Origin of the sequence: Embleya scabrispora, assembly GCF_002024165.1 — a bacterium.
Classification (GTDB): domain Bacteria; phylum Actinomycetota; class Actinomycetes; order Streptomycetales; family Streptomycetaceae; genus Embleya; species Embleya scabrispora_A.
Window position 1 is genome coordinate 6,699,268 of sequence record NZ_MWQN01000001.1, and the last position, 55,982, is coordinate 6,755,249.

The 55,982-nt window shown below is 72.7% G+C and carries 51 protein-coding genes, 3 pseudogenes and 1 riboswitch (1 of these 55 running past the window's edge); of the genes and pseudogenes, 22 read left to right on the plus strand and 32 right to left on the minus strand.

The genetic code is table 11. The features are described 5' to 3' along the window. The first annotated feature begins 47 nt into the window (after positions 1–47). Together purB and B4N89_RS29475 are read left to right on the plus strand one after the other, a co-directional pair. Positions 48–1,490 (plus strand): adenylosuccinate lyase, encoded by a 1,443-nt coding sequence (gene purB, locus B4N89_RS29470; RefSeq protein ID WP_078979725.1) that lies wholly within the window; start codon positions 48–50, stop codon positions 1,488–1,490. Between the two features lie 446 nt (positions 1,491–1,936). Next, positions 1,937–3,487 carry an ATP-dependent DNA ligase gene (locus B4N89_RS29475; RefSeq protein ID WP_235618845.1) on the plus strand — a complete coding sequence of 517 codons (1,551 nt, stop codon included), beginning with the start codon at positions 1,937–1,939 and terminating at the stop codon, positions 3,485–3,487. A 29-nt stretch (positions 3,488–3,516) separates the two neighbouring features. On the opposite strand, the gene B4N89_RS29480 is transcribed toward B4N89_RS29475, so the two are convergent. Further along, a complete protein-coding gene (locus B4N89_RS29480; RefSeq protein ID WP_078978801.1) occupies positions 3,517–4,260 on the minus strand; it encodes an amidohydrolase family protein in 744 nt (247 codons plus the stop codon). A 206-nt stretch (positions 4,261–4,466) separates the two neighbouring features. Here B4N89_RS29480 and B4N89_RS29485 point away from each other — a divergent pair, with 206 nt between their 5' ends. From B4N89_RS29485 to B4N89_RS29510, 6 genes are all read left to right on the plus strand, one after another. Then, complete coding sequence (locus B4N89_RS29485) at positions 4,467–4,946, plus strand: MarR family winged helix-turn-helix transcriptional regulator (protein ID WP_078978802.1); 480 nt, start codon at positions 4,467–4,469, stop codon at positions 4,944–4,946. A gap of 5 nt (positions 4,947–4,951) precedes the next feature. Then, positions 4,952–5,776 carry a GNAT family N-acetyltransferase gene (locus tag B4N89_RS29490; protein WP_078978803.1) on the plus strand — a complete coding sequence of 275 codons (825 nt, stop codon included), beginning with the start codon at positions 4,952–4,954 and terminating at the stop codon, positions 5,774–5,776. Between the two features lie 116 nt (positions 5,777–5,892). Continuing rightward, positions 5,893–6,465 (plus strand): G/U mismatch-specific DNA glycosylase, encoded by a 573-nt coding sequence (mug, locus tag B4N89_RS29495; RefSeq protein WP_078979726.1) that lies wholly within the window; start codon positions 5,893–5,895, stop codon positions 6,463–6,465. 754 nt (positions 6,466–7,219) lie between these two features. Further along, positions 7,220–7,408: a hypothetical protein gene (locus B4N89_RS29500; protein ID WP_078978804.1), complete on the plus strand. Its 189-nt coding sequence runs from the start codon at positions 7,220–7,222 to the stop codon at positions 7,406–7,408. A 633-nt stretch (positions 7,409–8,041) separates the two neighbouring features. Further along, positions 8,042–8,294, plus strand: a riboswitch (cobalamin riboswitch). A gap of 77 nt (positions 8,295–8,371) precedes the next feature. Beyond that, positions 8,372–10,690, plus strand: a complete 2,319-nt coding sequence (locus B4N89_RS29505; RefSeq protein ID WP_235618995.1) for a ribonucleoside-diphosphate reductase subunit alpha — start codon at positions 8,372–8,374, stop codon at positions 10,688–10,690. Positions 10,691–10,707: 17 nt separating this feature from the next. Beyond that, a complete protein-coding gene (locus B4N89_RS29510) occupies positions 10,708–11,685 on the plus strand; it encodes a ribonucleotide-diphosphate reductase subunit beta (protein ID WP_078978806.1) in 978 nt (325 codons plus the stop codon). Positions 11,686–11,793: 108 nt separating this feature from the next. Here B4N89_RS29510 and B4N89_RS29515 read toward each other — a convergent pair. Beyond that, a pseudogene (locus tag B4N89_RS29515) lies at positions 11,794–12,593 on the minus strand (helix-turn-helix domain-containing protein). Between the two features lie 146 nt (positions 12,594–12,739). On the opposite strand from B4N89_RS29515, the gene B4N89_RS29520 reads away from it, so the two are divergent. Both B4N89_RS29520 and B4N89_RS29525 read left to right on the plus strand, forming a co-directional pair. After that, positions 12,740–13,753: a zinc-dependent alcohol dehydrogenase family protein gene (locus tag B4N89_RS29520; protein ID WP_078978807.1), complete on the plus strand. Its 1,014-nt coding sequence runs from the start codon at positions 12,740–12,742 to the stop codon at positions 13,751–13,753. Positions 13,754–13,857: 104 nt separating this feature from the next. Further along, on the plus strand, positions 13,858–14,235 hold the full coding sequence (locus B4N89_RS29525; RefSeq protein ID WP_078978808.1) for a VOC family protein: 378 nt from the start codon (positions 13,858–13,860) through the stop codon (positions 14,233–14,235). A gap of 137 nt (positions 14,236–14,372) precedes the next feature. On the opposite strand, the gene B4N89_RS50050 is transcribed toward B4N89_RS29525, so the two are convergent. After that, positions 14,373–14,528 carry a hypothetical protein gene (locus tag B4N89_RS50050; RefSeq protein ID WP_161500855.1) on the minus strand — a complete coding sequence of 52 codons (156 nt, stop codon included), beginning with the start codon at positions 14,526–14,528 and terminating at the stop codon, positions 14,373–14,375. Positions 14,529–14,714: 186 nt separating this feature from the next. Here B4N89_RS50050 and B4N89_RS29530 point away from each other — a divergent pair, with 186 nt between their 5' ends. Next, positions 14,715–15,410 carry an MOSC domain-containing protein gene (locus B4N89_RS29530; RefSeq protein ID WP_078978809.1) on the plus strand — a complete coding sequence of 232 codons (696 nt, stop codon included), beginning with the start codon at positions 14,715–14,717 and terminating at the stop codon, positions 15,408–15,410. 3 nt (positions 15,411–15,413) lie between these two features. On the opposite strand, the gene B4N89_RS29535 is transcribed toward B4N89_RS29530, so the two are convergent. The 5 genes from B4N89_RS29535 to B4N89_RS29555 all read right to left on the minus strand — a co-directional run bounded on the left by B4N89_RS29535 (position 15,414) and on the right by B4N89_RS29555 (position 19,153). Then, positions 15,414–16,841, minus strand: coding sequence for an amidase (locus B4N89_RS29535; protein WP_078978810.1), 1,428 nt, complete (start codon positions 16,839–16,841; stop codon positions 15,414–15,416). Between the two features lie 28 nt (positions 16,842–16,869). Beyond that, positions 16,870–17,466 (minus strand): LysE family translocator, encoded by a 597-nt coding sequence (locus tag B4N89_RS29540; protein ID WP_078979727.1) that lies wholly within the window; start codon positions 17,464–17,466, stop codon positions 16,870–16,872. A 109-nt stretch (positions 17,467–17,575) separates the two neighbouring features. After that, complete coding sequence (locus tag B4N89_RS29545) at positions 17,576–17,941, minus strand: hypothetical protein (RefSeq protein ID WP_161500856.1); 366 nt, start codon at positions 17,939–17,941, stop codon at positions 17,576–17,578. Positions 17,942–17,951: 10 nt separating this feature from the next. Then, the gene (locus tag B4N89_RS29550) at positions 17,952–18,215 is read right to left on the minus strand and encodes a hypothetical protein (RefSeq protein WP_143658126.1); all 264 of its coding nucleotides are present in this window, start codon (positions 18,213–18,215) and stop codon (positions 17,952–17,954) included. Next, a complete protein-coding gene (locus B4N89_RS29555; RefSeq protein ID WP_078978813.1) occupies positions 18,212–19,153 on the minus strand; it encodes a hypothetical protein in 942 nt (313 codons plus the stop codon). Before B4N89_RS29555 ends, B4N89_RS29550 begins: the two co-directional genes overlap by 4 nt. 78 nt (positions 19,154–19,231) lie before the next feature. Between B4N89_RS29555 and B4N89_RS29560 the strand changes: the two genes are divergently transcribed. Continuing rightward, positions 19,232–20,035: a hypothetical protein gene (locus B4N89_RS29560; protein ID WP_078978814.1), complete on the plus strand. Its 804-nt coding sequence runs from the start codon at positions 19,232–19,234 to the stop codon at positions 20,033–20,035. A 37-nt stretch (positions 20,036–20,072) separates the two neighbouring features. Here the strand turns inward: B4N89_RS29560 and B4N89_RS29565 are convergent, their stop codons facing one another. After that, positions 20,073–20,543, minus strand: coding sequence for a hypothetical protein (locus B4N89_RS29565; protein WP_078978815.1), 471 nt, complete (start codon positions 20,541–20,543; stop codon positions 20,073–20,075). A 119-nt stretch (positions 20,544–20,662) separates the two neighbouring features. Here B4N89_RS29565 and B4N89_RS29570 point away from each other — a divergent pair, with 119 nt between their 5' ends. Together B4N89_RS29570 and B4N89_RS29575 are read left to right on the plus strand one after the other, a co-directional pair. Beyond that, entirely contained in the window at positions 20,663–21,007 is a 345-nt protein-coding gene (locus tag B4N89_RS29570; RefSeq protein ID WP_235618846.1) for a S26 family signal peptidase, read from the plus strand. 215 nt (positions 21,008–21,222) lie between these two features. Further along, positions 21,223–22,908, plus strand: a complete 1,686-nt coding sequence (locus B4N89_RS29575) for a dihydroxyacetone kinase family protein (RefSeq protein ID WP_078978817.1) — start codon at positions 21,223–21,225, stop codon at positions 22,906–22,908. A gap of 56 nt (positions 22,909–22,964) precedes the next feature. On the opposite strand, the gene B4N89_RS29580 is transcribed toward B4N89_RS29575, so the two are convergent. From B4N89_RS29580 to B4N89_RS29600, 5 genes are all read right to left on the minus strand, one after another. Beyond that, positions 22,965–23,966 (minus strand): serine hydrolase domain-containing protein, encoded by a 1,002-nt coding sequence (locus B4N89_RS29580; RefSeq protein WP_078978818.1) that lies wholly within the window; start codon positions 23,964–23,966, stop codon positions 22,965–22,967. Further along, positions 23,963–24,892, minus strand: coding sequence for a DUF6895 family protein (locus B4N89_RS29585; RefSeq protein WP_078978819.1), 930 nt, complete (start codon positions 24,890–24,892; stop codon positions 23,963–23,965). Before B4N89_RS29585 ends, B4N89_RS29580 begins: the two co-directional genes overlap by 4 nt. Next, entirely contained in the window at positions 24,889–25,638 is a 750-nt protein-coding gene (locus tag B4N89_RS29590; protein WP_078978820.1) for a hypothetical protein, read from the minus strand. Before B4N89_RS29590 ends, B4N89_RS29585 begins: the two co-directional genes overlap by 4 nt. A 42-nt stretch (positions 25,639–25,680) precedes the next feature. Continuing rightward, a complete protein-coding gene (locus B4N89_RS29595) occupies positions 25,681–25,860 on the minus strand; it encodes a hypothetical protein (RefSeq protein WP_078978821.1) in 180 nt (59 codons plus the stop codon). Positions 25,861–26,095: 235 nt separating this feature from the next. Then, entirely contained in the window at positions 26,096–26,989 is an 894-nt protein-coding gene (locus tag B4N89_RS29600; protein ID WP_078978822.1) for a virginiamycin B lyase family protein, read from the minus strand. A 131-nt stretch (positions 26,990–27,120) separates the two neighbouring features. Here B4N89_RS29600 and B4N89_RS29605 point away from each other — a divergent pair, with 131 nt between their 5' ends. Further along, positions 27,121–27,753 (plus strand): TetR/AcrR family transcriptional regulator, encoded by a 633-nt coding sequence (locus B4N89_RS29605; RefSeq protein ID WP_078978823.1) that lies wholly within the window; start codon positions 27,121–27,123, stop codon positions 27,751–27,753. A gap of 138 nt (positions 27,754–27,891) precedes the next feature. Here B4N89_RS29605 and B4N89_RS29610 read toward each other — a convergent pair whose 3' ends face one another. The 3 genes from B4N89_RS29610 to B4N89_RS29620 form a co-directional block, all read right to left on the minus strand. Then, complete coding sequence (locus B4N89_RS29610; RefSeq protein ID WP_078978824.1) at positions 27,892–28,695, minus strand: APH(3') family aminoglycoside O-phosphotransferase; 804 nt, start codon at positions 28,693–28,695, stop codon at positions 27,892–27,894. Positions 28,696–28,756: 61 nt separating this feature from the next. Beyond that, positions 28,757–29,764 carry an acyltransferase domain-containing protein gene (locus B4N89_RS29615; protein ID WP_201260934.1) on the minus strand — a complete coding sequence of 336 codons (1,008 nt, stop codon included), beginning with the start codon at positions 29,762–29,764 and terminating at the stop codon, positions 28,757–28,759. An 86-nt stretch (positions 29,765–29,850) separates the two neighbouring features. Beyond that, the gene (locus tag B4N89_RS29620; RefSeq protein WP_414646400.1) at positions 29,851–30,435 is read right to left on the minus strand and encodes a GNAT family N-acetyltransferase; all 585 of its coding nucleotides are present in this window, start codon (positions 30,433–30,435) and stop codon (positions 29,851–29,853) included. Between the two features lie 72 nt (positions 30,436–30,507). Here B4N89_RS29620 and B4N89_RS29625 point away from each other — a divergent pair, with 72 nt between their 5' ends. Further along, positions 30,508–31,251 carry an SDR family NAD(P)-dependent oxidoreductase gene (locus B4N89_RS29625; protein WP_078978825.1) on the plus strand — a complete coding sequence of 248 codons (744 nt, stop codon included), beginning with the start codon at positions 30,508–30,510 and terminating at the stop codon, positions 31,249–31,251. Between the two features lie 52 nt (positions 31,252–31,303). Here the strand turns inward: B4N89_RS29625 and B4N89_RS29630 are convergent, their stop codons facing one another. Together B4N89_RS29630 and B4N89_RS50830 are read right to left on the minus strand one after the other, a co-directional pair. Next, complete coding sequence (locus B4N89_RS29630; protein WP_235618847.1) at positions 31,304–31,822, minus strand: HD domain-containing protein; 519 nt, start codon at positions 31,820–31,822, stop codon at positions 31,304–31,306. 29 nt (positions 31,823–31,851) lie between these two features. Then, on the minus strand, positions 31,852–32,592 hold the full coding sequence (locus tag B4N89_RS50830) for a L,D-transpeptidase family protein (protein WP_078978826.1): 741 nt from the start codon (positions 32,590–32,592) through the stop codon (positions 31,852–31,854). Between the two features lie 196 nt (positions 32,593–32,788). Between B4N89_RS50830 and B4N89_RS29640 the strand changes: the two genes are divergently transcribed. Next, the gene (locus B4N89_RS29640) at positions 32,789–33,733 is read left to right on the plus strand and encodes a Gfo/Idh/MocA family protein (RefSeq protein ID WP_268812531.1); all 945 of its coding nucleotides are present in this window, start codon (positions 32,789–32,791) and stop codon (positions 33,731–33,733) included. Positions 33,734–33,790: 57 nt separating this feature from the next. Here the strand turns inward: B4N89_RS29640 and map are convergent, their stop codons facing one another. After that, positions 33,791–34,558, minus strand: coding sequence for a type I methionyl aminopeptidase (gene map / locus B4N89_RS29645; protein ID WP_078978827.1), 768 nt, complete (start codon positions 34,556–34,558; stop codon positions 33,791–33,793). Between the two features lie 47 nt (positions 34,559–34,605). On the opposite strand from map, the gene B4N89_RS29650 reads away from it, so the two are divergent. Then, positions 34,606–34,872 (plus strand): helix-turn-helix domain-containing protein, encoded by a 267-nt coding sequence (locus B4N89_RS29650; RefSeq protein WP_078978828.1) that lies wholly within the window; start codon positions 34,606–34,608, stop codon positions 34,870–34,872. A 6-nt stretch (positions 34,873–34,878) separates the two neighbouring features. On the opposite strand, the gene B4N89_RS29655 is transcribed toward B4N89_RS29650, so the two are convergent. Both B4N89_RS29655 and B4N89_RS29660 read right to left on the minus strand, forming a co-directional pair. After that, the gene (locus tag B4N89_RS29655) at positions 34,879–35,586 is read right to left on the minus strand and encodes a TetR/AcrR family transcriptional regulator (protein WP_078978829.1); all 708 of its coding nucleotides are present in this window, start codon (positions 35,584–35,586) and stop codon (positions 34,879–34,881) included. A gap of 38 nt (positions 35,587–35,624) precedes the next feature. Beyond that, the gene (locus B4N89_RS29660) at positions 35,625–37,193 is read right to left on the minus strand and encodes an MFS transporter (protein ID WP_078978830.1); all 1,569 of its coding nucleotides are present in this window, start codon (positions 37,191–37,193) and stop codon (positions 35,625–35,627) included. Between the two features lie 170 nt (positions 37,194–37,363). Between B4N89_RS29660 and B4N89_RS29665 the strand changes: the two genes are divergently transcribed. Further along, positions 37,364–38,239, plus strand: a complete 876-nt coding sequence (locus tag B4N89_RS29665; protein WP_078978831.1) for a phosphotransferase family protein — start codon at positions 37,364–37,366, stop codon at positions 38,237–38,239. A 1,248-nt stretch (positions 38,240–39,487) separates the two neighbouring features. Here the strand turns inward: B4N89_RS29665 and B4N89_RS29670 are convergent. Next, positions 39,488–41,094 (minus strand): annotated as a pseudogene (locus tag B4N89_RS29670) (MFS transporter). 200 nt (positions 41,095–41,294) lie between these two features. On the opposite strand from B4N89_RS29670, the gene B4N89_RS29675 reads away from it, so the two are divergent. Further along, positions 41,295–42,161, plus strand: a complete 867-nt coding sequence (locus tag B4N89_RS29675) for a TetR/AcrR family transcriptional regulator (RefSeq protein ID WP_078978832.1) — start codon at positions 41,295–41,297, stop codon at positions 42,159–42,161. Here the strand turns inward: B4N89_RS29675 and B4N89_RS29680 are convergent. After that, complete coding sequence (locus tag B4N89_RS29680; protein WP_078979732.1) at positions 42,081–42,743, minus strand: HAD family hydrolase; 663 nt, start codon at positions 42,741–42,743, stop codon at positions 42,081–42,083. The two genes, B4N89_RS29675 and B4N89_RS29680, sit on opposite strands and share 81 nt — an antisense overlap. A gap of 82 nt (positions 42,744–42,825) precedes the next feature. Then, positions 42,826–44,448, minus strand: coding sequence for an acyl-CoA dehydrogenase family protein (locus B4N89_RS29685; RefSeq protein ID WP_078978833.1), 1,623 nt, complete (start codon positions 44,446–44,448; stop codon positions 42,826–42,828). A gap of 119 nt (positions 44,449–44,567) precedes the next feature. On the opposite strand from B4N89_RS29685, the gene B4N89_RS29690 reads away from it, so the two are divergent. After that, complete coding sequence (locus tag B4N89_RS29690) at positions 44,568–45,395, plus strand: MOSC domain-containing protein (protein ID WP_078978834.1); 828 nt, start codon at positions 44,568–44,570, stop codon at positions 45,393–45,395. Here B4N89_RS29690 and B4N89_RS29695 read toward each other — a convergent pair. Further along, on the minus strand, positions 45,367–45,999 hold the full coding sequence (locus B4N89_RS29695; protein WP_078978835.1) for a helix-turn-helix domain-containing protein: 633 nt from the start codon (positions 45,997–45,999) through the stop codon (positions 45,367–45,369). The two genes, B4N89_RS29690 and B4N89_RS29695, sit on opposite strands and share 29 nt — an antisense overlap. A 90-nt stretch (positions 46,000–46,089) precedes the next feature. Between B4N89_RS29695 and B4N89_RS29700 the strand changes: the two genes are divergently transcribed. Continuing rightward, positions 46,090–46,761 carry a B3/B4 domain-containing protein gene (locus tag B4N89_RS29700; RefSeq protein WP_078978836.1) on the plus strand — a complete coding sequence of 224 codons (672 nt, stop codon included), beginning with the start codon at positions 46,090–46,092 and terminating at the stop codon, positions 46,759–46,761. A gap of 126 nt (positions 46,762–46,887) precedes the next feature. On the opposite strand, the gene B4N89_RS29705 is transcribed toward B4N89_RS29700, so the two are convergent. The 6 genes and pseudogenes from B4N89_RS29705 to B4N89_RS29730 form a co-directional block, all read right to left on the minus strand. Beyond that, entirely contained in the window at positions 46,888–47,313 is a 426-nt protein-coding gene (locus B4N89_RS29705) for a YchJ family protein (protein WP_078979733.1), read from the minus strand. Between the two features lie 69 nt (positions 47,314–47,382). After that, complete coding sequence (locus B4N89_RS29710; RefSeq protein ID WP_161500858.1) at positions 47,383–47,874, minus strand: TetR/AcrR family transcriptional regulator; 492 nt, start codon at positions 47,872–47,874, stop codon at positions 47,383–47,385. A gap of 74 nt (positions 47,875–47,948) precedes the next feature. Beyond that, positions 47,949–49,208, minus strand: coding sequence for an MFS transporter (locus tag B4N89_RS29715; protein WP_078978838.1), 1,260 nt, complete (start codon positions 49,206–49,208; stop codon positions 47,949–47,951). 310 nt (positions 49,209–49,518) lie between these two features. Then, positions 49,519–50,844 (minus strand): annotated as a pseudogene (locus B4N89_RS53100) (M1 family metallopeptidase); the annotation flags it as partial. 1,060 nt (positions 50,845–51,904) lie between these two features. Next, positions 51,905–54,241, minus strand: a complete 2,337-nt coding sequence (locus B4N89_RS29725; RefSeq protein ID WP_161500859.1) for a UvrD-helicase domain-containing protein — start codon at positions 54,239–54,241, stop codon at positions 51,905–51,907. A gap of 8 nt (positions 54,242–54,249) precedes the next feature. Further along, positions 54,250–55,982, minus strand: partial view of a DEAD/DEAH box helicase gene (locus B4N89_RS29730; protein ID WP_078978840.1) — the final stretch only. 5,338 nt of this gene lie beyond the right edge of the window; 1,733 of the gene's 7,071 nt are visible here — the last part of the coding sequence; its start codon lies beyond the right edge, outside the window; the stop codon is at positions 54,250–54,252.

Consider the following 55,982-nt stretch of genomic DNA (forward strand, 5'->3'; position numbering starts at 1 on the left):
GGACGGCCGGTGAGAGCGGGGTCGGCGGCTCGGTAAACTCCCCGGTCGTGACGTCCCAGCCTGTGCGCAAGCCCCGCATTCCGAACGTTCTGGCCAACCGCTACGCCTCCCCGGCGCTGGCCACGCTGTGGTCCCCCGAGTACAAGGTGGTGCTCGAGCGCCGACTGTGGCTCGCGGTGCTACGCGCCCAGGCCGACCTGGGCATCGACGTGCCCGAGGGCGCGGTCGCCGACTACGAGCGGGTGGTGGAGCAGGTCGACCTGGCCTCGATCGCCGAACGCGAGCGGGTCACCCGGCACGACGTCAAGGCCCGGATCGAGGAGTTCAACGCCCTCGCCGGCCACGAGCACGTGCACAAGGGCATGACCTCGCGCGACCTGACCGAGAACGTCGAGCAGTTGCAGATCCGCTCCTCGCTCGAACTGGTCCGCGACCGGGTGGTGGCGCTGCTGGTACGGCTGGCCGAGCTGTCGGCGCAGCACGCCGAGCTGGTCATGGCCGGCCGCTCGCACAACGTCGCCGCGCAGGCGACCACGCTGGGCAAGCGGTTCGCGTCGGCGACCGACGAGCTGCTGGTGGCCTACCACCGCCTCGAGGACCTGATCGCCCGCTACCCGCTGCGTGGGATCAAGGGCCCGGTCGGTACCGCGCAGGACATGCTCGACCTGCTCGGCGGCGACGAGGACAGGCTGGCCGAGCTGGAGGGGCGGGTCGCCGCGCACCTGGGCTTCGAGCACGCGTTCGTCTCGGTCGGACAGGTCTACCCGCGCTCGCTCGACTACGACGTGGTGACCGCGCTGGTCCAGCTGGCCGCCGCGCCGTCGTCGTTGGCCAAGACGATCCGGCTGATGGCCGGGCACGAACTGGTCACCGAGGGCTTCCAGCCCGGGCAGGTCGGGTCGTCCGCGATGCCGCACAAGATGAACACGCGTTCGTGCGAGCGGGTCAACGGCTTCACGGTGATCCTGCGCGGCTACGCCTCGATGGTCGGCGAGTTGGCGGGCGACCAGTGGAACGAGGGCGACGTGTCCTGCTCGGTGGTGCGGCGGGTGGCACTGCCGGACGCGTTCTTCGCGTTCGACGGGCTGATCGAGACGTTCCTGACCGTGCTGGAGGAGTTCGGCGCGTTCCCGGCCGTGGTCGCGCGCGAACTCGACCGCTACCTGCCGTTCCTGGCCACGACCAAGGTGCTGATGGCCGCGATCCGCGGCGGGGTGGGGCGCGAGGCCGGACACGAGGTGATCAAGGAGCACGCGGTCGCCTCGGCGCTGGCGCTGCGGGAGGGTGTCGAGCGCAACGAACTGCTCGACCGCCTGGCCGCCGACGAGCGGCTGCCGCTGGACCGGGCCGCGCTCGACACGCTGCTCGCCGACCGGCTGTCGTTCACCGGCGCGGCGGCGGCCCAGGTGGCCGAGGTGGTCCGCCGGGTGGAGGCGGTCGCGGAGAAGCACCCGGAGGCGGCGAAGTACCGCCCGGGCGCGATCCTCTAGGCGCAATCGGACCCGTCGGCGAGCGGTCCGGGGCGCGCGAGGCGCGGGTCGGGTCGGGTCGTGTGGGCGACCGGCCTCGACCCGCTTGCCGGATCGTGCGGACGCCGATCGCCTGTGCGCACACGGTCTGCGGCGTGACGGCCACTGTCGACGGTCCCAGACGCACAAGGCGTGCCCCCGTCCTACGGCACCGGCCTTGTGGTTGCGACGCGTCGGCCGGGCGGGAATCGCCGTGTGGGTGGCCATCGGCGTACCGGTTTTCGGGGCGCGCCGGGGGCGGGGGCCGAGTCGCGTTCCGCGGTGCCGGAGCCGTTGCGGTGGGGTGACCGGGCGAGAGGGCGATGGCCATCGGTTTCGGTTGCCCGTGGGCGGGTGATCCGAGGCCGGGGATTGAAATGTGGTCTCGGCGGTCATGGTGGGGGGAGTCGTCGGGAGGAGTGGTGGGCGTGGCGTCGCTGTCGTTTCGTGAGGTGGCCGTCGTGTCCGGGGAGATCGCGGGGGAGTCCGGGCGGACCGCGAAGGCGGAGTTGGTGGCCGGCTGTCTGCGGCGGGCGGATCCGGCCGAGGCCACCGTGGTGGTCGCCTATCTCGCGGGCACGCTCACCCAGCGGCAGATCGGTGTGGGGCCCGCCATGCTCCGCGCGCTGCCCCCGCCCGCCGCCGAGCCGTCGTTGACCCTCCTGGAGGTGGATGCCGCGCTGGCCGCGATCGGGGCCACCACCGGCGCCGGCTCGCAGGCCGCCCGACGGGCCGCGCTCGACGCGCTGTTCGCCCGCGCGACCGAGGTCGAACAGGGCTTTTTGATCGGGCTGTTGGTCGGCGAGGTACGCCAGGGCGCACTGGACGGGGTGATGGCGGACGCGATCGCCCGCGCGGCCGAGGTCCCGGCCACGGCGGTACGGCGGGCGCTGATGTTGCGCGGCGCCGCCGGACCGGTGGCAGCCGCCGCCCTCCAGGGCGGGCGAGCCGCGCTCGACGCGCTCACCCTCGACGTCGGCCGCCCGGTGCGCCCGATGCTCGCCGCCGCCGCACCGGACGTGGCCGGCGCGCTGGCCAAGCTGCGGGCCAAGGACCCCGCCGCCGAGGTCGCGTTGGAGTGGAAGATCGACGGCATCCGGGTGCAGATCCACCGCGACGGCGATCGGGTCACGGTGTTCACCCGCAGTCTGGACGACATCACCCCGCGCGTGCCCGAACTGGTCGAGGCGGTAGGCGCGTTGCCGATGCGTACCGCGGTGCTCGACGGTGAGGCGATCGCGCTGCGCCCGGACGCTCGGCCGCACCCGTTCCAGATTACCGCCTCCCGGACCGGGACCCGCGACGCGGCGCGGCTGCGGGCCGAGACGCCGCTGACGGTGTACCTGTTCGACGTGCTGCACGTGGACGGCGAGGACCTGATCGACCGCCCCGGCGCGGATCGCTGGGCCGCGCTCGCGGACCTGGCGCCGCCCGAACTCCTGGTGCCCCGGCTGGTCACCGGGGACGACGCGGCGGCGGAGGCGTTCTTCGCCGACGCGGTCGGACGCGGGCACGAGGGGGTGGTGGTGAAGTCCCTGGACACCCCCTACACGGCGGGTCGGCGCGGCGCCGGCTGGGTCAAGGTCAAACCCCGGCACACCCTCGACCTGGTGGTGCTGGCCGCCGAGTGGGGCCACGGCCGCCGGAGCGGCACGCTGAGCAATCTGCACCTGGGCGCGCGGGATCCGGGCGGGGACGGGTTCGTGATACTCGGCAAGACGTTCAAGGGGCTCACCGACGAACTGCTCGCGTGGCAGACCGAGCGGTTGCGGGAACTCGAGGTGCGTCGGGACGACTGGACCGTGTGGGTGCGACCCGAACTCGTCGTGGAGATCGCCTTCGACGGCTTGCAGACCAGCACCCGCTATCCGGGCGGCCTCGCGCTCCGCTTCGCACGGGTGTTGCGCTACCGGGAGGACAAGACGCCCGCGGAGGCGGACGACATGGACACGGTCCGGGCGCTCGCGGCCCGGGAGTAGGGCCCGCCCGCCGGCCCGACGGACGCCGCCTACCCGCGCGGGCGGTAGAGGGCGTGTGCGTTGTCGTACAGGACGGCGGGGGCCAGGTCCGGCCCGAGCGTGTCGGCGACCAGGTCGAGGTCGGCGTTCCGGAAGGGGCGGGGCGCGCGGGTCGAGGGCAGGTCGGTGCCGGCGAGGAGGGCCTGCGGGTCGACGGCGGCGACGGCGCGCAGTGTCGTGGGTACGTCCGCGTCGAACCGGCCGAAGCCGGTGGCCTTGACCCGGGCGCCGTGTTCGACCAGACGCAGCAGATGCGGCAGCCCCTCCCGGGACAGGCCCAGGTGGTCGATGCTCACCCTCGGCAGCGCGGTCAACACCGGCAGCAGGTCGGGCAGATCCCGGGCGTCGAGGTACAGCTCGGCATGCCAGCCGGCGATCTCGTGGACCCGGCGGGCGAGTCGGTCCAGGTGGTCGAGAGTCGCCGAGCCGCCGCGCCGGACGTTGAACCGGATCGCCCGCACACCGGCCGCGTCCAGCTCGGCGATCCGCCCGTCGGGGACGTCGGGCGGCAGTTGGGTCACCCCGACGAAGGCGGGGCCGAGTCGGGCCAGCGCGTCGAGGAGGTAGGTCTGGTCGAAGCCCTGGAAGGAGCCGGACACCACCGCGCCGCCGGTCACGCCGAGCGGGACGGCGCGGGCCAGGTAGTCGGCCGTGGTGAAGGTCGGCGGCAGGTAGCCGTGGTTGGCGACGAGCGGGAAACGCGGGTCGACGATGTGCAGGTGTGCGTCGAACACGCGACGAGTGGGCCATTCGGACACGGCGGTGCCTCCGTCGGCTACGGGAATGCCGCATACCGTACCCGGGCGCCGGACGAGCGAGACGGATTCACCGGCCGGAGAAGTTGTCGAATGCAACTAACTTCTTCTATGGTTGTGGAACGCAACAGATTCGCCGCGGCGCGGGCGTACGACCGCCCGCACGCAGGAAGGAGCGAGCCGCCATGGCCACCAGGGAAGCCTGCCGGCACCTGCTCACCGAGTTGGAAGGCATCGTCGGCGTACACCGCGGCCTCGCCAAGGCCGTCCCGCCCGGCAGCCTGCCGCCCGGCTCCGCGGTCCTGTTCGTCCTCGGCCGCGGTGCCGAACCGCTGCGCGCCGGGCGCGTGGCCGAACTCCTGGACCTGGACATGTCCGTGGTCAGCCGACACCTCGCGCACCTGGTCGAACACGGCTGGGTGACCCGCCGCCCGGACCCGCGCGACGGCCGGTCGGTGCTGCTCGGACTCACCCCGGAGGGGCGCGCCGTGGTCGACCGGGCCACCGAGAGCTGCCTCGCGGTGATCGCCGAGCGGCTGGCCGACTGGCCGGACGAGGACGCCGAGCGCCTGTCCGAACTCCTGGGCCGGTTGAAGGCGGGCTTCGGAGTGAAAGCGGGCTTCGGACACCGGGCCGAACCGGTGCCGACGGCCGTGTCACACTGACCCGCATGCCGAAGTCCGCCGCGGAACTGCGCGCGCATCTGGAGATCTTCTACGACGCGGTGCCCCGCCGGTTCACCCGCACCGAGGCGATCGGCGCGCTGACGCTGTTCGTCCGGGAGGGCGAGGGGTGGCCCTACTATGCCCGACCCACGCTCGGCGCCCTCGCCGAGCCCACCGTCGCGGACGTGCGCGCGGTGCGGGCGCGGCAGAGAGAGTTGAAAGTGCCCGAGACGTTCGAATGGGTCCACGAGACCACCCCCGCACTGCGGGCGGCCGCGATCGAGGCCGAACTGCATGTCCACGAGCACCCGCTGATGGTGCTCGACCCGGACGAACATCCGCCCGCCCGCCCGGGTCTGCCGGACCTGGTGACGCTGCGGCAGATCCGCGCGGACGCCACCGACCTCGCGATCGTGCACAGCGTCGCGGCGGTCGGTTTCGCCAACCCCGGCACCGCGCCCGGCTCCGACGGGCCCGCCGAGCGGGACACCATCGCACTCGGCCAGGACCCGGGCCTGCTGTCCTACCTCAACGAGCGGTTGCGCAGCGGCGAGACGGTGATGTTCGCGGCGTACAGCCCGGCCGGACCACTGTGCGTGGGCAGCTACCAGCACCTGCACGACACGACCGAGATCGTCGGCGTGGCCACCCTCCCGGCGGCCCGGCGCAGCGGCCTCGCGGCGGCGGTGACGTGGGAGTTGGCCCGGCACGCGCTGGACAGCGGGAGCGAGACGGTGTTCCTGAGCGCGGGGGACGAGGATGTCGCGCGGGTATACGATCGGATCGGCTTCCGGTCGGTGGGCACGGCGCTGATCGCGGAGGCGCCGTGAGCCGGAGGGACGAGGCGGAAGCGGACCGGGCGCGGGCGGCCGAGGCCGACGCGGGCAAGGCGGAGGCGGGCAGGGCCGGCGCGAAGACCGATGCCGCCGCGTCGATCGTGCTGCCGATCCCGCCCGGACGCAATCCCACCGCCGACGAGTTGGCCGCCGCGCACGGTCGGAGCATCCCGGATGTGATCGCGCCGAACCTGCGGGTGTTGTTCTGCGGCATCAACCCCGGGCTTTGGTCGGGCGCCACCGGGCGGCACTTCGCCCGTCCCGGCAACCGGTTCTGGCCGGCCCTGTACGCCTCGGGCTTCACGCCGCGCCTGATCGAGCCCGCCGCGCAGCGCGAGTTGACCACGCTCGGCCTCGGCATCACCAACGTGGTGGCCCGAACCACCGCGCGCGCCGACGAGTTGACGAAGGAGGAGTATCGGGCCGGTGGCCTGGCGCTCACCGCCAAGGTACGCCGGTACCGACCGGCCTGGTTGGCGGTCCTCGGCATCGGCGCATACCGAACCGGCTTCGGCCGCCCCAAGGCGGTGGTCGGCCGCCAACCGGAGACGATCGACGACACCGGAATCTGGGTACTCCCCAACCCCAGCGGCCTGAACGCCCACTGGACGGCCGCAGCCCTGGCCGAGGCCTTCACCCACCTCCGCACCACCGCCTACCCACCACCGGGCACGACCGAGTAGAACGCGGCGTGGGTCGGGTGCGGGCATGCGTCGGCCGGGCGGCACAGGCGACACGAGCCGCTGCCCGGCCGAAGCGCAAGGCGCCGGGGTCGGTCCGCGCGTTGGCCGGGCGGCACAGCAACACGAGCCGCTGCCCGAAGCGCAAGGCGCCAGGGTCGGCCCGCCGTCCGGCGCCGTGGCCCGGACAACCGAGCGCTGTGTGGAACACGAGGGCGGCGCCAGGCGCGGCGTGGGTCGGTCGCGGGAGCTTCGACCGGGCGCGGGAATCCGCGGGCGAGGCGCGCGTATGCAGCCGCCACGCGGCGCCTGAGCCGTGCGCACGGCCCGACCCGAGAGCCCGGTCCGGGTCGAGCGCCCGCCGGTCGACCGGGGCATGGAGCCGGCGTGCGGCGTCCGACCCGAGAGCCCGGTCCGGGTCGAGCGCCCGCCGGTCGACCGGGGCATGGAGCCGGCGTGCGGCGTCCGACCCGAGAGCCCGGTCCGGGTCGAGCGCCCGCCGGTCGACCGGGGCATGGAGCCGGTGTGCGGCGTCCGACCCGAGAGTCCGGTCCGGGTCGAGCGCCCGCCCCGGGCCGAGTCGGGTGCCCGGTCGGGGCGTCATGGTCCGACCCGCGCGCGGGGCCACACCGGGCCGCTCGCCGGGTGCGGCGGCGCTCGGCGCCGGCGACCCGACCCGGGGGCGGGGCCGTCAATCGACCGAGTGGCATCACTCGGTTGGTGGTTACTTCGCGCCCCCTCGTGCGGTTGGATCGGCATGAAGATCCTGCGGGCACCGTTCGGGCCGTGGCCCACCGAGACGTTCGAGACTCCCGTCTACGAGGCGCTGGTCGCCGAATGGCGCGACTCGGGCCGGGAGGTGCCCCGGCCGACGGACCGACCGCAGGGCAGCCCGCCCCGGCACGCCCGCCCGCCCGGACCGGGCCCGCGCACGCGCCGCCCGTGACCCGGCCACCCGGCACGGTCCGAGCCCGGGGCGGCCCGGTAGATGGAGCGACCGCGGGGGAGTCCGGCACCTGCCTCACGGGTGGGCCCGCGCACGCATCGGCCGTGAGCCGCCTTCGTGGCGCGATCCGGTCCGGGGGTGCCCCGGCCGACGGACCTACCGTGGCGACGCGGCACGCCCGCCCGCGTCGAGGCCGCGCACCCGGCAGCCGGCTCCTCGATCCGGGCCCGGAGACGCCCCTGCCCGTCCCGACCCGAAGGCCGGGGTCGCCGATTCGTCCCCGCGCATCCGGCCCGGCCGCGACGCGATGTGCTTCTTGTCACGCGTCCTTCGACACGCCCGGCGAGGAAGGGATTTGCCGGCCGATCGGCGCGCCGGCCGACGCGCCATCCGCCGTAGATCCGGTCCGGTCCCCGCCGCGCACTCGCCGCCCCCGTGCCCGTTCCGCGCAGCCCGCGCAGGGCCGGTGGGCCCGGACGGCCGCCGGGAGCGCGGGTGTTCGGGGCGCTCGACGCGCGTCGCATTGCTCGCCGGCCGTACCATCCGGGCACGTCTCCGGCGAACCGTGACACGCCGGGAATCGGGACGCGACACAACACCTGGGGGTGCGACGACCACCCCGCCACTACATATATGCTCTGCGACGCAGCTGGTTCGCCCGACCGAAGTTTCCGGGAAGGCGAGGCAAGAGGGAATCCGGTGCGAGGCCGGAACTGCCCCCGCAGCGGTGAGCGGGAACAAAAGTCGTCATAGAGCGCCGGACGCCGAAGGGCGTACGGGAAGCGACGGCCACTAGGCACTTCGCGGACCACCGAGCACACGCCGTGCCCGGCGGTGCCCCGGCATGCCCGCGAGTCCGAATACCTGCCGGCTGCCCACGCCTTCGGGCGTGGGGTCACCTGTACGTACGAGCTCGCGAGGAGAGAGCACGTGACCGTTGTGGACAGCGTGGGCGCGACCCGGATGCGGGTCGACGAGAGCCCCGAGGACCGCCTTGCCACCCTGGTGCGCACCCAGGCGCGCGATCTGCCGGAGGTCGATCCGGATCGGGTCGTCCGCCGGGTCGTCGCGGGTCTGAACGAGGGCGCGGACCGCGGCGCGGCGGCCGACCTGGCCGTGCGCACCGCCGCCGAGCTGATCGCCGAGGAGCCCGCCTACTCGCGGCTCGCCGCGCGCCTGCTGGCCGGCCGGATCGCCGACGAGGCCGCCGAGGCAGGCGTCGCCTCCTTCAGCGCCGGCATCGCGCTCGGTCACCGCGAGGGCGTCATCGGCGCGGAGACCGCGGCGTTCGTCGCCGCGCACGCCGCCGAGCTGGACGCCGCCGTCGACGCCGACGGCGACCGCCGCTTCGAGTACTTCGGCCTGCGCACCGTCTACGACCGCTACCTGCTGCGCCACCCCGTCTCGCGCAAGGTGGTCGAGACCCCGCAGCACTTCCTGCTGCGCGTGGCGTGCGGCCTGTCCAAGGAGCCCGGCGAGGCCATCGGCTTCTACCGGCTGATGTCCTCGCTGGCCTACCTGCCCAGCTCCCCGACGTTGTTCAACTCCGGCACCGTGCACACCCAGATGTCCTCGTGCTACCTGCTCGACTCGCCCAAGGACGAGCTGGAGTCGATCTACGACATGTACGGGCGGATCGCCCGGCTGTCGAAGTTCGCCGGCGGCATCGGCGTGGCCTGGTCGCGGGTGCGCTCGCGCGGCTCGCTGATCCGGGGCACCAACGGGCACTCCAACGGCATCGTGCCGTGGCTGAAGACCCTCGACTCGTCGGTGGCGGCGGTCAACCAGGGCGGCCGGCGCAAGGGCGCGGCCTGCGTGTACCTGGAGACCTGGCACCCCGACATCCTGGAGTTCCTCGAACTGCGCGAGAACACCGGCGAGGACGCGCGTCGCGCGCACAACCTCAACCTGGCCAACTGGGTGCCGGACCTGTTCATGCGGCGCGTCGAGGAGGACGGCGTCTGGTCGCTGTTCGACCCGAACGAGCTGCCGGAGCTGCCCGACCTGTGGGGCGCCGAGTTCGACAAGGTGTACGAAGCCGCCGAGCGCGACGGCCGGTTCGTCCGGCAGATGCCCGCCCGCGACCTGTACGCCCGGATGATGCGCACCCTCGCGCAGACCGGCAACGGCTGGATGACCTTCAAGGACGCCGCCAACCGGACCTGCAACCAGGCCGCCGAGCCGGGCAACGTGGTGCACCTGTCCAACCTGTGCACCGAGATCCTGGAGGTCACCAGCGACGGCGAGACCGCCGTATGCAACCTCGGCTCGGTCAACCTCGGCGCGCACGTGGTCCCCGGCGAGGGCATGGACTGGGACAAGCTGCGCGCCACGGTGCGCACCGCGGTGATCTTCCTCGACCGCGTGATCGACATCAACTACTACCCGACCGACCAGGCCGCCGCGTCCAACCCGCGCTGGCGCCCGGTGGGCCTGGGACTGATGGGCCTGCAGGACGTGTTCTTCACGCTCGGCCTGCCGTTCGACTCGGCCGAGGCACGCGAGTTGTCCACGCTCATCTCCGAGGAGATCTACCTCACCGCGCTGGAGACCTCCTCGGCGCTCGCCGAGGTACACGGCCCGCACCCGGCCTACGCCCAGACGCACGCGGCGCGCGGCCGGCTCCAGCCGGACCTGTGGGAGGGCGTGTACCCGACGCAGACCAAGCGCTGGGACGCGCTGCGCACCCGCGTGGCCGAGCACGGGCTGCGCAACTCGCTGCTCGTGGCGATCGCGCCGACCGCGACCATCGCCTCCATCGCGGGCGCCTACGAGTGCATCGAGCCGCAGGTGTCCAACCTGTTCAAGCGCGAGACGCTGTCCGGCGAGTTCCTGCAGATCAACGGCTACCTGGTGCGCGAGCTCAAGGCCCGCGGCCTGTGGACCCCCGAGGTGCGCGACCGGATCAAGCGCGCCGAGGGCTCGGTCCAGGGCATCGCCGAACTGCCGGAAGACGTACGGGAGTTGTACCGCACCGCGTGGGAGCTGCCGCAGCGCGCGCTGATCGACCTGGCGGCGGCCCGCTCGCCGTACATCGACCAGTCGCAGTCGCTGAACCTGTTCATGGCCGACCCGACCATCGGCAAGCTGTCCTCGATGTACCGCTACGCGTGGTCCACCGGTCTCAAGACCACGTACTACCTGCGCTCGCGCCCCGCGACGCGCATCCAGCAGGCGACCGTGCCCGCGCAGGCGTCCGCCGCGCCGGTCGAGGAGATCTCGGACCTCGAGGTCATCGCCTGCTCGCTGGAGAACCCCGAAGCATGTGAGGCGTGCACGTGAGCCTGCTCGATCCCGGAATGAACCTCACGCTGCGCCCGATGCAGTACCCGGACTTCTACGAGAAGTACCGCGCGGCGATCCGCAACACGTGGACGGTCGAAGAGGTCGACCTGCACAGCGACCTCGCCGACCTGGACAAGCTCAGCCCGGCGGAGCGGCACCTCGTGCAGCGCCTGGTCGCGTTCTTCGCGACCGGCGACACGATCGTGGCGAACAACCTGGTGCTGAACCTGTACCGGCACATCAACTCGCCCGAGGGCCGGCTGTACCTGTCGCGGCAGCTCTTCGAAGAGGCCGTCCATGTGCAGTTCTACCTGACGCTGCTCGACACCTACATGCCCGACCACGAGGAGCGCGAGCAGGCGTTCGCCGCGGTCGAGCACATCCCGTCGATCCGGCGCAAGGCGGAGTTCTGCTTCCGCTGGATCGACTCGGCGATGGGCCTGGACCGGCTCGAATCGCGGGACGACCGGCGGCAGTTCCTGCTCAACCTGATCTGCTTCGCGGCGTGCATCGAAGGGCTGTTCTTCTACGGCGCCTTCGCCTACGTGTACTTCCTGCGCTCGCGCGGGCTGCTCAACGGCCTCGCCTCGGGCACCAACTGGGTCTTCCGCGACGAGTCCGCGCACATGGACTTCGCGTTCTCCGTGGTCGAGACGGTGCGGGCCGAGGAGCCCGACCTGTTCGACGACGAGCTCGCCGAGGACGTTCGGCGGATGCTGGCCGAGGCGGTGGACGCGGAGACGGCGTTCGCCGAGGACCTGCTCCAGGGCGGGGTGTCCGGGATGACCGTCGCCGACATGCGCTCCTACCTGGAGCACGTGGCCGACCGGCGGCTCGCCCAGCTGGGCATGGCGCCGGTGTACGGCTCGGCGAACCCGTTCGGCTTCATGGAACTCCAGGACGTGCAGGAGTTGTCGAACTTCTTCGAGCGGCGGGTGTCCGCCTATCAGGTCGCGGTCACCGGATCGGTCTCCTTCGACGAGGACTTCTGACCCGGGTCCGCGTGCCCGGGTACACCACCGCCGTGCCGTCCCGATTCCGGGGCGGCACGGCGGTTTCGCGCGTTTCGGGGCGGCCGGCCCGCTCGGCCCGCGCAGGGCTCACGCGCGCTCGGCGGCGCGGCGGCGCAGCGCGGTCGCGGTCGCCTCGTCGGCGGGCAGGAACGCCTCGAGGTGGAGTTCGGACACGGTGACGTCGGTCGCCGTCGCGAACGAGGTGATCGTGGTGAGCAGGCGCAACTCGACCCCGCTCGCCGTGTCGCACAACCGCAGCGGCACCGCGAAGCCGAGGTGGTCGGGGCCCGGTTCCGCGTTCGGGACGTAGCCGCGCAGCTCCTCGATGAACGTGTCGAGCAGCGGATCGGGGCTGCGCAGCGCCCGGGCCCGCATGTTCTCCAGGATGTGATGGCCCCACGCGCCCAGGTTCTCCACCCGCGCCGCCATGCCCGCGGATGCAGCATCAGCCGCAACATGTTCATCGGCTGCCCGAGCAGCTCCGGGGCCGCGCCGTCGGTGAGCACGTCGATCGCCGCGTTGGCCGCCACGATCTGCCCGTACGGCCGCAGCACCATCGCCGGATAGGGCAGATGGCCCTCGATCACCGCGCTCAGCGCCTCCTGGACCGGCCGCATCATCGGGGCGTCCCAATCGGACTCGGGGAACACCGGCGCGAAGCCGGCGGTGTGCAACAGCGCGTTGCGCTCGCGCAGGGACAGTTCGAGGGATTCGGCGAGCCGGATGATCATGGTCCGGCCGGGCCGGGACCGACCGCTCTCGATGAAGCTCAGATGCCGCTGGGAGGTTTCCGCGCGGGCGGCGAGCTCCAGTTGGCTCAACCGCCGAGCGGTACGCCAGCGCCGCAGTTCGGCGGGGAATTCCGGGCCGTGGGTGATCGTGCTCATGGGGCAGTTCTAGGCAGGTGCGGGGACCCCGGGCAATTCCCTCGCGGGAATTGTCCTGTCGGGCGGGTCGCTCGGAGGATCGTCCCCACGGCCCGCCGAGCGGCGGGATCGTCGCACCGTCCACGCAACGCGGAAGAGGCACCACCATGAAGAGCTACCACCTGCGGCCGGGCGCGGGAATCGACGGACTCACCGTGCGGGAGCACGACGAGCCCGCGCCGGGTCCGGGTCGGGTCCTGGTCCGGGTCCGGGCCTCCTCGATCAGCCTGCGCGAACTGCTCGTCCTGGCCGGCAACTATCCGCTGCCCGTGTCGCCCGACATCGTCCCGGGCTGTGCCGGGGTCGGCGAGGTGGTCGCGGTCGGGCCCGGGGTGACCCGGGTGGCACCGGGGGACCGGGTCGCCGCCACCGTCTTCCCGGACTGGATCGACGGGCCGTTCGGCCTGGATCTCGCGGCCCAACTGGGCAGTTCGCGCGACGGCGTGTTCACCGAGTTCGCGCTCGCGGACGAGCGGGCGCTCGTGCACATCCCCGCGCACCTGTCCTTCGCCGAGGCCGCCACCCTCCCGCTGACAGCGGTGACGGCGTGGAACGCGCTGACCGGCGGCCGGGCGCCGATGCCGGGGGAGACCGTGCTCACCCTCGGCACCGGGGGTGTGTCGTTGTTCGCGGTGCAGTTCGCCAAGCGGTCCGGCGCCCGGGTGATCGCCACCACGTCCGGCCCGGACAAGGCGGAGCACCTGCGGGCGCTCGGGGCCGACGAGGTGGTCGACTACCGGCAGCACCCCCGATGGGGCGAGGAGGTGCGGCGGCGTACCGGCGGGCTCGGGGTGGACCGCGTCGTCGACGTCGTGGGGGACCTGTCCCAGTCGCTCGCGGCGACCGCGCTCGGCGGCGAGATCGCCTTCGTCGGGCACTGGTTGGGCTCGGACGCCCCGGGTCGCACGCCGTCCCCCGGCGACTTCTTCACGGCCGGCGCGGTGCTGCGTCCGCTCGCGGTGGGCAGCCGGGCGGCGTTCGAGACGATGAACCGCGCGCTGGACGTGTGGCAGGCGCGGCCGACGATCCACCGCGAGTTCGGCTTCGACGAGATCCCGCAAGCGCTGCGCCACCACGCCGAGGGCGGCTTCGTGGGCGCCGTGGTCGTGAACCACGGCTGACCGACGATCCGTCGGGTACGGCCGCCCCCGGTCGCCCCGGCCGGCGCGCGGTGGTGGGCGAAACCCCGTTGGTCCGGGCGATCGCTGCGCGCACAATGGCGCGCATGGCCATTTCCCTGCATCACATCGTCATCGACGCACACGACCTGCCCGGACTCGCTCGTTTTTGGGCCGAAGTATTGGGTTGGCGGGTGTTGTCCGAACGCGAGCGCGAGGTGGTCATCGGCACCGAGCCGGGAGCGCCCGTCGGCATCTGCTTCATGCCGGTGACGGACGTGAAGACGGTCAAGAACCGACTGCACCTCGACCTGACCCCCGGCGCCGGTCCCGGCGAGCGGGACGCGGAGATCGAGCGGCTGATCGCGCTCGGTGCCCGCCGCGTCGACGTCGGCCAGACCGGCACCGAGTCGTGGACGGTGCTCGCCGACCCGGAGGGCAACGAGTTCTGCGTGGTCCGGGCGAAGGCGACGTTGATCGGGTGACCGGTCGGCCGGGGGATCGGTCCGTGCCGGGGAGGAGGGCCGCCGGGTGGTCGGCGGGGCACGGAAGGGGTCACTGCCCGGGGCGTTCGCGAGCGGTGCGCGGGTGCGGGCCGATGCGTTCGCCCCGGCTCGGTGGGTCAGGCCGAGGTGGTCGGGGGGTTGCCGGGGCCGCTGTTGCCGCCGCGACGGCGGGTGAGTCGGTCGCGCAGGTGCCGCTTGCCCTGCTCGACCTGGCGCGGATTGCGGCGGATGTACCCCTGGATCTTCTTCACGGTCTTCGACAGCGCACTCATGTCGTGGTCCCTCCCTGATGCCCGAAAAGCGGGCGTCGGCGTCCCCGAGGGCGCCGATAACAGGTGTTTGCCCCGGTCTGGACCGGGATACGCGGTACGGTCGGGCCGAATCCCCCGGAACACCCCGGGAAAACGGCCGAATCGGCCCGCCGGGGCCCGTCGGAGGCGAGCCGGTAGCCTGCCGGTATGTCTCACGTCCTCTCCGTGAACCTGGCCCACCCGCGCGCCAACCCGGTGAAGGCCGGGGTCGATCTGACCGGTATCGACAAGCGGCCGGTCGACCACGCGGTCGCCGTGCGAGCGCCGGGGCCCAAGTACGGCGGCCGGGGCAGCGGACTGGTCGGCGACGAAATCTACGACCGGCAGAACCACGGCGGCAACGACCAGGCGGTATACGCCTATGCCCGGGAGAACCTGGACATGTGGGCGGCCGATCTGGGCCGCGAACTCGCCAACGGCGGCTTCGGCGAGAACCTGACCACGACCGACCTCGACGTGGAGGCGGCCCTGATCGGCGAGCGCTGGCGGGTCGGCGGCGCGGCGGGTCCGCTGTTGGAGGTCTCCGTCCCGCGCATACCGTGCGCGACCTTCGCACACTGGCTGGACGAGCGGCGGTGGGTGCGCCGATTCACCCAACGCGCCCTGCCCGGAACCTACTTGCGGGTGCTCGAATCGGGCGAGGTGCGCGCGGGGGATCCGATCACCGTGGTCTCCCGGCCCGACCACGACCTCACGGTCGGGGTGTGCTTTCGGGCGCTGACCATCGAGCCCGACCTGCTGCCCCGGCTGATCGACGTCGAGGAACTGCCGGGCGAGGCGCGCGAGGTGGCCCGGAAGCGCACCGGGGTGATCCCGGTGCGGTTCGTCTCCGACGGCGAGTGACCGCTACCGCCCACCGACGAACGTCGGCGGGACGCGGTCGCGCCAGGGCAGGGCCTGTTCGAGCAGCGCGGCGACCCGAATGAGGGTGTCCTCGCGGCCGAACGGGGCGACCAGTTGCACGCCGATCGGCAGGCCGTCGGCGCTGTGCCCCAGCGGAAGGCTGATCGCGGGCTGGCCGGTGACGTTGAAGAGCGCCGTGAACGGGCCGTAGGCGAAGATCGTCTCCAGCCAACCCCGGACCGAGTGTTTCGGGTCGTCGAAGTCCAACGTGCCGTGCGGCGCCGGGAGTTGCCCCAGGGTCGGGGTGATCAGCAGGTCGTGATCGGCGAAGAAGGCCCCGACCGAGCGGGACACCCGGTTGTGCGCGTCGAACGCGGCGATCAGGTCGAGCGCGGTCACCGCGTGGACGTCGTGCAGGATCCGCCGGGTGACCGCCTCCAGCCTGGCCGGGTCCGGCGGGCGGGGCGCGCCGAGCAGCGGGGCGGCGACGAACGACACCACCTCCGCCACCATGCCGTCGAGCAGGCTCTCCCAGTCGACCACCGGGCTCGCCTCGTCGACGCGATGGCCGAGTTTGCCCAGCAGCCCGGCGACCGCCGTGGCCGCCCCCGCCGCTTCGGGGTCGACGGGGACGCCGGACCAGGCACGGGTGGTCACACCGATCCGCAACGACGGTACTTCGGCGCCGAGTTCGGCGGCGTAGGGCCGCAACGGGGTGGGCGCGCCGTACTTGTCGCCCGGCGCCGGGCCGGAAACCGCGTCGAGCAGATGTGCGGTGTCGCGCACGGTGCGGGTGAGCGCGAAGTTGTACGAGATCCCGAAGAACGACTCGCCCAGGTCGGGGCCGCACGGGGTGCGCCCCCGGGTGGGCTTGAGCCCGACCAGCCCGCAGGCCGAGGCGGGGACACGGATCGAGCCCGCCCCGTCGGTGGCGTGCGCGACCGGTACCGCGCCGGCGGCGACCAGGGCCGCCGTGCCGCCGCTGGAGCCGCCGGCGCCGCGCTCCGGATCCCACGGGTTGCGGGTGATGCCGTACTTGACCGACTCGGTCGCGAAGCTGATCGCCATCTCCGGCGCGGTGGTCAGCCCGAGGGTGACGAGGCCGGCGGCCCGGAAGCGGGTCATCAGCTCGCTGTCGTGCGGCACGACCACCCCGGGCAGCGCGCGGCTGCCCAGGAAGAAGGGGACATCGGCCGCGACCGGCCCGGAGTCCTTGATCAGGAACGGCACGCCGGCGAACGGCGCGTCCGGGTCGGGGGAGCGGTCGAGGGCCGGCTCGAACACGGGCAGCGCGAGCCCGTTCAGCTCGGCGTTCGCGCCCTCGATCGCCTCCCGAGCGGCCTGCTCGACCTCGGCCGCGGTGACCTCGCCGCTGCGGATCAGGTCACGCAGGCCGATCGCGTCGTACCGGGCGTACTCGTCGAGCCGCATACCGCTCCGCTCCTGGGATGCCGATGGGTCAGGCCGTGGCGGGGTGGCTCCGGTCGGTGGCCAGCTTGACCGCGAGGCCGCCGAGCACGGTGCCCATGACGTAGCGCTGGATGCGCAGCCACGACGGCCGCTTGGTCAGGAAGATCGCGATCGAGCCGGCCGCGAGGACCAGGACGCCGTTCACCGTCAGACTGATCAGGATCTGGATGGTGCCGAGCACGAACCCTTGAAGCAGCACGTGCCCGGCCTTCGGGTCGACGAACTGCGGGATCAGCGAGAGGTACATGATCGCGGCCTTGGGGTTCAGCAGGTTGGTCAGCAGCCCCATGGTGAACAGCCGCCGGTTGGAGTCCGGCGCCAACTCCTGCGGGGAGAACGCCGAGACGCCACCGGGCCGCAGCGCCTGCCAGGCGAGCCAGCCGAGGTAGGCGGCACCGGCCAGCTTGACCGCGAGGTAGAGCTCCGGCACGACCAGGAACACCGCGGACAGGCCGAGGTTGGCCATCGACATGTAGATCATGAACCCGAGCGCCACACCGAGCAGCGACACCATGCCGGCGCGGCGGCCCTGGGTGATGCTGCGCGAGGTCACGTACATCATGTTGGGCCCGGGAGTGAGCACCATCCCCAGCGCCACGGCGCTGACTCCGACTATCGCGCTTGTCTCGATCACACGTGCCCCCGCTGTCGCACCACCGGCCGCCTGTCACTTGCGATCCGCAATTCTGTCGCCTTCAGGCGTTTCCCGGCAACCGGATTGTCCCCGGCTGCCCCGGCCGCAGCCCATCCCCGGCAATCCCGAGCCGCCGGGCGTGTGCGCGGCGGGTGAAATACGAGCCCGGGTCGTGGACATGCTCCACGCCGCGCCCGCGCGGTTCGAGGTGCGCGGTCGGGTCGGAGGCTTCGCCCGCCGCCCGGCCGTCCGGCCCGATCGCGGCCGCCGGGTCGAAGGCGGGGTTCGGGAAGGACCCGGGCTGGTTCGACGGGTCGGTGACCGCGCATGCGGCACGTTGCGCGTGCCCCGCCATGACGAATGCCCGGTTGATCCGGTCGGCGAACGAGTTCGTCCGCGCCGAGCCCGGCATGGCACGCGTCGACAATGACAGCACGTCACGGATCGGCGATTGGGCCAGGATCGCCGCCAGGTTCGACATCAACCGCCGTCAACCCGCCCGCCGCGCACCAGGTCGCCGGCGCGTTCTCGAACTCGTCGGTGTCCGGGGCGCGGGACACCTCGGCCGGCACCCGCTCGTGGCCCATCGCCCCGAACAGGTCCACGATCCGCCCGACATCCCGGCGCGCGCCGCGCGGTTCGCCGAGTTCGCGACAGTGGCGCGTGCCGGCCGCGGCCGGATATCGGCGCGGTTCGCTCACTCGCCCGACCCGGTGCCGCCCGTCGCCCACCGCAGTGCCTCGGCTCGCGCGTCGAATCGGTCCGACTCGTCCGCGCGCAACCCGGCCGCGATCGCCGTCCCCGTCTCCAGCGCCGTCAGGTAGCGCGTCGCGTCGCGCATGTGGCTGCCGTTGTGGACCACCAGGTCCGTCATCCGCTCACCGAAGGTGTGCCGCAACTCGCGCACCACGGCGACGACATCGCCCGAGTCGGCGATGTTGGTCCAGGCCCGCAGGCCCTGCGGCCACCACCCCATGCCCTCGATCGGGGCCGGTCGCAGCCGATCGTGCACCAACGCGCGCATCCCCAGCGGCGAGCCCAGCGTGACCAGCGTGTCCACCCGGTGTGAGGTGTTGCACAGCGTCTCGTAGGCCACCACCGACCCGAGCGAATGGGCCACCACCACCCGGGTCTCCGGGGTGATCCGCGCCGCGACCCGGGCCCGGGCCCGCGTCCGGATGTCCTCGTCGGTGAGATAGCGGACCATCTGCTTCACGTCGCCGATCAGCGCCCGGTCCGGCACGCCGGTCAGGAAGCGCGCACCGGTCAACGCGTCCAGGGCCGCCCGCACCGCCTTCGGCCGCACCGCCCGCGAGCAGACCGCGCCGCGCGTACCGCCGGAGTCCGGGCCCGGCACACCCGGATCGACCCGCGCGGCCTCCGCCCACCACGCCATCAGCAGGTCGAACTCGTCGTCGTCCACCACGTCGGCCGCGTCGAAGGGCTCGTCCCCCGGCGACCGCGTCCCCGCAGGCCGGAACAGGTCGGCGTAGAACGCGACCCCGACCTCCTCGGCCGTCGGCACCGGCCCGCCGGCCAGGCGGGTCCCGCCCCGCAGTTCGGGCACCACGTCACGAGCGAGCGAGTCCTCGCTCAGGTACTGCCTGCCGACGCCGTGTACAAAAACGACCTTGTTCACAGACCCCCCTGATGTCTGCGGCAAGCCTAGCCGGCGGCATGGGGCCGGTGGTCCGAAAGCCGGGGCTACGCTGGGCGGGTGATCCGCGTCGACCCTCCCGAGGAAGGCTTCGTCTTCGTGCGCGAGGCGAGCCCCGGGCCGATGGCCGGCGCGGCCGTCGGGCGCCGGGTCGCCAAGGCGGACTTCGCGCCGCCGTGCATCGTGGTCGACCGGGAGTTGTCGAGCGTGATCGTCGGCGGGTGGCCGGGCCGGCTGTACCGGGTCGCGGTGACCCCGCCCGCGACGGACGCCGAGCGTGCGGCGCTGACGCAGGCCAACGAGGGGCTGCGCCAACCCGCCCGGTACATCAGGGCGTTCACGGTGGACGTGCTCGCCGAGTGGCCCGCGTCCGCGTTGTTCGGACCGCACGGCGCGGCGGTGGTGGCCGTCCTCGACGCGGCCCGCGCGCTCACCCCGCGGGCCGCCGCCCGGCTCGCGGCGGCCTCGACCCCGGGCGCCGCCGCCCGCTACGGCGCGGCCTGGAATCGCTGGCTCACCGGTGAGCCGAACGCCGCGCCCTACCTCGACCGCGACCACCGCCACACGCTCGCCATCCCCGGCGCGGGTCCGGCCGATTCGCCGATCGGCAAGGGTTTCCTGGCGGTGTCCGCCGCGGTCCGGGCCGCCGCGCGCGATCGCGGCGGCCCGACGGCGTTCGAGACGGAGTACGACGAGGACGACGGGCAGAGCGAGGAGGTGATGGCCCACCCGTGGTCGCACGCGCTGGGCCCGCTGCTGCACGCCGCGATGGCGCTCGGCGCGCCCCACCTGATGTCGGACGCGGACCGGGACGCGCTCACCGCCCCCTGGCGCGCGACCACCGCCGACCGCCCGCCCCGCTGACCCGCGCGAACGCGACACCGGGCCGACCCGACCTCCGCTAACCCGCCCTCCCCGAACCCAACCGCGCCCCGACCGCCGCGACGAAGGCGTCCGCCTCCGCGACCGGGCCCGGACCGAGGTTGAGATGGGTGTCCGCGTTCCAGGCACCGAGCACCGTGACCCGCGCGCGGGTGAACATGTCCAGGCTCTCCTCCAGGACGAAGTAGCGCGGCTCGCCCCCCACATCCGGCCCCAGGAGCAGGGCGAAGTGCGCCTCCGGCGGATGCAGCGCGGGCGGGAAGCGCACCAGCAGGGCGGTTCCGGCGCCCAGCGGCACGTGCGACAGGGCCAGTCCGTCGACGGGCAGCCGCTGCTCCTCGGGCAGTTCGCCGCCGACGCCGATCCACAGGTCCGCCGTCCGCGTGTTCAGTTCGTCGAGCGGCGCGGCGAGCAGCCCGGCGGCGTTGCGCAGCGCGATCGAGCGAAAGACCACGTGGGCGAATCGGTAGTGGTGCGGTCGGGTGCTCATCCGTGGCCTTTCGGGTGGGTCGTCGAGGGTTCGACCGTCGGGCCGGCCAGCGGGAAAAAACCCGTGGCCGGTTCGGCGTTCATCCGTCATCCTGTTCCGCGATGGGAATGATGGACAGCATGGCCGCCAAGGTGGCGCGCGGCGCCACCGTCGAGTTTCGCCCGCGCGGGACCTCCATGGCCCCGCTTATTCGCAGTCGCCAACTCGTGACCGTCGCGCCGGTGGACCCGGCCCGTCTCGCTCTCGGTGACATCGTCTTGGCCAGGGTCGCGGGAAAGATGTACCTGCACCTGGTCTCCGCACTCGATGTCACCCGTTCGCGCGTCCAGATCAGCAACAATCGCGGCCGGACCAACGGCTGGACCTCGTATGCCCGCGTCTACGGGATCTGTGTGTCCGTGGACGGCGTACCGCGTCCCGGTGCCGGCCGCAAGGTCCGCGAGCCGGTGCCCGCGGACGGGTGAGTGCCGCCGCACCGACCGGAGTCCGGCTCGTGGCGGAAGTGCTGAGGAGGAACCACTCCCGCCACGGGCCGGGCGGCACGACCGCCGGAAGGCGATCCACCGCGCCCCGGGACCTCGGTCCCGATGATCGACACGCGTGTCCCGCCCGTCCGGTTGCCGGAATTCGGCGTGGCCCGGTGGATTCGTCCGCGGCGCGGCCAGGTAGAGATGCAGCCATGAAGAAGCTGATCAATTCCGCGCGCGATGTCGTCCCCGAGATGTTGGAGGGGCTGGCGCTGGCCAACCCCGGCATCGCCCTGCTCGACGGCGCGAACGTCGCGTTGCGCGCGGACGCGCGGGCGTACGCGCGGAGCGGCCGGGTCGCGGTGATCTCCGGCGGCGGCGCCGGCCACGAGCCCGCGCACGCGGGATACGTCGGGCCCGGGATGTTGACCGCCGCCGTGTCGGGGGACGTGTTCACCTCCCCGGCCACCGACACGATCCTCGCCGCGATCCGCACCGTCGCCGGCCCGGCCGGGGTGCTGCTCGTGGTCAAGTCGTACACCGGCGACCGGCTCAACTTCGGCCTCGCCGCCGAGTTGGCCCGGGCCGAGGGGATCGCGGTCGAGGTCGTGGTGGTCGCCGACGACGTGGCGCTGACCGCGGGGGAGGACACCGCCGGACGGCGCGGAATCGCCGGCACCGTGTTCGTGCACAAGGTCGCGGGAGCGGCGGCGGAGGCGGGCGCGACGCTGGCCGAGGTCCGGGCGGAGGCCGAGGCGGCGGCCGGCGCGATCGGCACGATGGGCGTCGCGCTCAGCCCGTGCACGGTGCCGGCCGCCGGGCAGCCCGGCTTCGAACTCGGCGAGGACGAGGTCGAGTTGGGCCTGGGCATCCACGGCGAGGCGGGGGTACGCCGGGCCAAGATCGCCCCCGCGGACACGTTCGTGGCCGAACTCCTGGACCGGATCGTGACCGAGACCGGCCTCGGCGCCGGCGACCGGGTCGCGCTGCTGGTCAACAACCTCGGCGGCACCCCGACCATGGAACTGGACATCGTGCTGCGCGGCGCCGTACGCGACCTGGCCGGCCGGGGGCTGATCCTGGAGCGGGCCTGGCGCGGCTCGTTCCTGACCGCCCTGGAGATGGCCGGCGTCTCGCTGTCCCTGCTCCGGGTCGACGACGCCCGGCTCGCCCGCCTCGACGCGGCGACCTCCGCGCCCGCCTGGCCGACACCGGTGGTGGGCCGGGTGGGCGAGGTCACCGTGCTGCCGGCGGCGCCCGCTCCCGGCACCGCCGACGCCGGCACCGTGCTGACCGAGCCGACCCCGCTCACCCGGGCCGTCGAGGCGGCGTGCGCGGCGCTGACCGAGGCCGAGCCGCACCTGACCGAGCTGGACCGGGTCGTCGGAGACGGCGACCTGGGCATCAGCCTGGCGCGCGGCGCCGAGGCCGTCCGGCGCGAGTTGCCCGGCTACGGCGGCGGCGACCCGGCCGCCGTGCTGCGCGGGCTCGCCGACACCGTACGACGCGCGCTCGGCGGCACCTCCGGGCCGCTGTACTCGGTGCTCCTGCTGCGCGCGGCGGGCGCGGTGGAGGCCGACCCGTCACCGCGCGGGTGGCGCGAGGCCGTGGCCGCCGGCGCCCGCGCGATCGGCGAACTCGGCGGCGCCCGGGTCGGCGACCGCACCATGCTGGACGCCCTCGTACCCGCCGGCGAGGCCCTGGTCGGCGGTGCGAGCCTGGCCGAGGCGATCGACGCGGCCGCGGCCGGCACCGAGGAGACGGCGACCCACATCGCCCGCCGGGGCCGCAGCAGCTACCTCGGCGACCGGGCGATCGGCACGGTCGACCCGGGCGCGGAGGCGGTGGTGATCTGGCTCCGCGCGGTCGCCGACGCCCTGGACGCGGAGGACGAGTAGGACACCGCCGCCGCCCGGGTGCCGCGGCCCGGATCCGGCCGCGGCACCCGGTGTGGTCAGGCCCCGTCCGCGAGCGCCCGCAGGGTGTCGTACGCGACCTGGATGAAGGGCCCCCGATCCCCCGTCGCCCGGTTCACCAGCGCGGCGAGTGCGACCCCGGCCTGCGGGCTGAAGCCCACGAACGTGGTGAACCCGCGCGTCGCGCCGCCGTGGAAGATCAGATCGTGCCCCCGACGCACCCGCAGGTTCCACACCAGACACAGCCGATCCCCGCCGCCGGGGCAGATCAGCCGAGGCCGCCGTACGTCCACCAACGCGCGGGCGAGCGAGGCGGGTCGCACCCCGGACGGATCCAGGTGCGCGGCCAGATACCGGGTCACGTCCGTCCCGCTGCTGCGCAGCGCGCCCGCCGCGGGCAGCCCCGGCATGTCCCACGGCGGCCGGGGCCGACCGCGCAGATACCCCGTCAGCTGCGGCCCGTTCGGGTCGCACGTGGTCATCGTCAACCCCAGCGGCACCCCGAGCCGGGCCACCACCAGGTCCGGATAGGGCATGCCGGCGGCGCGGGCGAGCGCGTGTCCGAGCAGTGCCACGCCCAGGTTGGAGTACAGCACCCGGGTGCCCGGGCGCGCGTGCGGTCGGGTTCGGCCGAGCAGGGCGAACAGGCGCCGCTCGGTGTAGCCCGCGTACGGGTTCGAGTACCACGCGGGCAACGCGGAGCGCACCGTGCCGGGCGGCAGCCGGGGCAGCCCGGAGGTGTGCGTGGCCAGGTGCAGCAGTGTGACGGCCGAGGACCAGCGCGGCCGGGCGCCGGGCGGCAGGTAGGTGATCAGCGGATCGTCGAGGCGGGCCTCGCCGCGCGCCACCGCGTCGGCCAGCAGCAGCGCGGTGAACGTCTTGGTCACCGAGCCCAGTTCGAACCGGGAGTCGGCGTCCACCGCGGTCCCCCGGCACACCACCGACGACTCGCCCGCCCGGACCGTGCCCACGACCAGCGCGCCGGCCGAGGGCACGGTCCGCAACAGCGGCGCCAACAACCGTGCGGGCGACTCGCTCACGCGGGCACGGGGGCCGCCGTGGTCCCCAGGGAGCGCGCCAGTGTGATGGTGCCGGCCACGATCGCCACCACGGCGGTGTGCTCGTGGTCCTTGAACGCCTGCTTCGGGTCCTCGTCGATCGGGTCCGCGTCGCGCGGCAGCAGTCCGTCCTCGTGCTGTGCCGCCGCGAGCCGGTCCCAGCCCCGCGCGTCGCAGACCGGCTCGGTCAGACACGCGTCGACCGCCAACAGTTCGCCGACGAGGTCGAACTGCGACACCTCGGCCCAGATGTCCACCCACACCGGCAACCAGAGCCGCAGATAGTCCTGGATCTCGGCGGGCAGCAGTTCGGGATGCGCCCCCCAGTCGGTGACGTGGAACACCGTGTGGGTCACGCAGTACGCGGTCATCCAGTCGATCAGCCACGGTTCGGGGGTCAGGCCCAACCAGGTGTCGGCGGCGAGCGCGGTCCAGTCGAATCGGCGGTTCGACCCGGCGACCCGGCTCGCGTTGGCCACCGCGAGTCGCCGGTTGGGCATCAGTTCGATCCCCTGTACCGAGCGCAAGTCGGCCAGGTGCTCCTGCAACAGGTCCATCGGCTCGTGCCGCAGCCCCGCCCGGGCGAAGTGCGCGTACGTCTCCAGCGGATCGGTGATCAGGGGGTGCCGGAGTTGGCGCTCGTAGAGGAAGTTCCCGCACTGGAACTGCTCCCACGCGAAGCCGATCAGGTTGCGTGCGGTGGCCAGGTCGCTCGGCCCGGCGACCCCCTCGCGCAACATCAGGGAGGTGGCCAGCGCGGTCTCGCCGAGCGGTTTGTACGCGCCGTCGCGGTCGTTGAAGTCGACGATGGTGTGCGTGGGCAGGGTGCCGAACTCGGCGTTGTCGTGCAGCCAGCGCAGCGCCCGCGAGCCGATGGTGTGCGCGGTCTTGAGCACGTCGGCGTTCATGAGCCCTCCAGCCCGGTCACGTGTTGGGCGATGCGGGTGTCGAGCACGGTACGGGTGCTGCCGCCGCCGAACAGCCGGACGTGGCGCAGCAGCGGCGCGAGGTCCAGCGGTACGGGGATGCCGTCGGCGGCCACCCAGGCGAGCCAGCGGGCGATCCGGGCGGCGGTGCGGTAGTCGCGGCGCAACATCGCCCGCACCAGTCCCCGGGACAGGGCCTCGACGCCTTCGCGGGCGGCGGTGTGGATGGGCCCGTCCAGGCCGGGCAGGGCCAGGGAGGACAGTTGGGCCATCCGTACCGACCAGGTCTGCCAGGACGTCGCGTCGGCGACCTGGGCGCCGTCGCCGGGGACGGGTACGTCCACGGTCAGGCCGAAGCGGGTCAGTGTGCGGGCGGTGGCCCAGTCGCGCCAGGTGACGATCCAGGCGGTGTCGGGCGTAGCGCCCACCGCGTCGGGCGGGAACACGGCGAACGCCCTGGCGGCGGCCTCGGCCCGATCGGTCGGGACGGGGGTGCCGCACAGGATGTGGGGGGCGAGCGCGTCGGAGCCCAGGACCCGCAGGCCGGGCAGGTCGGCGTCGGGGTCGAGGGTTTGTGCGGTGTGCAGGTCGGCGGCGGCGAATCCGGCGGGGACGACCGCGCCCCCGGCGTCCATGAGGACGCCGAGGGCCTGGCCTGCCACTCGCTCGACCGCCGCCGTGTAGTCCTCGTGAGGCGAGGTGCCGGCGAAGGGCATGGTGGTGTTCAACTTTCCGTCGGAACCGGTGGTGTCACGGACGATTCGTCCGGGTCACCGCTCCTTCGGGGGCTTCGGGGACAGGAGCAAGCCGGCCAGCAGCAGGCCGACGCTGCCGAAGTCCTCCGGCACGAACAGAGGAGCGTCGCTGATGGTCGTCTCCTGCTCGATCATGAGCGTCGCGACGGTACCGGCGTGAACCGGCGTGGACTGACGAACGTGCTGAGTAAGCATCGGGTGCTCCCTCGTGGTGACCTCATCGCCGGGCTCGGCGATGCCCCGTGTCTTCGACCATAGGCACTTTTTGTCCGGCTTTGCACCATTTGATGATTGGTGTCGGTCGCCGTTTGTTTGGGGTGCGCGGGTGCGTACGGGGGTGCGTGGGGGAGTGTCCGCCGTCGGGCCGGATTCGAGAGGCGGCGGCGGATCGGGTCGGCGAATCGGGGCCCACCAGCGGTTTTCGGGGAACTCAGGGCTCGATGCGGGCCAGGCTGCCGGTCTCCAGGGCGACCCAGATCGCGCCGTCGGGGCCCTGGGCGAGGCCGTGCGGTTCGGCGGCGGCTCCGGGCAAGTCGTACTCCGTCAGAGTGCCCTTCGCGGTGAGGCGGCCGACCCGGTTCGCGGCCCATTCGGTGAACCAGCAGTGGCCGGCGGCGTCCAGCGCCACCGCGTGCGGGCGAGACTCCCGGTCCGGCAGCGGGAATTCGGTGAACTCGCCGGACACCGTGCGGCGACCGATCGCGCCCGCGCCGATCTCGGTGAACCACACCGAGCCGTCGGGGCCGGCCGCGATTCCGACCGGGGCCGCGCCCGGGGTGGGCAGCGGGTATACGGTCACCGCGCCGGTCGTGGTGATCCGGCCGAGCGCGTTCGCGGCGTTGAGGGTGAACCACAGCGCGCCGTCGGCGCCGGGAGTGATCGCCGACGGGAACGCGGCCGGGATCGGCAGGTCGAACGTGGTGACCGCGCCGCCCGGATCGATCCGGGCGATGCGGTTCGCGGCGGTCTCGGTGAACCACATCGCCCCGTCGGGGCCGCGGGTGATCCCGTAGGGCCCGGAATCGGCGGTGGGCAGGTCGAAGTGGGTCACCGCGCCGGTCGGGTCGATCCGGCCGATGCGGTGGGCCCTGTACTGGGTGAACCACAGCGCGTCGTCGGGGCCCGTGACGAGCACGGTCGGGCCGCAGGCCGGGTCGCCGAGATCGTGGATCGTGGTCTGCCCGCCGGCGGGGTCCAGGCGGCCGATGCGACCGGCGTGCACCAGGGTGAACCACAGGGCGCCGTCCGGGCCGACGGCGATCGAGTACGGGCCGGACTCGCGGTCGGCGACCGGGAGTCCGGTGATCGCGGCGGGGGTGGTCATCCGGGCCTTCTCTCGTTCGGTGCGACGCGGGCGGGGGTGTCTTGCGAGCGGGTAAATGCAACTTGTTGCGTTAAGATGAGTATGACGGACGGAGGCTTGCTAATGCAACCGGGTTGCTTTTGGGATGTCGGGTGAGTGGTAGGGGTGAGGCGCGGCCCGGGGGGCGCACCGCGCGGACCCGGGACGCGGTGCGGCGGGCGACGCTGGCCGAGTTGGCGGACAAGGGCTTCGACGGGCTGACCGTGGAGGCGGTGGCGGTGCGCTCGGGGGTGCACAAGACGACGGTGTACCGGCGCTGGCGCAACGCGGCCGGGTTGGCCGCCGACGCGCTCGACCTCGCGGCGGAGGAGCCGTGGCCGCTGCCCGACACCGGCGTGCTCCGCGACGATCTGCGGGCGATCACCGCGATGGTGGTGTCGGGTTTCGAGGACCCCGCGCGCGGGCCGATCGCCCGGGCCCTCGTGGGGGCGGCGGTGCGGGATCCGACCACGGGCGCCGCGCTGCACGGCTTTTTGGTCGGTCGGCTCGCCCAGGCCGAGGTGGTGGTGCAACGGGCGGTCGCGCGCGGGGAGTTGCCGGTGGGCACCGATGCGGGCGAGGTGGTGCGCGCGGCCGTCGGCGCGCTGTACTACCGGCTGTTCATCACGCACGAGCCGGTCGACACCGGCCAGGCACGACGCGCGGCCGACGCAGCGGAGACAGCGGCCCGCGCCGGCGTCTTCGTCCACGACGACCCGGCCGGCGCATCCGACGACTCCACCTGATGTCGGCTCCGGCGGTCAGGGTGTCGAGGGGTCGGGCGCGCCGCGCTTCTCGGCTCGTTACCGACGACGTGGAGATGGGCCGACGGCTGCCTCGGGTTGGTGGGTTGTTTTTGGTGGGTGGTGATGGGTGAGTGGGGGTCAGCAGAATTCGTCGAGTAGGCGGTAGAACCGCAACCGTTGTGGGGCGAGGGTGTCCTCGGGGTCGTAGCGGGCCAGGAAGCGGGCCGCGTGTTCGGCGGAGTATTGGCCGTGGTCGTCGTCGAGGAGGCTGCGGGTGAGCAGGGCCGGGTCGGCGTGGCGGTCGGTGCGGCCCAGGCGGCCGAGGTCGATCAGGCCGGTCACCCGCGCGGTGTCCGGGTCGAGGAGCACATTGGGCGGGCAGTAGTCGCCGTGGCCGACCACGAGGTCTTCGGTGGGCGGGACGGTCGCGAGCAACTCGGCGAGGAGTTCGGCGCCCGTGTGGCCCGCCCGATCCTCGTCCAGGTCGTCGAGATCGACCAGGCCGGCCGCGATCGCCTGCTCGGCCGCGGGCACCGTGACCGCGAGTGTGCGGTCGAACGGGCAGTCGGCGACGGGCAGTCGGTGCAGGTCGCGGGCCAGGTCGGCGAGCGCGTCCACGACCGCGTCGCGCCGCTCGGCCGGCCACCGGTCGGCGGCCGAGCGTCCGGCCACGGCCCGGGTGAGCAGCCAGCCGCCGGCGTCGTCCACCTCGTGGTCCAGGATCTCGGCGACCGGCAGCCCCTGTTTCGCCGCCCAGATGCCCCGGGCCGCCTCGGCGGAGATGTGGAAACCGGAATCCGGGTGCTCGTTGGGTGTGCCGATCTTGAGATACAGCTCCTCGCCGCCGCGGCCGCGCAGTCGGTACACCCCCGCTCCGGACATGCCGTCGGTGACCGGTTCCCGGGTGTACGCCGCGAAGCGACGTCGAAGATCGTCCCTCATCCCGGCATCCTCACCCGGACGGCGGGTCGCCCGCCGGCGGATTTTTCCGGACGCGACGGGGTCACAGCTCGAACCAGCCGGTGCGTACATGCCAGTGTCGGCCGGCGCGCAGGTGGTCGCCGATCGCGCGTTGCAGGGACGTGTCCCGGGGCAGGGACGGGACGGGCAGGCCGGGGTCGCCGAAGACGAAGCCGATCGGCGCGGTGTCCTCCGGGCGCGGTCCGGTCGGGTCGGAGTACAGGTGGAAGCGGCGCTGGAAGCGGATGATGTTGGACTCGGGCGGCAGGTACTCGCGCAACTGCGGGTCGAGCAGCCACGAACCGCACACCGCGACCGCGTAGCGCTCCTCCGGGTAGTGGCGCGGGAAGAACGCGCGGGCGAGGTCCAGCGACTCGTCGCACGCCGCCGGTGACATCGGGCCGAGGAAATCCGGGATGTGCAACTCCAGCGCGGGGTCGTCGGGCCCGTGGTCGAGCCCGAACGCCGTGGCGCTCGCCGCCGCCCGATCGCGCATCGTCGAGCGCTGGAACTGGAGCCGGCCGAGCTGGTACAGCTCGCCGCGGAAGTGGTAGCCGGGCCAGTGCCGCGCGCTCAGCCCGCCGGAGCCGTGCCTGCGCCGATGCAGCGCCAGGTGCCGGCCCAGGTCGGCGAGGGTGCGGCGGGACACCTCGGGCGGGATGCCGAGCGCGCGGTGGTGGGCCAGTACGTGCGGGAGCGCGGCGACGTACACGTACACGTGGAACCACCGCCCCGCCCCGCCCGCCGCGGCCGGCAGCGGGGGGACGGGGCGGCGCCGCGTCGGTGTTCCCAGGTCGGCCACCAGCACCCGGACGGCCCGCTCGAACAGCTCGCGCAGCACGGGATCGGCGAGCAGCGCGGACCGGGTGGAGAGCAGTTCGTTGACGTCCTCGTGCGGGACGGACAGGTCCAGGAGCACTGCGGCGAGCCGGTCGCCGGCGGGCAATCCGACCTCGACGCGGGCGTCGGCCCCGGCCTCGGCCTCGGTCAATTCCGCCACCCAGGCCGCCACCGGCTCGTCCGCGCGCAGCAGCGCCGCGGTGTCCGGCACCGTCGTGGGCGTGGCGGTTGGGAGTTGCGGATGCGGGCGACCCGGCTCCGCGCCGCCCTCGGCCCGGCGGCCCCGCCGGCGGCCGATCACGCGACGGAGGCGCGCAGGTCGATCGAGTAGAAGTACTTGTCGTAGCGGCGCGCGCCGACCGCGACGAAGTCGTGCAGCCGGCCGTACTCGACGAAGCCGAGCGAGCGGTACAGCCGCAGCGCGCCGACGTTGTCGCCCCGGGCGTCGAGGGTGAGGATCTCCACCGCCGCGGCCCGCGCGTCGTCGAGCAACGCCTCGGTGAGCAGCCGGCCGATGCCGCGACCGTGCGCGGGCAGCGCCACCGCGAGCTTCTCCAGGTCGGCGTTGGGCCGGTGGGTCGGCCGGGTGTAGCGCCGCCAGTAGCCGAAGCCGAGCAGTTCCTCGCCCGCGTACGCGAACCGCAGCGCGGCGTCGCCCGAGCGCTGCGCCTCGGCGAGGCCGGTGAGCAGGTCGCCCACCTCGACGAGGTCCGGCGGATCCACCCAGCCGAGTGCGGCGCCGTCGCGGATCAACTCGGTCAGGATCGCCCGCAGCGGCTCGACCGCGGACGCGGCGGCCTCGGCTCCGCGCAGCACGACGGGTCGGGGGTCCGGGGCCGGGTCGGTGCGCGCGGCCTGGTTCGGTTTCGGGTTCGGCGTCACGCGGACAAGGCTATTGAGTCGGCGCCGAGTACGGGGAGCGGGCTCGGGCCGGGAATCCGGCAGACTGTGCCCGTGAGTGGAACCGTTTTGGTCCTCGGAGGCCGCAGCGAGATCGGGGTGGCGGTCGCGGAGCGGCTGATCGCCCGCGGGGCGCGAACCGTCGTGCTGGCGGCGCGGCGCAGTCACGACCTCGACGACGAGGAGGCGCGGCTGATCAAGGCCGGCGCCCGGCGGGTGGATCGGGTCGAGTTCGACGCGGACGACCTCGCCACGCATCGGCCGATGCTGGACGAGGTGATCGCCCGGCACGGGGCCCTGGACGTCGTGGTCACCGCGTTCGGCATCCTGGGCGATCAGCGGCGGGCCGAGGTCGACGCGGCGCACGCGGTCGCGGTGGTGCACACCGATTACACCGCGCATGTGAGCGTGCTGACCCATCTCGCCGCCGTGTTGCGCGCGCAGGGGCACGGCCGGCTGGTGGTCTTCTCGTCGGTGGCCGGGGTCCGGGTGCGGCGGGCGAACTACGTGTACGGCTCGGCCAAGGCCGGTCTGGACGGCTTCGCGAGCGGTCTGGCCGACGCGCTCGCGGGCAGCGGGGTACGGCTGTTGCTGGTCCGGCCGGGGTTCGTGGTGGGTCGGATGACCCGGGGCATGTCGCCGGCGCCGCTGTCCAGCACGCCGGAGCAGGTGGCGGACGCGACCGTGCGGGCGCTGGTGCGGGGCCGCGGCGAGGTGTGGGTGCCGGGCACGCTGCGGCCGGTGTTCGCCGGGATGCGGGTGCTGCCTCGGGCGCTGTGGCGGCGGTTGCCGCGCTGAGCGGTGGGCGGTGCGGTGCGCGGTGCGTCGTGGGCGGGGTCGGCGGGTGGGGTCAGAACAGGGGCGAGTCGGTTTCGATCGTGGTCACGAAGTCGTCGAGGGCCTGGAAGACTTCCCACTCCGGGCGGCCCGAGGCGCTCGCGAGGAGCGTGATCAGGTCCTGTTCCAGGGCGGCCACCCGCTTTCCCTTCCAGACCTTGTCGGACAGGCCGACCAGGAGTTCGTCCGGGTCGGTCGGGTTCCAGGCCGCGTGGGTGCGGGCGAAGCGGGCCCGGGACGGGGACACCCCGTGGGCGGTGAGCAGGTCGTAGCCGGCCTGCTCGTGGCACGAACCCGGCCCGGACAACTCCTCCGGGTGCAGGGTCTTCCCGATGTCGTGGGTGGCGGCGCCGAACAGCACCGCGTCGCGGTCGAAGGCCAGTTCCGGGAAGGCCGCCGCGACCCAGTCGCACAACCGGCACGCGACGTCGTGCACGATGCGCAGATGTTCGACCAGGCGGGGGCAGGGGGTGAGTTGATCCAGCAGGGTGATCACTTCGGCGGGCAGCGGACGGAGCTTGGCGGAGGTCACCCGGACAGGGTAAGAGCCCTGCCGCGGGGTCAGGAAGCGGGGCCGTCCTGGGCCAGCGCGGGGCCGTCGCCGAGCACCGCGACCGGGTGCGCGGCCGGGTCGAGGTCGCGCAGCAGCGACACCAGCGCCTCGGGGGGCAGGGTGACGCAGCCGTGGGTGGCGCCGCCGTGGTCGATGTGCAGCCAGATGTCGCCGCCGAACGCGTCGCCGCGCGGGCGGACCGGGTCCAGCGGCGAGGTCCCGGGCATCCGGTTGTAGTCGATGGCGATCACGTGGTCGAAGGTGCCCGCCAGGGGCTCGCCGGCGAAGCCGGTGCCGTCGATCGCGAAGTCGTCGGAGCGGTCGTAGGACAGCCGGGTGCCGGGGTCGGGGCGCAGGCCGCCGGCGTCGGTCAGGGTGTACACGCCGATCGGCGAGCGCAGGTCGTTCTCGTGGTGGTCGAAGGTCCAGCCTTCCCGGCCGTTGTGCGCGGGCCACGTGTCCCGGGCCCGCCAGCCGTCAAACTCGCGCGTCCAGAACGAGGCGGTGCCGGAGTCCGCGTTCCGGTCGTCGCCGATCACCAGCAACAACTGGGTGGTCTCGGGCGGGATTTGCCCGGCCAGGTGGGCGCCGATGGGGGCGGGGAGGGGGACGCCGGTTCGGCCGGGGGCGGTCGGGAGCGTGGCGGGGGAGCCCGGGGCGCCGGCGGATGCGTTCCGGGCCGAGGACAGGCCGGAGAGGGCAAGTGCGGCGGGGACGGCCAGGAAGAGCGAGCGGCGGGGGATGGTCATTCCTCCACGACTACCCCCTTCGCGCGAGTCATTCGGGCAGCGCGGGCGGTGTGTTCGCGGGTGCCACTCGGTCGGGTGGTGTTCGGGGCCACTCGATGGTGGGCGTGATGCGGGCCGGCCGGCCGGGCAGGGCGCGGGGCGTGGGCGTGGGGTGTGGTTGGGTTCCGGTGTTCGGGTTGGCCCGGGTGGTGTGGGTGTGGAAAGGGACGGAATGCGGGTCGGAGTGATCGGGGTCGGGCGGATCGGGGGGTTCCACGCCCGGGCGTTGAGCGGGATCGCGGCGGTCGAGCGGGTCGTGGTGGCGGATGTGGATCGGGGGCGGGCCGAGGAGTTCGCCAGGGCGGCCGGGGTCGCGGCGGTCGGGCTCGACGAGGTGTTCGCGGCGGTGGACGCCGTGGTGATCGCCGCGCCGACCTCGGCGCACGTCGAGCTGCTGCGGGCGGCGGCGGACGCGAAGTTGCCGATCCTGTGCGAGAAGCCGATCGCGCTCGACCCGATCGTCGCGCGTGAGGCGGTGGCGTATGTGGAGGCGCGCGGCGCCGGGTTGCAGGTGGGCTTCCAGCGCCGATTCGACCCGATGTACGTCGCGGCGCGGGCGGCGGTCGAGGCCGGCGCGCTCGGCACGCTGACCCGGGTGCACGCGGTGAGCGTGGATCGCCGGCCGCCGCCGGCGGCGTTCGTGCCGACCTCGGGCGGTATCTACCGGGACACGCACATCCACGACTTCGACATCGTGCCGTGGGTGACGGGTGTGCCGATCGTCGAGGTGACCGCGATCGGGGCGAACCGTGGCGCGGCGGTGTTCCGGGAGCACGACGACGTCGACGTGTCGGCGGTGTTGTTCCGGCTCGCCGACGGCACGCTCGGCACCGCGCACGCGGGTCGGCGGCACGAGCCGGGCTACGACGTGCGGCTGGAACTGGCCGGCACCGCCGGGACCCACGCGTGCGGCGGCGTCACCGAGGGCGACTTCCTGACCCGCTTCGGCGACGCCTACCGCGCGGAGCTGGCCGCGTTCGTGGCGATGGCCGCCGGCCGGATCGCCGGCCCCTGCTCGGGCGCCGACGCGCTCGCGGCGCAGGCCGTGGCCGAGGCGTGTGTGGTGTCCCGGCGCGAGGGGCGCACGGTTCGGGTGGGGTGAGGCCACCGCCTGGGCCGGAGCCCCCGGACGGGGCCGAGGGCTCCGGCGGGGCGTGGTTCAGGGCAGCGTCAGGATCTGCGGGCCGTCCTCGGTGATCGCGATGGTGTGTTCGATGTGCGCGGCGCGGGAGCCGTCGGCGGTGTGGAACGTCCAGCCGTCCCGGGCGGTGTAGCACGCGTCCTTGCCGCCGGCGAGCAACATCGGCTCCAGGGCCAAGGTTAGGCCGGGGCGCAGCGGCATGCCGCGTCCGGGGCGGCCCTCGTTCTGTACGTGCGGGTCCTCGTGCATCGTGCGGCCGATGCCGTGGCCGCCCCAGTCGCGCGGCATGCCGTAGCCGGCCCCGCGGGCGACCGCGCCGATCGCGGCGGAGATGTCGCTCAACCGGCCGCCGGGTACGGCCGCCGCGATGCCGGCTTCCAGCGCGCGCCGGGTGTCGGCGATCAGCGTCAGGTCCTTCGGGCGCGGCGTGCCGACGGTGAAGGTGATCGCGGCGTCGCCGGTCCAACCGCGCAGGGTCGCGCCGCAATCGATGCTCACCAGGTCGCCGTCGCGCAGCCGGTAGTCGGTCGGGATGCCGTGCACCACGGCGTCGTTGACCGAGGCGCAGATCACGCCCGGGAACGGGACGGGTGCGAACGACGGCCGGTAGCCCAGGAACGGGGACGTGGCCCCGGCCTCGCGCAGGATCGTGTGCGCGACCTCGTCCAGTTCCTTCAGCGACACGCCGATGGCGGCGGCCTTGCGGGTCGCCTCCAGGGCCTGCCCCACGACTGCCCCGGCCTCGCGCATCGCGGCGATTTCGGCTCGGGTCTTGATTTCGACCACGGGTCCCCTCCTCGACCAATTCTTATACCGGTATTAGTATCACGGTCATGGTGCGAACCCCACTGACCCCACTGGAACGAGCGCGCGGCCTGCAACTGGGCGCGCTCCTGCGCGGCGCGCGCGGCGAGCGCAGCATCGGCCACGTCGCCGTCGCGGCCGGACTGTCACCGGAGACGCTGCGCAAGATCGAGACCGGCCGGGCGCCGACCCCCGCGTTCTTCACGATCGCGGCGCTGGCCGCGGAGCTGGGACTGTCGCTGGACGAGGTCGCGGCGGTGTGCGCGATCCCCGATCCGGACGCGCTTTCCGCCTAGGTTTGGTCAGCGCGCCGGGCGGAGCAGCGTTTCGATGTTCTGTACGAGCAGGTCGATCGTGAAGGCGAACTGTTCGTCGACCGAGTCCACCGGGGCCGCCGCGGCGACGCGGGTGGTGGTGGGCAGGTCGGCGGGCGGGTCCGCCGGGAGCCAGGCGGCGGGGGCGGCGTCCCAGGTCGGCGGGTCGAGGCCGGCCGGCGGCGCGTCGTGCCAGGCGTCGTTGAGCCGGACGAAGGCCGCGACGCGCAGGACCAGTTCGCGGAAGATCCGGTTCGCGGTCGCCGGATCCAGGCCGATGGCGACCAGGAAGGTCAGGATCGCCTCGTTGTTGCGCAGCGTGCGGGGGTGCACGGCGGCGGTCAGGTTCTCGTCGACGGCGATGGTCACCGCGCGCGGGTGCAGGCGGTACCACGCGCGCATCGCGGCACACAGCTCGCGCACGCCGTCGGCGGGTCGGGCCGGGTCCAGGGGCGGGATCCGCCAGTCGGACTGCCAGGCCAGCGCGGCCAGTTCGAGCACGGCGCGGCGGTCGGCGGCGTAGTTGTACAGCGCGCGCGGCGACACGCCCAGGTGTGCCGCGAGTGAGCGCATGGTCAACTCGGCCCCGCCGTCGCGCGCGACCAGCTCCAGCGCGGCGCGGCCGATGCCCTCGCGGGTGAGGGTGGGCCGCCCGCCGCGATGGGTGGGGCGCTTGCGGGTGGGGCCGGTGGACATGGGGCCACAATAGGCGCCGCCGCCCGCCCGCTCCGGGCCTATCCCTCGTCGGCGGGGTGCAGATCGCGCTGCCGGACCAGGGCCAGGGCGAGGGCCGCGGTGGTCAGGGCCAGTGCGGCGACGGTGTACATCACCGTCGAGGCGCCCGCCGCGTACGCGTGGTCGATCGCCGCCGACACGGCCTCGCCGGCGTGGGCCGGCGTCGCCTCGCGGATCCGGTCCGTGTCCCCGTTGTGTGCGGCGGCCACGATCTCGGCGCGGATCGGGTCCGGTACGCCCGCCGGCGTACCGAACTCCGCGTCGAATCGAGCCGAGAACGGTACGCCCAGCACGGCGATGCCCACCGCCGCGCCGATCGGGAACAGTCCGTTCGCCGTCCCGGAGGCCATTCCGGCGCGCTCGACCGGCACCGTGTTCACCGCGATCGACATCACCGGGCTCGATGCGAGGCCACCGCCGACGCCCCAGACGAACAGGCCGGGCAGCAGTGCCGGCCAGGACGCGTCGGGGACGAACACCAGGCCCATCAGCAGCGCGCCGAGCGCGAGGCCGGCGAAGCCCGCCGCGATGACGTGTGCCGCCGCGAAGCGCTCTTGCAACCGGCCGGAGACCAGGCCCAGGGACAGCTGTGGGACGAAGATCGGCAGCAGGAGCAGCCCGGACTCCAGCGGCGACAGGTCCAGCGCGCCCTGGAAGTAGAGCAGGAAGTACACCGACGAGCCGACCGTCACGAAGCGGGACAGGAACGAGATCGACAGCGCGCCGACGAAGGTTGGGATCCGGAACAGCGTCAGGTCCAACATCGGTGCCGCCGCCCGCCGTTCGACAACGACGAAGCCGGCCAGCAGGAGCGCGACGCCGGCGAAGCCGCCCAGCGTCGCGGGTGCGGTCCAGCCCACCGCGTCGCCGCGCGTGACGGTCAGGTTCAGCAGCCCCCACATGAGCACGAGCGCCGCCGCGCCCAGCCGGTCGATCGGCCCGGCCTGCGGCGCCGGCCGGACCCGGGGCAGCCTCGCCGCGGCCAGGGCGAACGCGAGGATCCCGATCGGGACGTTGACCAGGAACATCCATCGCCAGTTCGCCACGTCCACGAGCAGCCCGCCGAGCAGCGGGGCCACCGCCGCGCAGGCGCCCAGGGTCGAGCCCCACGTCGCGATGGCCATGTTGCGGCGTTGACCCCGGTACGCCTGAGCGATCAGCGGTAGTCCGGTGGCGAGCAACATCGCCGCGCCGATGCCCTGGAGGCCGCGAAAACCGTCCAGGACCAGGATGTTCGGGGCCAGTCCGCAGGCGAGCGAGGACAGCGTGAACAGGGCGATACCGGCCAGGAATACCGGCCGCCGGCCGATCCGGTCGGACACGCTGCCGGCGGTCTGCAGGAACGCGCCGAAGGTCAGCGAGTAGGCCACGATCACCCATTGCAGGCCGGTCAGCGAGCCGTTCAGGTCGTCCTGGATGCGGGGCAGTCCGACCGAGACCATCGTGATGTCCACGACCAGGAGCACCGAGGCGACGGTGACCAGGATCAGCACGAGCCGCGCGTTCTTGTCGGCGTCGGTCGTGTCGGTCGGATGCGCGGCGAGATCCGCACGTGCGTCCTCGGCCATGCGGCCACCCCCGGGATCGTGAAGTAAGGCTTGCCTAAGTCATCTTGGCGAGGGGTGTACCTTGAAGTCAACATGTGTGAAGTTCAAGAGGGGCGGCAGTACCTGGCAGGCTTGTCGTCGGGCGACGCCGCGCCGGCGAGCGAGCCCGTCGCCGAACAGGAGCCCGATCCGTGTCCGAGTCCGAACCGATGCCGCATGCCGAAACCCTCGCCTGGTTGCGGGAGATCGTCGGTGACCTGCCGGTCGAGCCCATGGGGGTCGGCGCCGCGAACCGGCTCTACACGGTCGGCGATCTGGTCCTGCGGGTCTTCCACGACACGGAACGACTGGCCCGGGACCCGTGGTACCGCCCCGAGCGGGAGGCCCGCACGCTGCGTCTGCTTGCCGAAACCCCGGTGCCCGCACCGGAGTTGGTCGCGGCGCGATTGGTGGGGGCGGAGCCGGCGCTGTTGACCACGCGGGTGCCGGGCACGCCGGAGCCGCCGGCGGACCCGGCCGTACTGCTGAGCCGGGCGGCCGAGGTGTTGGCGGCGATCCACGCGGTCGACGCGAGCGGTGCGGATCCGGTGGAATACGCCACCTACTACGATCCGGCCGTCGACGGGGCGCGGACGGTACCGGCGTGGACCACCCGTCCGCACGTGTGGCAGCGCATGTTCGCCGCGCTCGCCGAGGAACCGCCGCGGCCGGCCGCGCCGGGGTTCATCCACCGGGACTTCCACGGCGGGCAACTGCTGTGGCTGGGCGAGGAGATCGGCGGCGTGGTCGACTGGACCACGGGCTGCGTCGGTCCGCGCGGCGTGGACCTGGCCCGGATGCGGCTCAACCTGGCGCTCACCCACGGGGTGGCGGTGGCGGAGGAGTTCCTGCCCGCATATGCGAAGGCCTCCGGTCGTGCGGTGGAGCACCATCCGTACTGGGATCTGCTGGACGCGGGGGACGCGCTCCTGGATTGGCCGGAGCCTCGCGCGGGCGCGGAACTGGTCGAATGGCAGCGGTTCGAGGCGTGGGTGGGGCGGGCGGTCAGGGCGTTGGCCCAGAGGTGAGCACGGGTTGCGGTTGCGCCTGGGTCGGGCCGGGTTTGGTGTGCCCACCCGCTCCACCCGTTGCCTCGTGCGACCACGCTGAGGTTTCGAGGCATCGCCGACGCCGACCCGGCCCCGCAGCCGAACCCCTCCGACACGCCGGCCCCCGGACGTGGGTCGCCCCGCGCGCCCCTTCGGCGTCAGCCGTGAGTGGCGCGGGTTGCGGTTGCGCTTGGGTCGGGTCGGGTTTGGTGTGCCCACCCGCTCCACCCGTTGCCTCGTGCGACCACGCTGAGGTTTCGAGGCATCGCCGACGCCGACCCGGCCCCGCAGCCGAACCCCTCCGACACGCCGGCCCCCCGGACGTGGGTCGCCCCGCGCGCCCCTTCGGCGTCAGCCGTGAGTGGCGCGGGTTGCGGTTGCGCTTGGGTCGGGTCGGGTTTGGTGTGCCCACCCGCTCCACCCGTTGCCTCGTGCGACCACGCTGAGGTTTCGAGGCATCGACAACGCCAACCGGGCCTCGCAGCCGAACCCCTCCGACACGCCGGCCCCCAGGACGCGGGTCGCCCCGAGCCCCCCTCGGCGCGTCAGCGCCCACGACCCGGGCCGCCCACGCGATCGACGCGCGAAGCGCGGAGAGCGGCGGAGCCGCCGCTTGTTTTTTGGGCTGGGCGACCCGGAGCGAAGCGGAGGGGCGCACAGCCGCGAGTGGGGTGCCGCTTTTCTGCGGAGGAGCGAAGCGGGGGAGCAGAAAAGCGGTGCCTCGCGAGCCGGCGCGAAGCGCCCAATAAAGGGCAACGCTGCGGCCACGTCTTGGGCTTCCCGTGTCGCTCGCGTCGCGTCTTGGGCTTCTCGTGTTGCTTGCGTTGTGTCTTGGGCTTCTCGTGTTGCTTGCGTTGTGTCTTGGGCTTCTCGTGTCGCTTGCGTTGCGTCTTGGGCTTCTCGTGTCGCTTGCGTTGCGTCTTGGGCTTCCCGTGTCGCTCGCGTCGCGACTGGGGCTTCCCGTCTCGCTCGCGTCGCGACTGGGGCTTCCCGTCTCGCTCGCGTCGCGACTGGGGCTTCCCGTGTCGCTCACGTTGCGTCTTGGGCTTCCCGTGTCGCTCGCGTCGCGCCTCGGGCTTCCCGTCTCGCTCCCGTCGTGCCTCGGGCTCCCGTCTCGCTCCCGTCGCGCCTCAAGCTCCCCGCTTCGGCTTGCGTTGGGGCCCCTGTCGACGACGTCGCTCGCATTGTGGCCTCGGTTGTCTGTTGCGACGGGGATTCGCCCGGAGGCTAGGCGACCGGGTGTTTTGTGGGCTCGGGGGATCGGGCTTCCTGGGCGGCTTCCTGCTCTTGGGCTTTCCCTGTGCGGTTCGGGAGGATCAGGGCGACCAGGACTGTGCCGGCTGCCAGGATGATTCCGCCGATCAGGCTGGTGTGGGCCACCGCCTGGGTGAAGGCGTGGTCGGCGGCCTGGACCAGGGCCTGGGCCTGCTGGGGGCCGGCGACGTGGCCCACCTGTTCCGCCGCGGCCAGGGCGCCACCGATCGAGTCCTGGGCCACGCTCATCGCCTCCGGCGGCAGCTTGCCGTCGACGGCCTTGGTCAGCTCCGACTCGTACGAGGTGGCCAGCACCGAGCCCAGGATCGCGATGCCGAGGGCGCCGCCGAGTTCCACCGCGGTGTCGTTCACGCCGCCACCCGCGCCCAGTTCGTTCTCCGGGAACGAGCCCATGATCGCCTCCGTGCAGGGCGACACGCTCAGCCCGATCGCGAGGCCGAGCAGGAGCAGCGGGGCGAGGAAGTCGGTGTAGCCGGAGCCGTCCGAGACCCGGGTCATCAGCAGCACCCGAGGGTGCCGAGGGCCATCCCGCCGGTCACCGTCACCCGCATGCCGAGCCGAGGGGTGAGCTGCCCGGTGGCGATCGCGCCCAGGCAGACCGCGCCGGCCAGCGGGAGCAGTCGTACGCCGGTCTCCAGCGGGGTGTAGCCGAGCACGAACTGGAGGTGCTGGGTGAGGAAGTAGATCGCGCCGAAGGTGCCCAGGAAGAACAGCAGTACGGCGAGCATCGACCCGGAGAAGACCCGCTCGCCGAACTTGCGCAGATCGAAGATCGGGCGCGGGTGCCGCAGTTCCCAGCCGATGAACGAGCCGAGCCCCAGGACGAAGAGGACCAGCGCGGTCACCGGGCCGGTGCCCCAGCCGAAGTGCGGGCCCTCGATGATCGCGTACACCAGCGAGCCGAGCGTGACGATGGACAGCGCGCCCCCGACCAGGTCGAGCCGGCCGTAGTCGTGCGCCTTCGACGGCGGGACCACGAACAGCGCGGCGACCACGGCGATCAGCGCGACGGGCACGTTGATCAGGAAGGTCGAACCCCACGCGTGGCGCTCCAGGAGCCAGCCGGCGATCAGCGGGCCGAGCGCGATCGCCAGGCCCGAGGTCGCGGTCCACGCGGTGATCGCCCTGGCCCGCTCGCTGCGCGGGAAGGAGGCGACCAGCAGGGACAGGGTCGCGGGCATGATCACCGCCGCGCCCAGGCCCATTCCCGCGCGGGCGATGATCACGCCGCTGGTCGAGTGCACCAGGGAACCGGCGACGGAGCCCGCGGCGAACACCACCAGGCCGGTGATGAGCGCGCCGCGCCGGCTGTACTTGTCGCCGATCGCGCCGAGCACGAGCATCAGCGCCGCGTACGGGACGGTGTAGGCGTCGATCACCCATTGCAGGTCGCGGCTGGACAGGCCCAGGTCGCGGGTCATGTCGGGGGCCGCCACGATCAGCGAGGTGTTGGCCATGACGATGATCAGCAGGCTCAGGCAGAGCACGCCCAGGGCCCACCAGCGGCGGGGGTACGGCCGGTCCATGCGATCGACCGGCGTGGTGGCGAAGACGGACATCGAACGCCTTTCTGGGCGGGCGGCCGGCGCAGCCGCAGTAATTGCACAACGATGTGCAACTTAGTTGATTGCACATGGCTGTGCAAATATCGTGGAACGAGTCGGGTGAATCGGGCGATTCGCTGCGTCGGAGCGGAGTGTCGGTGCCGACGGGCCCGGATCTCTGGCAGGCTCCAGGTCACCCCAGGGAGGAACGCGCGATGGAGACGAGACCGGGCGTCGGACGGATTCCGGCCGGTGCCGCAGCGATCGGTGACGCGCCCGGGGCGCCCACGGCCCCGAGTACGCCGCCGCGTCGGCGCAACGCGCAGTCGAATCGGGAACGGATCCTGGCGGTGGCCCGCGGCGAACTGATCCGCGACGCCGACGCGTCGATGGACGACATCGCACGCGCGGCGGGGGTGGTACGGCGCACCGTGTACGGGCACTTCCCGAGCCGGGAGGCGCTGATCGCCGGTCTCGCCGAGGAGGCGCGACGGGACATCCTGGCCGCGGTCGAGGGGGCGCGGCGGGCGGGCGACTCGCCCGAGGAGGCGGTGGCGCGGTTCGATCTCGCCGCGTGGGAGGGCGGGGAGCGTTATCGGCTGCTGATCAGCTTCGCCCAGCGCAACCTGGAGGACGGCGGAATCCCGGCCATGCTGGCACCGGTCCGGGAGCGCTCGATCGAGCTGATCACGGCCGGGCAGCGCAGCGGCGTGTTCGCCGACCACCTGCCCGCGTCGGTGCTCGCGCTCGCGCTGGAGGGGATGTGCGTCGCGCTCCTCCAAGCGGCCGAGACCGACATCGTGGTCACCGCCGAGGACCAGGCGGTGGCGGCCTTGGTGGCCCTCGGCGTACCGGCCCCCGAGCGGTCGAGGTGGTCGCCCGAGTGGTCGCGACCAACCAGGCCTGACCCGAATCGGCCGGCCGCCCTCACCGCCCGCCCTCACCGCCCGCCCTCACCGCCCGCCCCCGGCGGGTCGTTCGTGGTGTGGATCAGGCGTGGGTCAGCGCATGTCGGTGATCAGGGCCGGCAGGTCTCGCATCGACTTGAAGACGGTGGTGGTCGGGCCCTCCAGCAGGTGTGAGGGGACCAGGTCGCCCGCGTAGGCGAACGAGCGCATGCCTGCCGCGCGGGCGGCGCGTAGGCCGTTGAGGCTGTCCTCGACGACGACGCAGTGTTCCGGGGAGACGCCCATGCGGGCTGCGGCGTGCAGGAAGACGTCGGGGGCGGGCTTGCCGTGAGCGACCTCGGTCGCGCTGAATATCCGGCCCGCGAAGCGATCGTGGAGGCCGGTGCGGCCGAGGGTGTGGGCCATCTTGTCGTGGCTGCCGCTGGAGGCCACGCACGTGGGCAGACCCAGGTCGGCGAGGGTGTCCACGGCGTACTCGATGCCCTCGACCGGACTCAGGCCCGCGTCCACCTCGTCCCGATGCCGCGCCTCGAAGCCCCGGGTCCACTCGGCGGCCACATCCGGCCCGACCCGCTCGGCGATCTGCTCGGCGATCGCCGCCGACGAACGGCCCACGAACCGCTCGATCACGTCGGCGGGGGTCAGCGGCCAGCCGTGCTCGGCGCCCAGCGCCACGTGCACCCGGATGGCGATCGGCTCGCTGTCCACGAGGACGCCGTCACAGTCGAAGATGACAAGTCCGACAGAGTTGATCATGAACGGGAGCATAGGGCGTGCGTGCCGGCCCCGACCCCCGGCCACGACCCCGTCCCACGACCCCGTCCCCGTTCCCGTTGCGCTACGCGCCGGGGACCCGAGCGAGCAGTGGCGCCGTATCGGTGCCCGCCGGCAGGGTGCCGAAGGCGTGGCCGCCCTCGCGGGCCAACCGCGTCGCGCAGAACGCGTCGGCCGCCGGGCTCGCGTACCGCACGAGCAGCGCGCCCTGGAGCAGCACCGCCATCGACTCCACGATCCGCCGGGCCCGGAACTCCGCCTCGCTCGGATCGGCCAACTCCTTGCGCAGCGCCGCGGCCGCCGCGTCGAGCCGGCGATCCTCCCCGGCGACCGCGCCGATCTCGGCGAAGTACGCGTCCACGCACGCCGGTTCGCGCGCCATCGCGCGCAACGCGTCGAGCGCGGCGACATTGCCGGAGCCCTCCCAGACGGACACCAACGGCGCCTCCCGGTACAGCCGGGGCAGCCCCGACTCCTCGACGTAGCCGTTGCCGCCCAGGCACTCCAACGCCTCGGCCGCGTGCATCGGACCGCGCTTGCACACCCAGTACTTCGACACCGCGACCGCGATCCGGCGAAACGCCGCCTCGGCCGGATCCCCGCGCAGCGCCCGGTCGGCCGCGCCGGCGAGCCGCATCGCCACCGTGGTCGCCGCCTCGGACTCGATCACCAGGTCGGCCAGCACGTTGCGCATCAGCGGCTGGTGGATCAGCGCCGCGCCGAACGCCCACCGGTGCGCCGCGTGGTGCGCCGCGCGGACCGCGCCGACCCGCATTCCGACGGCCGCGCCGATCACGCAGTCGAGCCGGGTGGCGTTGACCATGGTGACGATGGTCCGCACCCCCTCGCCCTCGGCGCCGACGAGGCGGGCGTAGGCGCCCTCGTACTCGATCTCGGCCGACGCGTTCGACCGGTTGCCGAGCTTGTCCTTGAGTCGCATCAGCCGGAACGTGTTGCGCGTGCCGTCCGGGAGCACCCTGGGCACCAGGAAGCAGGACAACCCGCCCGGAGCCCGGGCCAGGGTCAGGAACAGGTCGGACATCGGCGCGGAGGTGAACCACTTGTGCCCGGTCAGCCGGTACGACCCGTCCGCCGTCGCGGCCGCGAGCGTGGTGTTGGTCCGTACGTCGGAGCCGCCCTGCTTCTCGGTCATCGACATGCCGGCCAGCAGCCCGCGCTTGGCGGCCGGCTCGCGCAACCCGAAGTCGTACGTCCGCTCCGCCAGCAACGGCTCGTAGCGCTCGGCCAGTTCCGGCTCGACCCGGAGCACCGGCACCGCCGCGTAGGTCATCGACAGCGGACACATGTGCCCCGCCTCGACCTGACCCCACGCGTACAGCTTCGCCGCGCGCGCGACGTGTGCGCCGACCCGGTCCTCGCGCCACGGGCTTGCGTGCAGGCCGTGTTCGATCGCGACGGTCATCAACTCGTGCCAGGCCGGGTGGAACTCGACCTCGTCGATGCGGTGCCCGGTGCGGTCGTGGCTGCGCAGGATCGGCTCGTGCTCGTTGGCCAACCGGCCCCACTCCTGCGCCGGTTCGTCCCACGCACGCAGGCCGAGTTCGCGCACCTCGGCCTCGGCCCAGCCCGCCCGCTCGCGGTGCAGGGCCTCGAACAGGGCCGGGTCGGCGGCTGCCTCCCGCGCGGTCGGAGCCGGGACCTGATTGGTGACCTCGTGCGTCGGCATGTCCGGTAGTCAAGCAGTGCTACGCGTCGGTAACAAGGGTCGCGCGGCCGCGCGGCGCACGTGTCGCAACGCGTGCGGCCGGCCGTCCCGGGGCGGCCGGCCGTCGATAGGCTCGGGCGATGATCTCCGTAGGCGAACTGATCCATTACCCCGTCAAGGGCTGCGCCGGCATCCCGGTGGAGCGGATCTCGCTCACCCCCGCCGGGCTCGCCCACGACCGGGCCTTCATGGTGACCGATCCGGACGGCGTCTTCCGCACCCAGCGACGGGATCCGCTCCTGGCGTCGATCCGACCGGAGATCGACGCCGACGGTACGCGGCTGACCCTGCACCGGCCGGACGCCGACCCGGTCGCGATCGAGGTGGACACCGACGGCCCGCGCCGGGACGTGGACCTGTTCGGCAATCCCTATCTGGGCATCGACCAGGGCGACGGCCCGGCCGCGTGGTTGTCGGACGCGCTCGGCGTGCCGAGCCGGCTGGTCCGGGTACCGCCGGAGCACGACCGGGTGACCGACGGCGCGATACCGGGCACCTGCGGCTACGCGGACAGTTCGCCCCTGCACGTGCTCTCCCGCGCCTCGCTCGCGCTGCTGAACGCGCGCCTTGCCGAGCGCGGGGAGGCGCCGCTGCCGATGAGCCGCTTCCGGCCGAACGTCGTGGTGGACGGCTGGGCCGAACCGCACACCGAGGACCGGATCCGCCGATTCACGCTCGGCGAGGCCGAACTGGGCTACGCCAAGCTCGCGATCCGGTGCGCGGTCACCCTGGTCGACCAGCGGACGGGGGCCAAGGCCGGCCCGGAACCGCTGCGCACCTTCGCCGGATACCGCCGCGCGCCGCAGGGCGGGGTGGCGTTCGGCGGCAAGTTCGCCGTGCTGCGCCCCGGCAAGGTGGCGCTGGGCGACGAACTCACGGTCACGGAGTGGGGCGAATCGGAGATGTAGCCGGATCGGCGCGGCCGGGCAGCAGGACGACACCGATGAAACGCACGGCGCTCGTGCCGTCGTTGCGGTAGGTGTGCGGGCGGTCGGCGGCGAAGCGGGCGCAGGCGTCGGCGGGCACGTCGACGCGGGTGCCCGCCACGTCCAGGGTGAGTACGCCGGCCAGGACCGTGAGCAACTCGCGGACGCCCGTACCGTGCGGTGCGCTGACGTGTGCGTCGCCCGGGGCCAGGGTCCAGCGCCACAGCTCGGCCGACACGGGCGGGTCGCTGCCGATCAACAGGTCGCCGTGGCCGCCGTGTTCGCCCCGCCACAGCCGGGTCCCGCCCGCTGCCGGCACCACCTCGACGAGGGGAGCGGGCGCCCCGTCGACCAGACCGGTGAGCGGCAGGCCGAGGGCGTCGGCGATCCGGGCCAGGGTGAGCACACCCGGGTTGCCCCGGCCCTGCTCGACGCCCACGAGCGCGCCCTTGCTCAGGCCGCTGCGGGCCGCGAGCGCCTCCAGGGACCATCCGTGCGCGGTGCGCGCGGCGCGTACGTTGGCCGCGATCGCCCGGCTGACCGCCGGTCGACCGGGATCGGCCGACTGGTCATTATTCTGCTCCATGCGGTCTACTGTAGTGGACCGCGGCCTGGCTGCGGTCGCCGTGGTGCCGGGCCCGGCCGCAGGTCGCCGTCTTCCGAGGAGAACCCGAACGTGCTCACGTCCATCACCATCGACCCCGCCGTCCACGCGCTGCGCCCCGACGCGGTGGTGCTCGCGCTGGTGGCCACGGGTCTGCCCGGCGGCCCGAGCGACGACGAATCGCGGGCGGCGCTGGCCGAGGCGACCCTGACGCTGCCCGCCGGCCCGCCCGAGGAGCACCCGAACGTGGCCGCGTGGCGGGAGGCGTACCGGGCCTTCGGCGCCAAGCCGCAACGCACCCGCTGCTCGGTGGAGGCGCTGATGCGCCGCGGCGGGCTGCCGGAGGTCAACCGCCTGGTCGACCTGTACAACGCGGTCTCGGTGCGCCACGTGCTCCCGGTCGGCGGCGAGGACCTGGCCCGCTACCGCGGTGCGGCCCGGCTGATCCGGGCCGAGGGCACCGAGCCGTTCGAGGTCCTCGAGGCGGGGGAGCCGGCGATCGACCACCCCGCGCCGGGAGAGGTGGTCTGGCGCGACGACGAGGGCGTCACGTGCCGTCGGTGGAACTGGCGCCAGTGCGTGCGCACCCGGATCACCGAGCACACCACCGAGGCGCTGTTCCTGTTCGAGCGCCTGGCGCCGATGACCCTGGACGCGCTGCAGGAGGCGGGCGAGGACCTGACCAAGCGGCTGCGCGACCTGGACCGGGCCGTCCGGGTCGAAAGCCGCCTTGTCGGAGCCTGAGCCGGTCGATGCCTCAACCGGTCGGTCCTCAACCGGTCGGAGCCGGAGCCGGTCGGAGCCGCAGCCGGCCGAGGCCCGAACCGATCGGGTCCGGAGTCGGCCGGGGCCCGACAGTCGGGACCCGACCTAGACCGACGGAGGCAGCGGGCCGACGTACACCCACGCGCCCTCGTGCCGGACGAAGCGGCTGTGCTCGCGCACCGCACCCCGGTTGCCGCGTTCGAGGTAGGTCGCGGTGAACTCGACCGTGCCCTCCTGGTGGAACGAGCCGCCGTCGGTGCTCCCGTGCACTTCCAGGCCCAGCCAGCGGGTGCGGTCGTCGAGGCCGACCCGGTCCGGCCGCGTGTCCGGGTGCCAGGTGCGCAGCAGGTAGGGCTCGTCGCCGACGACGAAGGCGCTGTAGCGCGAGCGCATCAGCGACTCGGCGGTGGGCGCGGGGGAACCCGCGTGGCGGGCGCCGCAGCACTCGCGATAGGTCGCGGACAGGCCGCAGGGGCAGGGCGAGGCGGCGGTGACGGCGTCCGGTCGGGGCCGCGGGGTGCGTCGGGGCATGACCCGATTCTGGCCCATCCGGTGGGTGCGGAAGCCGGGGGCCACGTCGCGGGCCCGGTCGGGCGCGCGTCAGGCGGGCGCCCGACAGGGACCCGGCAGCAGGTCCCGGATCATCGCCTCCCACTCGTCGGTGCTCGGCGGCGCGTCGGTGAGCAGGGCCTGGATGAGCAGCCCGTCCAGGGCGCCGACGAAGACCCGGACCCGAACCGGATCACCGCTGAAGCGCAGCGCGAAGTCGGTGACGGCGGCCGTCCAGTGGTCGGTCGACTCGCGCAACTCCGGCCGGCGGGCGGCGAGCAGGAACAACTCGTACTCGGCCACCAGTCGGCCGGGGGCGGTGCAGATGTGCCGGAGGTGCTCGGCCAGCGCGCGCCGGGGGTCGCCGGGGGTGTCGACCAGCCCCCGGATATGCGCCGCGTCCTCGGTCATACAGGTGGTGAGCGCGGCGGTGAGCAGGTCGTCGACGCCGGCGAAGTAGTACGTGGACGCGCTGGTGGGCAGGCCCGCCTCGCGCGAGACGGAGCGGTGGCTGACCCCCGCGGCGCCGTCCCGCTCGACCACCCGCAGGGTGGCCTCGATCAGCGCGCGGCGCCGGCGTTCGCCCTTGGCCCGCCGGCCGTCGACGGCTTCCCCGGTCAGTGGGACTCACCTTCTCGTACCGGTGCGGCCTGGGGCAGCGAGCCGCCGTGCGCGACGGTCGTGCCGACCACGCGCGGGGCGGTGCGCCGCAACACACGGTATCCACCGAGTGCCATCGCGACCGCCACGAGGGCCGCGCCGACCGCGACGCCGAAGCCGGCCCGGGCGCCGAAGTGGTCCACGATCAGACCGGACAGCGAGGAGCCGGTGGCCACGCCGATGCCGATGCCGGTGGTGGTCCAGGTCATGCCCTCGGTCAGCCGCGCGGGCGGGACCAGGCGCTCGACCAGGCTGACCGTGAGGATCATGGTGGGCGAGATGGACATGCCCGCGACGAACACGGTCGCCGCGAGCGCGGGCAGGTTGCCCACGAACAGCAGCGGCAGGATGGTGACCGCGGTGCCGCCCACGCTGATCAGCAGCATCCGGGGCAGCGGGGCGGCGAACTTGAACGCGCCGAACGCGATCCCGGCGATGCAGGAGCCGGCCGCGTAAGTGGCCAGCACGAAGCTCGCGTTGCTGCGCTGGCCGTGCTCCTCGGCGAAGGCGATGGTCACCACGTCGACGGTGCCGAAGATGGCGCCGATCGCGATCAGGGTGACCACGAGCACCTGCAGCCCCCGGATCCGCATGACCGACGTGGTCGGGCCGGCGGCGCGCGGGTGCGGCGGGGGTTCGGTGCCGCGCTGCACGGTGAACAGCAGCACGCCGACGGCGAAGAAGACGATCGCGGCCAGCGGTCCCGCCTCGGGGAACGCGGAGACCGAGAGTTGCACGGCGATGATCGGGCCCAGGATGAAGCACAGCTCGTCGACCACGGACTCGAACGAGAACGCCGTGTGCAGGTGCGCCGAGCCGCGGTACAGGACCAGCCAGCGGGCGCGGACCATGGCCCCCATGCTGGGCATGCAGCCGGCCGGTACCGCGCACACGAACAGGGTCCACGCGGGGGCGTCGTAGCGGGCGCACAGCAGGAGGGCGCCCATCGCGAACACGCTGACAGCGGTGGCCGGGGGAAGTATTCGGCCCTGCCCGTAGCGGTCCACGATCCGCGACACCTGCGGCGCGATCAGCGCGGTGGCCAGGGCGAAGGTGGCCGCCACCGCGCCGGCCAGACCGTATTCGCCGCGCAGTTCGGAGAGCATGGTGACGATGCCGATGCCGGTCATCGAGATGGGCATGCGGGCGATGAAGCCGGCCGCCGAGAATCCCTTGGCGCCGGGCGCGGTGAAGATGTCTCGGTAGGGGTTGCGCACGGGAGTTCCCGTCGATAGAAAAATAAAGTGGGACGTTCGTTCCAGTTTCTATCACGGGAGAGGCGGCCGGCAAAGCGGCTTTCTCGGGGTTGTCGCGCGGGAGGCGTCGAGCACGCCGAGCCGGCCCGGGCGCGGTGACCGTCGGCCGCCGCGCCCGGGATGTCGGAATCGGGTGGTCAGGCCGGGTCGACGGTCCAGTCCGGGTGACCCGGCATCGGCGGGGTCTTGGCGCCGTACAGCCACGGGTCAGGAAGGGGGCGAGGTCGCGGTGGGCGACCTGTGAGGCGAGCCTCACGTAGTCGGCGGTGCTTGCGGCGCGGCCCCTGAAGCGGGTGGTCCAGGCCCGTTCGATCCGGGCGAAGGTGTCCGCGCCGACCTCGTTGCGCAGCGCGTAGAAGACCAGCGCCGAGCCGTCGTAGCGCATGCGCTTGAACAGGTTCGGCTCGGTGGGCTCGGCCGGCGCGCCGGTGTCCCGGCGCCAGATGTCGTGTTGCCGGTACGCCTCGCGCATCAGCGCCTCCAGGTTGGCGCCGCCGTTCTCCTCGCTGTAGACGCGTTCGTAGTAGCGGGCGTGGCCCTCGCTCAGCCACAGGTCGGACCAGCGCTCGATGGCCACGCTGTCGCCGGTCCACTGGTGCACCAGCTCGTGCACCATGTTGCGTTCGGCGTTGATCCTGTCGCCGAGCAGATCGCCCTTCGGGACCAGGGACAACCCCTGGGTCTCCAGCGCGACGCCGAGGTCGGTGTGCGCGACGAGCAGGCCGTAGCTGTCGAACGGGTACGGGCCGAGCTTGTCGCTCACCCAGGCCAGGTGTCGCGGGGTCAGCGAGCGGTACTGCTCGACCCGGTCGACCAGGTCCGGCGGGATCGCGTCGCGCAACCGGGTGCCGTCGGCGGCTTCGCCGTCGATCAGGGTGTACTTGCCGACGGCGAGTTGGAAGAGCTGGCCGGCCACCGGTTGCCGGCTGTCGTAGGTCCAGCGGGTGCGGCCGGGTGCGGCGGGGCGCTTGCGGACGAGGGTGCCGTTGGAGAGCGCGGTGAGGTCGTCGGCCGCGGTGATCTCGACCGTGGTGCGGGTGCGCAGGCTCGGGTGGTCGTTGCTCGGGAAGATCATCTTGGCGCCGTCGGGCTGCGGGTAGATCACCGTGCCGTCGGGGGTGGGGATCCAGCCGAACGTCTCGATGGCGTCGTCGCGGTGGCGCTGCTGGGTGGGGTCGGCGGTGTACTCGACCCGGACGGTGAACGAGCGGCCCTTGCGCAGCGGGCGGGCCGGGGTGATCACCAACTCGTCGCCGTCGCGGCGGGTTTCGGCCGGACGGCCGTCGACGGTGACCCGGCCGAGGGTGTTGCCCGCGAAGTCGAGGTCGAACCGGGACAGCGCCTGGGTGGCGGTGGCCTCCATGGTGGTGACGGCCGGGAACGCGACGCCGGGCGCCTGCCAGTCGAAGGCGAGGGTGTAGTGGTCGGCGCGGTAGCCGCCGTTGCCGCTCAGCGGGAACAGCGGATCGCCGATGCCGGGTGCGCCCGGGGTGGGCCGGGCGTCGGCGGCGTGGGCCACGGGGGCGACGGCGGTGGTGAGGGTGAGGGCGGTCGCGAGGGCGAGAAGGGATCCGACGGTATGGGGTCGACGTCTCATGGGCACCACCCTGTGCCGGCCCGATCGCCCGCGGTAGTGCCCCGCGCCCGGTTTCACCCGGCCGGCCCGGGAGTTCGCCCGAGCGGCGTGCGCCCGCGGTCGGGCCGGGGTCGGCCCGGGGTGGGTGCGAAGCTCGGACCGCAGCCTGTAGACCTTGTCCGTAGCTGACGAGATATCGGGCAGCACGCTCGAGCGGGATCAGGCTGTCGGGCCCGGATTCCTCAGACGTACGGGAGCGGGGCGTTCGGCCGCCCAGGCCGTCTCCCATGTGGCGAGAGCGTCTCGGCTGGCACAGGCGTCCAAAGCACGTAGGAGATCAGTGATGCGCGTGGCCGGACTGCGGTGAACCTTGTTCCAATGATCGTCGGCAACAGCCGCGCCGGGTCGCGTGGTGAGCAACGCGCGGAAGTCGCCTGGGTCGTCTTCGTTCAACGGGTACCCTCACAGCACGATCACGAGCGCGGTGGCGCCGGATTCGGAATGCCCCTCAGTTTCCCAAAGCCTGCGAAGGGCTGGCAACGCGAGGGCGTGCATGACGCCTGTCTCTGCTCCCTCAAGGCCCGGCCGGGACACCACCGCCTCTGTTCAGTGCTCGGCACGCGCGGCCGACACGCTCTGCGGCATGGCCCGCCGTGTCGCTTCGGTAGAGTCGGATGGAGTGCCGAAGTCGTGCTCGATTCTGCGCAAAAGAGGGCGGATATCCGCGAAGTTCGCACATAAACAGGCTTGTTCGGAAGCGCTGAGTAGGGCGGAAGCCGTCGTGGGCGACCCGAGCCCGTCCATGTCGTTCACCTGCACGATCTGCTGTCGCCCCAGGCCCCGACACAGCGCAGCCAACCGTGGATACGTCTGTCGACATCCGGGTGAGCCGGCTGCTTCCATGACGTAGTGACGGGCCAACCGCACAGGCCGTATGCGTAGTAGGGCATGTGGGCGCCCGAAGCGGAAGGCGGCTGGCCGTTCTGCCGCGTCGAGACCGCAGGAGCGCTCCGCGGGAAGCGGTGGACGCAACCGACACGCGTTTGATGTGTGGCGGCCCCGTTCGCGCAGAGTATTTGGATCAGGCAACGGCGGAGCCGGAGGGAGGTCCATCGCCTGAAAGCAATTCGGCAGCGTTATGTGCCTGCGAGGCGCAGCCCTCGGGCAGAAAATCGCTTGCCATGCCGTTCCAGCTGACCACGAGTTCGTCGCGAGCTCGGGTCGCGGCGACGAACAGCGTGGAGCGTGCCCGTTGCCGTTCCTGACGATAGCGATCGGGATTGGTGCGCCGGAAAGTCTCGATGCTCTGATGCGGTACCTGGCCGTCGCTGATGCCGGCGAGAAAGACGCGTTGGAATTCGAGGCCCTTGAAGCGGTGCATGGTGCCGATGCGCACACCGTCCACCTGGCCCGGACCAATCTTGCCGAGCTCGACGGTGGGGAGCCGGTAAGGGGCACTCTGGAGCGCGAAACTCAGCTGCTCGACAGCCATACCGTCGGGAACGCCGACGGCCATCGCCGAGTACGGGGTGCCGTACCGCTCGTGGCGTTCCTTGATCAGAGCGGCGACGGCGCTCATCTCGGTCCGCCAGTCGGGAGCACGCCAGTACTGGGGGGCAAGGCCGGTCAGCACGGAGCGGTACCCGTCGAGCGTGTCGACGCCGGCGTCCAGGTCGTCGAACTCGTGCCCGCAGACCAGTTCTCGGGCTCCGACCAGGATCTGTTGTGTGGTCCGGTAGTTGAGGGTGAGTCGCCGGGAGGCGCGTCCTCTCGTCTCGATGCCCAGGCGGCCGAGAACCACGTGATGGGCGTAGATTCGCTGGTGGGCGTCGCCGACCAGGAAGATGTCGTTGGCGGCCTGGGGAACCATGGCGCGCAGCATCCGCCAGTGGGACGCCGACAGGTCTTGCGCCTCGTCCACGACGATGTGCCGGTAGCGGAACCGAGGCGCGACATCGATGCTCGCGTCCTGTCGCGTGCGCCCGACGTTGTGCTGCTCCGACTCGGGACGAATCCTCGGTCCGACGGTCGAGCCGTTTACGCGGGCTTCCTCGATGCGTGCCGCCTGATCGGCGACGATCGCGTATGTGGTCGTGCGCGGCTGTTGTGACAGGTGCTCGCGATAGGCCTGCATCAGCTCCCAGACTCGGATCCGCTGGGGGCGCTGCAGTTGGCCGCGTCCCCTGCGCTCGGCTCTGTAGTAGAGCTGCGGCGTGTCACACCGTTGGGCGAGGATGACGTGCTGGAATTCCGAGTCCAGGAAGGCGGCATCGAGGTCGTAGCTGCCGGCTTCCAGGCACACGGTGTGCCATAGATCGAGCGCGGCTTGGTCGTCCAGTGGACGACCCGGCGGTTCGTTCCACGCCTCCACCAAGACTTCGCGGGCGAGTTGGTCGATGGATTTCACGTCGACACGACGGATCAGCTCCGCGCCGCCGAGCAGGCGCAGCCGCTCTTTGAGGTCGGCGGCGAGGTTCGTGTTGTAGGTGGTGAGCAGGACCGGCCGGGTGTCGCCGGGTGGCAGGCGGTCGACCAGGTGTTTCACGCGATGGAGCGCAACGACCGTTTTCCCGGTTCCGGGGCCTCCGGTGATTTTCGCCGAGCCCTTGAAGTCGACGCTTGCCAGGCGACGTTGCTCGGGGTGGAGAAAAAGCCGCCATGCCTCGAAGCCTTCGCCGAGCGCGTCCAGCACTGCCGGGTCCTCTGTGTCGACCTGGGAGACGGGTCGCCGTGCGGCCCGTTCCCAGTCGCCGGGATCGACATGTTCGTCGGTCCGCCAGGCACTGGTGATGTGACGCTGCACGTCATCCGGGTCCATGCCCGATCGCAGGGCGGTCAACACATCCTTTGTCAGCATCGGCAGGTTTCCGCCGAGCAGGGCGTCCAACTGTCGATCTTCGATGACTTGTCTCAACGCGGGCAACAGGTGGGCTGCGACGCCCAGTCGCGTCAGGGTGTCGTCGTCGTGCCGTGCGAACAGCGGGACGGGAAGGTCGTGAAGCGGTGCTTGGGGGGCGGTGGTCTGCGGGGCACCTGACGAGTTGGCACGTTCCGGCAGGGCGAGCACGTTGACGCTTGCCTCGGACTGGTCGACTAGCTCGATGCCGCCGGACACAGGGCTGATGTCGATGGTGATCCGGGCAAGTTCGTCTCGCGCGAGGGTGCCTTGGCGAAGGGCGAGAACGGTAAGGCGGTTCGCCTCCGTCTCCAGGAGCAACGCCATGCGCTGTCCGCCGAGTACCGCGAGAATCAGCCGCCCGTTGTCACCGGTAGCGCGGAGGGGGGACATCCGCAGTGAGCGATTGTTGCGATCGGCCCGCAGGCGCCGCACGAAGTCGCCTACCGCATCCTTGGCAGCGGGGCCCAATCGACGAAGGTCCTCGTGGGCTTGGGGTGAGACGGTGACTTTCGTCTTCATGGCCCTGTTCACCCTCCAGCCTTCTCCGCCGTACTTGGTCCCGGCTCCGCGTTCAAGAGCGCGGCCAGTTCGTGGGGCGTCCATGCTCCGCTGGGTCGCACGAGCCAGCCAGCATGTCGACACTGTGCCATGTAGTCGCCGTCTTGGGCGTCTTCGTCGAGTACGACTCCGATCCGGTGGTCCGGCCATGCGAGTTCGATCGGGTGCGAAATGCCCGCGACGTCGTACCCGGGGGTCGCCGGATGTACGTCGCCGCGGTCGGCGAGACTCTGGGCAAGTTGCTCGATGCCTGGATCTCCCATGCGGGAGAGCTCTTCCAAAAGCGCTGCCCACAGCCGAAGTTCGACCTCGCTCGATACCTTTTCAACGGCGCCCGGGGGCTGCTCCGCGGTCGCGGTTTCCGGTACCTGATCAGTCACCAAGTGCAGGCCGCTCCCGGGAATCTCCAGGCGCAGCGCCGAAAGCAATCCACTCCCGTGTCCGGCCGTGACAGCCAACAACCGTGCGTCGAATGTGTCGAGGCCGGTGCGGGCGAGTTGCAGTCCGTCGGCGCGGCCCTCCCCCGTCGGGTCGAGGAACTGGAGAATGTTCCCCCAGCACAGCCATGCCTTCCAGCGCCGCCGGTGTTCCGGCCGGTCGCCGTGCACCGCTTCGGCACGATCGTCCAGCACGGTCAGGGCGCTCCACCGTTGTCCGTTCGACAGGTCGGCGATCAGGACCAGTGGAAGGCCCGAGGCGTCGCGAGTCGAAATGAGCCTCATGCCCTTCCCACTGACGGACGGCTGCCGCTCGCCGCGCAGTACCGCTTCGATCCAGGGCACGGCGGTGACCGGATCCGCCTCGACGTGCTCCCCCGGACGCAGGATCGGCAGGAAGGCTCCGACGCACAGCTTGGCCAGTAGCTGCCATCGAGCGAGGTCCGGATCACGCAGAAAGCCGAGTAGGGACGGAATGGCTCCGGCGTACAGCAACTCGTCGATTTCGGCGGGATCACGGCGCTTCCGGGCCCACATGGCCCGGACCCTGCCGCCGGGGGTCTGCTCGTCCGAAACCGGGTACGGCGGCCATGCGGCGTCTGCCACGGGCCCGGCAAGCAGCCCGGCCAGGGGGTTGGCCGGTGCGCCTGCGGGTTCGCGGTCGTCGTCCGCCCGCTTCCGCTGCCTCGGGCCGTCGGCGAGGCTGTGCTCCCACGCCATCACATCGTCCCAGGTGATCTGCCAGACCAGGGTCCCGTTCGCGCGCAGTCGGGCGCGCTTGCCCGCGTCGTCGGCGATGCGGTTCGTGGTTGCGGATGCGTGCCAGCGGTAGCCGTCGAGGTAGACGGCGATCGGCAGCGGCGGGGCGCCGTCACTCGCGGTGTCCCCGGCGACGGGACGCAGGAGGAGATCGGGCCGAGTGGACTGCTCCGGCAGATACTTCTGGGCGACGACCTCCCAGCGAACCGGGGAGCCGTCGGGGCGATGCACGGTGAATTGCTTGCCCTGCCGGCCGGTGGGTGTTTCCTCGTGGCCGTCCACTCCTTGGTCCGGGAGGGAGGCCAGCCAGCGGTCGAGGCAACCGATGAAGCGACGTTCCAGGTCGCTCTCCGCTTGTTCGGCAAACCGCTGTTCGGCTCCGGCCTGTTCCTTGCGCACACTCCATCCGCTCGCGCCGTCGGCACCGAGGAGGCCGTCGAGCATCCACAGGGCTTCCTGGCGGTCGACGTGGCGATAGTCGCGCTGCGGGGCATAGCCGAGCAGGC

Bases quoted from the DNA above. Each gene is read 5' to 3' on its own strand.
- B4N89_RS29485 (WP_078978802.1), top strand. From the start codon at position 4,467: ATGGCCACCAGGGAAGCCTGCCGGCACCTGCTCACCGAGTTGGAAGGC.
- B4N89_RS29490 (WP_078978803.1), top strand. From the start codon at position 4,952: ATGCCGAAGTCCGCCGCGGAACTGCGCGCGCATCTGGAGATCTTCTAC.
- B4N89_RS29500 (WP_078978804.1), top strand. From the start codon at position 7,220: ATGAAGATCCTGCGGGCACCGTTCGGGCCGTGGCCCACCGAGACGTTC.
- B4N89_RS29505 (WP_235618995.1), top strand. From the start codon at position 8,372: ATGCGGGTCGACGAGAGCCCCGAGGACCGCCTTGCCACCCTGGTGCGC.
- B4N89_RS29510 (WP_078978806.1), top strand. From the start codon at position 10,708: ATGAACCTCACGCTGCGCCCGATGCAGTACCCGGACTTCTACGAGAAG.
- B4N89_RS29520 (WP_078978807.1), top strand. From the start codon at position 12,740: ATGAAGAGCTACCACCTGCGGCCGGGCGCGGGAATCGACGGACTCACC.
- B4N89_RS29525 (WP_078978808.1), top strand. From the start codon at position 13,858: ATGGCCATTTCCCTGCATCACATCGTCATCGACGCACACGACCTGCCC.
- B4N89_RS50050 (WP_161500855.1), bottom strand. From the start codon at position 14,528: ATGAGTGCGCTGTCGAAGACCGTGAAGAAGATCCAGGGGTACATCCGC.
- B4N89_RS29530 (WP_078978809.1), top strand. From the start codon at position 14,715: ATGTCTCACGTCCTCTCCGTGAACCTGGCCCACCCGCGCGCCAACCCG.
- B4N89_RS29535 (WP_078978810.1), bottom strand. From the start codon at position 16,841: ATGCGGCTCGACGAGTACGCCCGGTACGACGCGATCGGCCTGCGTGAC.
- B4N89_RS29540 (WP_078979727.1), bottom strand. From the start codon at position 17,466: ATGGTGCTCACTCCCGGGCCCAACATGATGTACGTGACCTCGCGCAGC.
- B4N89_RS29565 (WP_078978815.1), bottom strand. From the start codon at position 20,543: ATGAGCACCCGACCGCACCACTACCGATTCGCCCACGTGGTCTTTCGC.
- B4N89_RS29570 (WP_235618846.1), top strand. From the start codon at position 20,663: ATGGCCGCCAAGGTGGCGCGCGGCGCCACCGTCGAGTTTCGCCCGCGC.
- B4N89_RS29575 (WP_078978817.1), top strand. From the start codon at position 21,223: ATGAAGAAGCTGATCAATTCCGCGCGCGATGTCGTCCCCGAGATGTTG.
- B4N89_RS29585 (WP_078978819.1), bottom strand. From the start codon at position 24,892: ATGAACGCCGACGTGCTCAAGACCGCGCACACCATCGGCTCGCGGGCG.
- B4N89_RS29595 (WP_078978821.1), bottom strand. From the start codon at position 25,860: ATGCTTACTCAGCACGTTCGTCAGTCCACGCCGGTTCACGCCGGTACC.
- B4N89_RS29600 (WP_078978822.1), bottom strand. From the start codon at position 26,989: ATGACCACCCCCGCCGCGATCACCGGACTCCCGGTCGCCGACCGCGAG.
- B4N89_RS29610 (WP_078978824.1), bottom strand. From the start codon at position 28,695: ATGAGGGACGATCTTCGACGTCGCTTCGCGGCGTACACCCGGGAACCG.
- B4N89_RS50830 (WP_078978826.1), bottom strand. From the start codon at position 32,592: ATGACCATCCCCCGCCGCTCGCTCTTCCTGGCCGTCCCCGCCGCACTT.
- B4N89_RS29650 (WP_078978828.1), top strand. From the start codon at position 34,606: ATGGTGCGAACCCCACTGACCCCACTGGAACGAGCGCGCGGCCTGCAA.
- B4N89_RS29655 (WP_078978829.1), bottom strand. From the start codon at position 35,586: ATGTCCACCGGCCCCACCCGCAAGCGCCCCACCCATCGCGGCGGGCGG.
- B4N89_RS29660 (WP_078978830.1), bottom strand. From the start codon at position 37,193: ATGGCCGAGGACGCACGTGCGGATCTCGCCGCGCATCCGACCGACACG.
- B4N89_RS29675 (WP_078978832.1), top strand. From the start codon at position 41,295: ATGGAGACGAGACCGGGCGTCGGACGGATTCCGGCCGGTGCCGCAGCG.
- B4N89_RS29680 (WP_078979732.1), bottom strand. From the start codon at position 42,743: ATGATCAACTCTGTCGGACTTGTCATCTTCGACTGTGACGGCGTCCTC.
- B4N89_RS29685 (WP_078978833.1), bottom strand. From the start codon at position 44,448: ATGCCGACGCACGAGGTCACCAATCAGGTCCCGGCTCCGACCGCGCGG.
- B4N89_RS29690 (WP_078978834.1), top strand. From the start codon at position 44,568: ATGATCTCCGTAGGCGAACTGATCCATTACCCCGTCAAGGGCTGCGCC.
- B4N89_RS29695 (WP_078978835.1), bottom strand. From the start codon at position 45,999: ATGGAGCAGAATAATGACCAGTCGGCCGATCCCGGTCGACCGGCGGTC.
- B4N89_RS29705 (WP_078979733.1), bottom strand. From the start codon at position 47,313: ATGCCCCGACGCACCCCGCGGCCCCGACCGGACGCCGTCACCGCCGCC.
- B4N89_RS29725 (WP_161500859.1), bottom strand. From the start codon at position 54,241: ATGAAGACGAAAGTCACCGTCTCACCCCAAGCCCACGAGGACCTTCGT.